This window comes from Nonomuraea sp. NPDC003201 (assembly GCF_053590415.1).
On record NZ_JBSFTC010000006.1, the window covers coordinates 54836 to 109470 of the forward strand.

Below are 54635 nucleotides of genomic sequence, written 5' to 3' on the forward strand. Positions count from 1 at the left end.
CCGCACGAGTACCTTCCGTGGGTCGCCGCCGGATACGCGTGCTTCGTGATGGACTCGCGTGGCCAGGGCTCCGCGTGGGGAGTCGGCGGTGCCACTCCCGACCCGCACGGGTCCGGGCCGGCGGCGAACGGTGTCATGACCCGCGGCATCGAGGATCCCGGGACGTACTACTACCGGCGGCTGTTCACCGACGCCGTCCGTGCCGTCGACGCGGTGCGCCGGCACCCGTCCGTGGACGCCACCCGCGTGGCGGTGTCCGGCGGGAGCCAAGGAGGCGGCATCGCGCTCGCCGCCGCAGGCTTGTCGGAGGACCTCGTGGCCGTCTTCGTCGACGTGCCGTTCCTGTGCCATTTCGAGCGCGCCGTCGGCTTGACCGACCGCGAGCCGTACGCGGAGATCACGCGCTATCTCGCCGTGCACCGCGAGAGCGCCGAGCGGGTCTTCGACACGCTCTCGTATTTCGACGGCGTGAATCTGGCGGCCCAGGCCACCGCTCCCGCCCTGTTCTCGGTCGCGCTCATGGACCAGACCTGCCCTCCGTCGACGGTGTTCGCCGCGTTCAACGCCTACGCGGGCCCCAAGGAGATCACTGTGTACTCGTTCAACGGCCACGAAGGCGGAGCCGCGGCTCAATGGCCGCGGCAGGTTGCCCTCCTGGCAGGGACGGCACGGGCATGAGCGCGCGCTTCGGGGTCAACTACCTGCCGCGGGAGAACTGGTGGTATGCCTGGGCAGAGGACGATGACGACGCGTTCGCGGAGGATCTCCACCAGATCGCCTCGCTCGGGTTCGACCATGTGCGCGTGCAGTGCCTGTGGCCGCTCTTCCAGCCCAACCCGTCCTGGGTGTCGCCGCGCGCGCTGCGCCGCCTCGTCCGCCTGCTCGACCGTGCGGCGGAGAGCGGGCTCGACGTCTGCGTGACCGTGCTGAACGGCTGGCTGAGCGGCTTCGACTTCCGGCCGTCCTGGCTGAAGGACGTCGATCCCTTCACCGACGCCGCGGCCGTCAGCGCCGCGGAACTGCTCGTCGGCGCCGTCTCGCGAGCGGTCGAAGGCCACCCGGCACTCTGGTGCGTCGATGTCGCGAACGAGCCCAACGTCCTCATGCGCCATCTCAAGCCAGGCGAAGGCGAGGCCTGGGCCGCGAGAATGCTCCGCGCCGCTCGTGCGGCCTCCGTGCCGGTCACCGTGGGAGTCGACCATGTGCCGTGGATGAGCGATGACGCCCCGATCGGGCGGGCGTTCGTGGCCGGCGCGTGCGATCTCGTCCCGGTGCACGCGTGGCCGTTCTTCACCGGTGCCCTCGCCCGGGTCGGGGAGGAGCGCGCCTGGGCCATCCCCGACTATCTCGCGCAGGTCGCCCGCGCGACCCCTGGCGCCGCGGGCAAGCCGGTGTGGATCCAGGAGCTCGGGGTTTCCCCGCTCTGGCTCACGGACGTGGCCGTGGAGGACTTCGCCGAGCGGATGCTCCGGCGTGCCGCCGCGGTCCCCGGACTGGGCGCCGTCACCTGGTGGGCGTCCCACGACATCAGCCGCCGCTTCACCGGCTTCGACGAGCTCGAGTACGGCCTGGGCCTCATCGACGCCGAAGGACGGGTGAAACCGATCGGATCGCGGGTGGCCGAGGTGGTCGCGGAACTGCGTGACCGGCCACGCGGACCGGCGGCGGCGGAGCCGACGATCGTCCTGCCCGCCGGACGGGCGCCTGACATCGACTTCGCCGAAGGCTGGTTCGCGTGCATGGAGGCGACCGCCGGACCCGCAATCGTTCATGAAAGGGGCATGTGATGAGCGAACGTACGCTTCACCCGGACCTTCTGGTCGTCGGAGGAGGGCTCGGGGGAGTCGCCGCCGCGTTGACGGCGGCGCGCCTCGGCATCCGGGTGGTGCTCGCCGAGCGGTCGGACTGGCTCGGCGGTCAGCTGACCACGCAGGCGGTTCCGCCGGACGAGCACCGGTGGATCGAGACCGAGCTCGGATCCGGGTCGTACCGGGAGCTCCGCGACACTGTCCGCGCCCACTATCGCCGCCTCTATCCGCTTGCGCCGGACGCGGCCGCGGACCCGCAGTTGAATCCGGGGCGAGGCAACGTCTCGCGGCTGTGTCACGAACCGAGGGTGGGCGCGCTGGCGATCGAGGAGCTGCTGTCTCCGCACCTCGCCTCGGGCGCGATCACCTTGCTGCGGGAACACGACGTGGTGAACGTGGACCGCCGCGACCGGCAGATCGCCAGCGTGCGGCTGCGCAGCCGGGAAGGCGACCTCGTCGAGGTGACCGCCCGCCTCGTGGCCGACGCCACCGAAGAAGGCGACCTCCTGGAGCAGGCCGGCATGTTCTTCACGATCGGGGCGGAGTCGCGCGACGACACCGGCGAACTCCACGCACCGCCGGAGCCGGATCCACGGGATCAGCAGGCGGTCACCTGGTGCGTGGCACTCGAATATCGCGACGGCGAAGACCACACCATCGACAGGCCCGGCGACTATGAGCACTGGCGCGACACCGTGGACCCCCGCTGGCCCGGCCCGCAGCTGTCCTGGAAGGACATCGTGCCCGATACGGGTGAGGTGCGGTGGCGGCCGCTGTTCGCCCACTCGCCCGAGCAGGCCGTCCACACCGGCGCCGACGACCTGTGGCACTACCGCCGGATCCTGTCGCGGCAGAACCTCGACCCGAGCTTTCCCGGTGGCGAGATCACGCTGGTGAACTGGCCGCAGATCGACTACTGGGAGCGTCCGCTGCTCGGCGTGAGCGCGGAGGAGCGCGAGCAGGCGCTGGCGGAGGCGCGCTCCCTCACCCGCAGCTTCGTCCACTGGATGCAGACCGAGGCCCCGCGCCACGACGGCGGCACCGGCTATCCCGAACTGCGGCCCAGGGGCGATGTCACGGGCACCTCGGATGGCCTGGCGAAGGAGGTGTACATTCGCGAGTCACGCCGGATCCGTCCCCTGTTCCGGGTGACCGAGGCGCACATCGGGGTGGAGATGCGGGGACCCGGCGAGGGGAGCGCCCTTTTCGAGGACAGCGTCGGCATCGGCCACTACCGCATCGACCTGCATCCCAGCACCTCCGGCCGAGGCTATGTCGACATCGACTGCTTCCCGTTCCAGATTCCGCTCGGAGCCCTCATCCCGGTCGACGTCGACAACCTCGTCGCCGCGAACAAGAACATCGGCACCACGCATGTCGCCAACGGCGCGTACCGGTTGCACCCGGTCGAATGGTCCATCGGCGAGGCGGTCGGCGCTCTGGCGGCCCAGGTCGCCGAGACGGCCCAGACACCGGCGCAGCTCCGGGCCGATCCGGGGAGCCTCCGCCGCCTGCAGCGGCGTCTTCGTGATGACCTCGGTGTCACTCTCGAGTGGCCCGACGACATCCGCACCGGTCGGTCCGCGAGCTGAGTTCCCCAGCATGAGGGCCGGCATGAGGGCCGGCCGTTTCTCACCCGGATTCCTGGGGGCTCCAGGCGATGATCTGGCCTCTCTCGGTGATGCGTTTCCGAAGCTGCTCGGGGTCGATGTCCTGAACGGCGACCTGGTTCCGGATCGACAACGTCGCCGCGACGGCAGCCGATTCCGCGAGTACGCAGAAGACCGGTTCCATGCGGGTGGCCGCGTACGCGATGTGCGTCGCCGACAGGCACACGGGCACGAGCAGATTCGCGCAGTCGCTCTTGTGCGGCGTGATGACCCGGTAGGGAACGGGGTACGGCCGGCCCGTTCCCATGTGTCCGCCGATGAACATGTCGCCCTCGGTCGCCACCCCGAGTCGCCCTGTTGCGGAATCGCGGTGAGCGACGCGCCGGGCGGGGTACACGTCCACGCCGAAGAGGGCGAGCCCGATGGCATCGGCGGGATCGGTCTGGTTCAGCACATCCGCGTGGGTAAGGGTGTACCGGCCCTTGAGGCGCCGGGACACCCGTACATAGAGCTGGTGCGGCCACCCGTCGGTCTCCGGGAAGACGCCGGCGTCCAAGCCGTACGCGGCCGTCTCTCGCCGGAACTCCTCGGGCACCTCAGGGTGGGTCGAGAGGAAGTGGTGCAGGCCGCGGAGATAGTCGATGTGGTGGCGCCAGATCCGCGACCGGACGTTCCAGTCGCCGTCCTGGTAGTCGTGGCTCACGCCGACGGGCGCATTCGTGACCAGGGAGGCGCGCTGGTAGTTGTACTCACCTGAATTGAGCCATCCGGGAAACACGGCTCGGAGTCTGTCGAGCTGGTCGTCGGTGCTCGTGCTCACGGACTTGATGTGCTCGACGTAACGGCGGACCAACTCGAATGTGTCGGGTGAGTAGTCGTCCGGCGCGGTGATCTCAGCCCTGTGACGCTTGTCCGCCGTCAGATAGAAACGGAAGTTGTATGCCTGGGTGTAGCCGTCCGCCGAGCCGATCGGCAATCCGTGGTCCTCGTCGATGAGCGGGATGAGCCCACTGGTGGGGTCGCCCGGTACGACGTAGGGGTCGATCGGCGTCCAGTTCGTGATGTGACCGACGCCGGCCGGTGCCTCGCCGAACGCCTGGCGTGATTCGCGTCCGGTTCGATAGGGAACCTCTGCGAGGGCCATCAGGTCGCCTTCGTAAGAAGCGTCGACGAAAATCGACGCCGATATGCTGAAAGGCTCTTCCGATTCGGATGCCGGCGGCGGGACTCCCCATTTGCTCGGTGGTGAAGGCTCAAGCTGGATGGTGTCGATATGGTCGCCGTTTCGCGTCACCGAGCGGACGCGGTGCTCGAAGATCACTTTGATGCCGGCCTCGGCAAGCCACTCGTGGAAACCGCGCACGATGTCCGGGGGATGGTTCCCGAAGCGGAAGATCACGTCGTTCGTCAGTCCTCCGACAGCCTCGGGAAGGGGGCAGTCCTGGAGTGGTTTGATTCCCGATCCCAGCATTCCTCCGAGCCGACGACCTGGCTCGACGAGTATGACGGAATTGCCCTCCTGGTGTGCCGTGATGGCGGCGACACAGCCTGCGGGTGTTCCTCCGTACACGCAGATATCGGCCCTCAGCGTCATCGATTCCGTCCTGTTCGAGATTGGGTCCCCATATTTTTTCGGACTGCGCAGGACCACGGAATGGCGATTTTGGTGGAGATCATGCACATTTTGATGAGAGGCCACGGGATGGGGCTTGATGGTTACCTTCTGGCGCCCCGGCGGCCGCAGTTCAGCCTCGGTTCCGACACGTACGAGGGGTGGTGCATGCTGCTGGCGAGGAACGGGACGTTCTCCTATGAAGTCGAGGATGAAGTGGCGCACAGAACCAGAGCGGTGGGTGTGGCCGGGCTTCGGGGCGAGGCGCATTTCGGCGACGTCGTCATCAGCCCGCCGGGCAGCACGCTACGGCGGCAGATGAAAACGCCGACGTCGTTCTTCTTCGCGCGATTCCTGACCGCTCTGGAGCCGCCGATCGGCTGCAGTCGATTGCGCGACGTCGATCGCCTGCGCGCCGACCTCGCACTTCTCGAATCCACGCAGTCCGCTTCCGATGAAGGCCATCAGAGGTTGGATGCGGAGATGGTCGCGGCGCATGTGGTCGACGACGTCCTCATCACCCTGCTTTGGGAGCGGACGCGGGAAGACGTGCGGGAGGACGTCCTGGTGCGTAAGGCGATCGCCTTCATCCTGGAGTGCTTCACCTCGCCGGACCTTTCACTCGGCGACCTCGCGAGGACGCTGGGCGTCAGTCCTTCGCTGCTCTCGCGACGCTTCCGGGACGTTCGAGGTGTCACACCGGGCCAGTACCTTCGTGGCGTCAGGTTGCAGAAGGCGCGGGAGCTGTTGACCGGGACCGACTTCACCCTGCAGACCATCGCCGAACAGTGCGGATATCGCAGCGCGTTCTACCTCAGCCGAGTCTTCAAAGCCACCACCGGTCAGTCGCCTTCTGAATATCGCGCGGGGAGCCCGTCCATCCGGTGATCGAGCGCAGGAACTCGCCGTGGCCGTGCGCCGGCACGATGGCGATCCAGCCGTTGACCTCGGCCACCCAGCGGGATCCGTCGTCGACGGCATGGTCGAGCCCCTCGGTGAAGAGGGTCGGGAGTCGCGGAGCCGGGTGGCGGTGCCTACGGCATCACCAGCGGGATGGTCGTCGCATGGAGCGCTTTCATGGACTGACCGGATGGCAGCTCGAAAACGAGTTTTCCCTGGATGTGGCGGTTCAATAGGGTCACGTCATGACGCCTTTCGGTTCGGTCATCGACGTACGCCCCCTGTTCCCGCGCGAGCGGCAGGCCATGCTGGACCTGCTGCGTGCCCTGGACCCGGCGGACTGGGCCAAACCGACGATCTGCCCAGGCTGGGACGTGCACGACGTAGTCGGTCACGTCCTCAACGACTACATGCGGCGCCTGTCGGGCAGCCGCGACGGGTACGGGGGCGCCGTCTTCGCCGACGACGAGACGCTTCCCGCCTACCTCGCGCGGACCAATGACGAGTTCGTCCGGGCCGGCCGCCAGCTCAGCCCGCAACTGCTGATCGACCTGCTGGAGCACCTGGGGCCGCAGCTGGACGCCCTCTGGGCGGCACGCGACCTGCAGGCGCCCGCCGACCTGAACGTGTCCTGGGCCGCCACGGACCTCGACAGCCCCGCCTGGCTCGACATCGGCCGCGAATTCACCGAGTTCTGGGTGCACCAGCAGCAGGTCCGCGACGCGGTTTCCCGGCCCGGGGCCACGCAGCCCGACCTCATGGCGCCGGTGCTGGACCTCTTCGCGCGCGCCCTGCCGCACACCCTGAGGACGTACGAACGCCCTGACGGCACCGTGGCTCACCTGGAGGTGCTCGGGCCGGCCGGCGGGCAGTGGAGCGTGGCCTGGCAGGGCGGCCGATGGCAGCCGGTGACGCCCGGCGACCAGCCGGCCGCGCGGGTCTCGATGGACCAGGACACCTTCTGGCGGCTGGCGACCAGGGGCATCAGCGTCGAGGAGGCCCGCGCACGCTCGAAGCCGAGCGGCGACCCGGAGCTCACCGCGGCCATGACGACCTTGCTCGCCGTCGTCGCCTAAAACGACCGGACCGTGAGCGCGGCGCTTTTGTGGACTCTTCCTGATCTCGGAGGTTGCGCTTTCCTGGCCGCTCCTCGTGCCACCCGCACCGCCCTTTCGGGTGCGCAAGAGCCGACAAGGCTCCTCAATCCCGGCGCAGGCGCGCGAGCTGCCGGTCGTGCAGGCGGGAGAGGAGCAGGAGCGACGTGACGGCGCCGATGAGGGCGCAGGCCATGTCCCACTGGGTGTCCCACTGGTCGCCCTGGACGGCGAGGAAGGCGTCGGCCGCCGACCCGGCCGCGAGCGCCGACCACCACTCCAGCATCTCGAAAAAGGCGCTGAAGGCCAGGCAGACGCAGACGGTCAGCGGGGCCAGCCACGCGCTGCCGCGCAGAGGGGAGGTCCGCGCCAGCACCTCACGGACCAGGATCGCGGGCACGAACCCCTGCACCAGATGGCCGACGCGGTCATAGGGGTTGCGCGACAGCGCCAGCACGTCCTGCAGCCAGTGCCCGAACGGAACCCGCGCATAGGTGTAGTGCCCCCCGACGATCAGAACCAGCGCGTGGACGGCCAGCAGGCAGCACAGCAGCGTGGTGAGCGGGAAGCGCCGCCAGAGCACCACCAGGAGCGGCAGGCCGCCGATCACCCAGAAGGTCTCCAGGAGCCAGGTGAGCCGGTCGTAGGGACGCAAACCCGAGACGACCAGAGCGAGGAGCACCACGGCGGCCAGGACCAAGGGCAGCCGCCGGGCGGCGGAAGCAGGAGTCATGCGATCAGCCTCGAAAGCGGTGGGGGGTGAGAGAAGCGAGGGGAGCAGGTCATCTTCATCGACCGCCTGATGTCCGGATCCGTGGGACAGGCGTCCTTGCGGACATCCGTCGTGCGCCCACAGACTATCCAGATGACGACGAATCGGGCCGACGAAGTGATCTTCGCCGTGTCCGACGGAGTGTTGCTGCTCGATGTGGCCGGCCCCGTTCAGGTCTTCAACGACGCCGGTGGGTATCGGGTGCGGTTGGCTTCGCCGGACGGGCAGCCCGTTCGCAGCGATGTCGGCATCTCGCTGAGCGTGGATCTCGCGCTGTCGGATCCGGACCTCGACGTGGACACGCTGGTCGTGCCGGGCTATCCGAGGAGGTCGTCAGGGGTTCTCGGGTCCGCGCTGGTCGACAGGCTGCGGGAGCTGGCGCCGCGGGCCCGGCGGGTGGTGTCCGTGTGTACGGGCGCGTTCCTGCTCGCCGAGGCCGGGCTGCTCGACGGCCGGCGGGCCACGACCCATTGGGACGCCTGCGCCGAGTTCGCGGCGCGGTTCCCGGGCGTCACGGTGGAGCCGAACGCCATCTACGTACGCGACGGCTCGATCGTCACGTCAGCGGGTGTCACCGCCGGGATCGACCTCGCGCTGGCGCTCGTCGGGGAGGACCAGGGCGAGGACCGGGCCCGTGCGGTGGCCAAGCACCTCGTCGTGTTCCTGCAGCGTCCCGGCGGGCAGCGCCAGTTCAGCGTCCCGGGCGCCGCTCCCGCGCCCCGCAACCCGACCGTATGCCGCGCGCTCGACCTGGTCGCCGCGGACCTGTCCGCGGACCATCGCCTCGCCACGATGGCCGCCGGTCTCGCCGTCAGCGAGCGTCACCTGACCCGCCTGTTCCGCCGCGAGCTGGGGTCGACGCCGGCCCAGTTCGTGGAGCGGCTGCGGGTCGAAGCGGCGCAGGCCCGGCTGGAGTCCGGGGACGCCATCGTGCGGGAGATCGCCAAGGCGTGCGGCTTCGGCTCGCAGGAGACGATGCGCCAGGCGTTCCTGCGGGTGCTCGGTGTGGCGCCGTCGGCGTACCGGAATCGGTTCCGGCTGGCCGGCCACCGGCCCGCGGCGGATCCTCAGACCCAGGGCTGACGGCGTTCAGTACATCTTCGTGGTGGTGCGCTGGACGGCGGAGGGAGCCAGGCGGACGCCGTTGGCGGTGACGCGATGGCCGCGGGTGTCGGTGACCCGTACGGAGAAGGGGCCCCGGCCCGCGCCGGACTCGGCGATCCAGTAGTTGTAGTCGGCCCTGGCCAGCTTGCGCCACGCGCCGCCGGCGGTCTTCACCTCGACCGAGGTGAGCGGGTTGCCGTGGTTGTTGACCAGCAGGGCCAGCCACCACCGCGACGACCCCTCCTTGACACGGAAGGAGAGCGGTTTGCCGATCTTCGGGTTGGCGGCCGGCCTGTAGGTGACCCCGACCATGCCCCTGCCGGGGTCCGCGACGCGGGCGAAGGCCTTGCGGCTGAGGTCGATGTGCCCGGCGGGGCACTCCGGGCACTGGTCGACGACCTTGACCTGCACGGAGCCCTTCGGCCCGGTGACGGTCAGGTAGCCGCCGCAGGCGGCCGCGGCGCGGTACTCGCCGCGGGAGAGCGCGACGTAGAGATCGCCGGCGGGAGGCGACGGATAGGAGCAGTTGCCGCCCCCGGACCGGAGTTCGTAGAACGTCGCCTTACCGCTGGTCGCTTTCGCCGACGCGCGGGTGGCCGCGGTGCTCTCCTTGCTCCGGCCGGATTGGGCCAGGGCGGAGGCAGGGAGGAGCGAGGTCGCGGCGAGCGCGGCGGCGAGAACCGTGGGTAAGCGGCGCATTCCGGCTTTCCTCTCGTATGTGATGGATGTGACAGTAGCGAAATCGGTATATCTCGGTACGGTAAAGTTGCAGATCTTCCGTGATATGTCCGGAAAATAGCCGGTTATTGCCCTGGATGTTCGGGCAGCGGCAATCGACACTCGCGTCATGAAATCGATGACAAAAGCACTGCTCACCGGGTCGGCGCTGGCCTGCCTGACGGTGGCGGGCACGACGGGCACGGCGCACGCGGCCACCGGACGGCTGACGTTGATCAGCGGGACCGCCGGCGTCAGTTTCAGCTACACGACCTGCCAGCCGCCCCGGGATCAGCCGGTGGAGCCGTACGAGGTCGACACGTTCGACAACCAGCCGGCTCCCGGCTGCCAGGTCGTGCTCACCGGCCGTACGGGCGCGAGCCAGGTGCTCTGCGTGGGGCGCGGAAGCCTGCCGCCCGAGCTCCGCCAGGTGCTTCGCGTCCGGATGCAGCCGGGTACGGCCCCGCCCTGCGCCTACGGGCCGACGGCGGGCAGCTGATGCGAATCGGCTGACGCCAGGTGGGCGCGGATGCTCTCGGCGTCCACCCCTGTCTCTTCGGTCCGGTCGATGCCGAGGGTGGCCATGATGGTCAGGGCCTCGCTCCAGTGGCGCCGGGCGTGGTCGGGCCGGCCGAGCGCGGCGTGGGCGTGGGCGAGGCCGTCGTGGGCGCGGGCCTGGTCGCTCGGCTGGTGAAGGTCCGAGGCGAGGTCCAGCGCCTGGCGGTGGCAGTCGAGCGCCTGGCCGGCCTGGCCGCGGGCATGCTGCAGCCGGCCCATGCCGTGGAGGGCCTCGAACTGCCAGTTGCTGTTGCCGATCTCGCAGGCCAGGCGCAGGGCCTGCTCGTAGCAGTCGTACGCCTCCTCGTACCGCCCCTGGAAGCGGTGCAGGTGGCCGAGGCCGTTGAGGCTGTCGAGCTCGCCGAGCCGGTGCCCGGTGCCGCGGGCCAGGCCCAGGGCCAGCGTGAAGTAGCCGGTGGCCGGGCCGTGCGCGCCCTGTCCGAGGTGGATGAAGCCGGTGCCGAGCAGCGCCCGTAACTCGCCGGTGCGGTGGCCGATCGAGCGGGCGATGACGAGCGCCTGCGCCAGCTCGTCGGCGCTCGTGTCGTACCACCCCATGATCCGGTGGACGTTGCCGGCGGCGATCAACGCGTCCAGCTCACCCGTACGGTGACCGATCGCCCGGGCGATGTCCAGCGCCTGCTCGAAGTGCTCGGCGGCCCGCGCGTACTCCCCCTGGAACCCGCGGACCATGCCGATGCCGTTGAGCGCCCGCAACTCGCCCGCTCGATGACCGATGGCGCAGGCGATGGCCAGGGCGCGGGAGGAGTCCTCCAGAGCCGCCTCGTACCGGCACTGCATCTGACGGATCTCGCCGAGCCCGAGGAGGGCCTCCAGCTCGCCCGTACGGTATTCGGCCGTCCGGGCCGCCGACAGCGCCCGCTCCAGGAGCGTCTCGGCCTCGGCATACCGGCCGCGGGTGCGCAGGCACCGGTGCAGGGTGGCCGACAGGTGCCGGACGTGTTCGGAGAAGCCGTGCTCGGCGGCCAGCTGCGCGAGGCTGAGCAGATTGGACAGCTCGGCATCGAGCCACGCGGCGGCGTCGGCCACCGCGGGCGGCGCCACCTCGTCCGGCGCGATACGCGGCCGCATGTCCGCCTCGTAGGGATAGAGGAGGTCCATCGCCGCCGAGGCCGCGCGGCTGTAGTGGTTCAGCAGGCGCGCCGAGGCGGCGCGCCGGTCGGACTCGGACTCTTCGCCGGCGGCCCGTTCGGCGGCGTGTGTCCTGATCAGGTCGTGGAATCGGTAGCGGCAGGGGATCGGCTCCTGCAGCAGGTGGACCTCCAGCAGCCGGTCCAGCAGCGTCGCGGCCCGCTTGACGGTGGTGGCCAGCAGCGCGGCGGCCGCGTCGGGCGCGAGGTCCATGCCGGGGTGCAGCCCCAGCAGCCGGTACGCCCGCCGCTCGGCGTCGGTGAGCTCCTGGTAGGACAGGTCGAGCGCGGCGGTGACGCTGTGCTGCCCGGCGCGCAGCTCGCTCAGCGGGTGCTGGTGCTGCTCCAGCCGCTGCAACAGGTGCCGTACGCTCCAGGCCGGATGGGCCTTCAGCCGGGCCGCGGCCAGGCGGATGGCCAGCGGCAACAGCCCGCACCGCCGTACCACCGCGGCCAGCACCTCCCGTGGCACCCCCGCGACCCGCTCCTCGCCGGCGGTGCCGGTGAACAGCGCGATCGCGTCCGCGAGCGGCAGCACGTCGACCGACACCATACGGGCGTCGTCCAGCCCGACCAGCCGCCGCCGGCTCGTCACCAGCACCAGGCAGCCGCCCGCACCCGGCAGCAGCGGCCGCACCTGGGCCTCGTCCGCGGCGTTGTCCAGGACGATCAGCATCTTCCGGTCGGCCAGCACGCTGCGATAGAGCGCGGCCCGGTCGTCGAGGTGCTGCGGAATCGTCTCCCCGGGCACGCCCAGCACCTCCAGCACGCGGGCCAGCGCGTCGGCCGGGTCCGCCGCGGGCAGGCCCCGCGTGTAGCCGTGCAGGTCGACGAACAGATCACCGTCGGGAAAGCGCGGAGCCAGCTGGTACGCGGCGTGCACGGCCAGCGCGGTCTTGCCCACCCCCGCCATGCCGTCGATGGCGGTGACCACCACCGTGGCGGCGTCACCGACGTCGTCGAGAACGGCCAGCTCCCGCGCCCGGCCGATGAACGCCGCCGCGTCGGCGGGCAGCTGCCGCGGTGTCGGCCGCGCGCTTTCCGACAGGCCGCTCGCGGCGCGCGTCAGAACGGACACCTCCGCGGCGTCCAGGCCCAGCGCCTCGGCCAGCGAGCGCACCGACGCGCTGCGCGGCCGCCGCAGCTCGTCCGCCTCCAACCGGCGAACCGTGCGGACGTTGAGCCCCGCCCGCGAGGCCACCTGCTCCTGGGTCAGCAGCGCCCGCTCACGCCAGCTCCGTAACAACGCGCCCAGGCCCGGCCCCCCGACCGGACGGCCCGCCTCGGCGCCGTCGCGTGCTCCTGACGGCATGAACCCATCTCCCCGTGGTCAGCTGTCCGGATCGAGAACGAGCCTATGTCATTCTCCACCGGCCCGCTGGCCCTGGCGCAGGCGCTACAGGAGGCTGTCGCGCGCGTAGGCGGCGGCCTCCGTGCGGTTGCGTACGCCGATCTTGGCGAAGGCGTTGTTGATGTGCGTCTTGACGGTCGTCTCCGCGATGAAGAGCGCCGAGCCGATCTCCGCGTTGCTCATCCCCCGGGCGACGAGCCTCAGCACCTCGACCTCCCGTACGGTCAGCCCGTCGGGACACGCCGAGACCGGCGGCGGCGCGGCACGGGACAGCGCGTCCACCAGCCGGCGGGACACCACGGCCGAGAACGTCGACTGCCCGGCGGCGGCCGAGCGCAGGGCGGCGGCGATCTCCGCGCGCCCGGCGTCCTTGGTGAGGTAGCCGCAGGCCCCGGCCAGCAGGGCGGAGTCCACGGACCGGTCGTCGTCGTACGTCGTCAGCACCACCACGGCCACCTCCGGATGCGCGCGGGCGATCCGCCGCGTGGCCTCGACGCCGTCCATCACGGGCATGCGCAGGTCCATCAGCACGACGTCGGGGCGCAGCTCGGCCACCAGGCGCAGGGCCTGTTCGCCGTCCCCCGCGTCGCCCACCACGTCCACGTCGTCGACCAGGTCCAGCAGCGCCACCAGGCCCTCGCGCATGAGCTGCTGGTCGTCCACGACCAGGACCTTCATTCCGGCACCTCCGCCCGTACCTCCCACAGGCCCCCCGACGGTCCCGCGCTCAGCGTCCCGCCCGCGAGCGCCAGCCGCTCGCGCATACCCTGCAGCCCGTGCCCGGACGACGGCGCCGCGGCCGCGTACGGATTGCGCACCACCAGCCGGACGGCGCCCTCACCGTAGCCGATCTCCACCGTGACCGGCTCGCCCGGCGCGTGCTTGGCGGCGTTGGTGAGCGCCTCGCGGGCCGTACGCAGGAGGCAGACCTCCGCCGCCGGGGTGATCGGCCGCCGCGTGCCCGTCGTACGCAGGTCGGCCGGCACCTCGTGGTCCCTGCGGTGCTCGGTGACCAGCAGGCTCAGCGCGTCGGGCAGTGGCGGCACGTCCTCGCGCAGCGCCGCCACCGCCGAACGGGCCTCGACCAGCCCTTCCCTGGCCAGCGCCCGCGCTCTGCGGACGCGCGCCACCGCCCCCTCCACGTCGCCCCGCTCGGTGAGCATGGCCTCGGCGACCTCCAGCTGCACCCCCAGGGCGCCGAGGGAGTGCGCGAGCACGTCGTGCAGCTCCCTGGCGATGCGGGTCCGCTCGTCGAGCGCCATGGCCCTGGCCCGGTCGTGCTGGGCCTGCCGGTACTGGCGCCGCTGCAACGCGAAGAGCACGGTGAGCATCACGACCGTCCCGCGGACCACGATCGCCGATCGCGGCTGCTCCCACCACAGCAGGCTGCCGACCATGAGCACCAGGTCGGTCGCGGTGACCGCGGCGATCGCCGCCATGCTCGGCGTCATGTGCGCCGCGAACAGCAGCAACATCGCGAACACGAACACCGTGGGCGCCGGCTCGACCGACCCCGACACCGACGCCGCGACCGCCGAACCCGCCGCCAGCGCGGCTACGGCCACGCGCGGGAACCGGCCGTCGAGCAGGACGAAGGCGAGCCAGCACGCCATCGACACGCCGAGCGCGGACCACAGCAGCGCGGGGACGCGATCGGGCTCGGCCGCCGCCAGCGACCAGGCGAGGACCAGGCTCAACAGCAGCCTGACCAGGCGCCCCGTCTCGGGGTCGTCGGCCGCCAGGAGCCGTACGACCCGCCCCCACACCTCTCGCATCGCCTAGCGCGAGTCCTTCAAGGTCAGAATCATGTCCACCAAGATAAGCCGGAAGGCCACGAAACCTACGACCACCAGCAGCGCCACGACGACGATCGCGAGCAGGAACTTGCCGTTCATCTTTCCCCCGTTGGCGTCCAGGAGCCGGTGCAGCAGTTCGAGCCAGAGGCTGCCCGGCCGTCCAGAGTGCTTGTCCATACCTGGGACGGTAGGGACGGGGCGGGGTGGAGCGGCACCTCCGAAGGGTGGAGAGCAGGGTGGAGGCGCTGTCATGATGGGCTGATGCCCCCGGAGACCGCTTACCACGGCGCGCTCGGAGACCAGTTCGCCGAGCATGCCACCACGAGCCCGTACAACGCCTACGTCGACCGGCCCGCGATGCTGGAGCTCGCCGGTGACCTCGCCGGGACGAGGGTTCTCGACGTCGGGTGCGGAGCCGGGCACTACGCGGCCGAGCTGCTGGCCCGCGGGGCCGAAGTGGTCGGTGTCGACGGCAGCGTCACGCTGCTGGGCCACGCGCAGGCGCGGGTGGGGGAGCGGGCCGAGCTCCTGCGCGATCTGGAGGAGCCGCTGGACTTCGCCGCCGACGCGTCGTTCGACGGGGCCGTGTGCGCGCTGGTGTATCCCCACGTCACCCGTCGCGCGCAGTTGCTGGGCGAGCTGCGCCGGGTGCTGCGGCCGGGAGGGTGGCTCGTGGTCTCGACCGGCCATCCGACCGCCGACTGGCAGCACTTCGGGGGCTCGTACCACGCCGGCGACTGGGTCGAGGTTCCCGTGGGCGACGGCCCGTTCTCGATCCACTTCCAGCGGATGTCGCTGGAGGTCTTCCTGGGGGAGCTGCTGGCCGCCGGGTTCGTCCTGGAACGGGTCGTCGAGCCGCGCCCGGTGGCCGCCCTGCGGGAGATCGACGAGGCCGCCTACGACAAGCTGAACGAGCGGCCGTCCTTCCTCGCCGTCAGGCTCGTACGCCCCTGACCGCGGCCGCGGGGTTCTTCAGACGGCCACCGGGGTGAGCCGGTTGCGGACCCATGAGACGGCTGCCGCGGTCGGCCAGAACCGGCTCGCCAGGTTGCGTGCGGCGATCCCGGCGCGGGTGGCGGGGACCATCATGGCCGCGGCCGTCGCGACGTTCCCCTGGCGCGGGTCCACCAGGGTGCGGTGCTCGGCCTCGTACCGCGCGAAGGCCGATTGAGGGTCCGCGGGGGTGGCGGCCAGTTCCTCGGCGAGGGTGTAGGCGCCGGCCATGGCCAGGGTGGAACCGTCGCCGAACAGCGACACCGACGAGGCCGCGTCGCCCAGCAGCGCCACGCGACCCTTGGCCCAGGAGTCGAGGCGCACCTGGCTGACGGAGTCGAACCAGAGGTCGTCGGTGGCGCGGGCCTGGTCCAGCAGCTCGGGCACGCGCCACCCGTCACCGGCGTAGGCGTCGGTCAGGATCCGCTTGTGCTGCGCGAGGTCGCGGTGGTTGAAGCCCCGCACCTCCGGGTGACGGAAGATGAAGGCCGCCAGGGCGCGGCCGTGGACGGGGTGGACGGAGGCCAGCCGGCCGGGGGCGTTGTGCAGGACGACATCCTGCACGTTGCCGGCCGGGCCGTCGAGCTGCATCGTCGCGACGTAGAGGCCCATGTGGCGGACGAACGCGGACTCGGGCCCGAAAGCCAGCCGCCGGGTCGTCGAGTGGAGCCCGTCGGCTCCGATGACGAGGTCGAACCGGCGCGGCGCCGCCTTCTCGAAGGTGACGTCCACGCCGTCGCCGTCCTGGCTCAGCGCGGTCATCGTGTCGCCGAACAGGACCTCGGCCGAGTCGCGGCTCGCCTCGTACAGGATGGCCGCCAGGTCGGTACGCGTCACCTCCACCTCCCGGCTGCCGGACGCCTGCCGCAGCGCCCGCATGTTGACCCGACCGACCTGACGGCCGGAGGCGTTGACGAAGCTCAGCGCCGTCACCTGCGTGGCCGCCTCGCGCAGCCGCGGCATCACGCCCATGCGGTCGGCCACGGTCACAGCGGGGCCGCGGACGTCCACGGGGTTGCCGCTGGAGCGCAGGCCGGTGGCACGCTCGACGACGGTGGGCCGGAAGCCGTGCCGCGCCAGCCAGTACGCCAGCGTGGTGCCGCCGATGCCGGCTCCGGAGATCAGGACTGTCTTCATGGCTCACTCCTCGGGTTGCCGTGGTTTCGATGTGACCATATGACGAAATTTGAAAGTTAGTCAATCGCTGGCTAGTGGGTTGACCAGATTTCGCATTTGGTCATATGGTCTGCGGGTGAGCGCCGAACGACTCCGAGACCCGCGGCAGCGAGCCGAACGGGCCGCACGGATCCTCGACGTGGCGGCGGACCTGCTGCTGCGCCACGGCTACCGGCGGGTGACCATCGACGACGTGGCCGCCGGGGCCGGCATCGGCAAGGGGACCGTCTACCTGCACTGGAAGACCCGGGAGCAGCTGTTCGGCGCGGTCTTCGCGCGTGAGGTGCTCCGGGCGATGGACGAGCTGCGCCAGGCGCTCGGGGAGGATCCGCGGGCATGCCTGCTGCACCGGTTCGCGCGTGCCTACTTCCTGGCCATCGCGAACCGGCCGCTGCTGCTCAGCTTCCTCCTTGCCGAACCCGACCTGGTCGGCAAGCTGACCAGCTCCCCCGACCCGGCCCGCGACGAGCGGCACGGCGCCATGGCCCGCGACTACCTGGGGCTGCTCGCCGAGCACGGCCTGCTCCGCGACGACATGAGCGTCGATGAGCTCGGGTTCGCCTACCAGGCGACGTTCGAGGGGTTCCTGCGGGCGGAGGGCGCCTCGGACGGCCGGGAGCAGCGGGCGGACCTGCTCGCGCGTACCGTCCGGCGGGCGTTCGAGACCGAGTCGGCTGTCCCCGACACCACGTTGCGGGACATCGCCGCGGCCGTGGTCACCTTGCTCGGCGACGTGATCGACGCCGACCGCGCCGAGTCCGGCATCCCCGAGGGGTAGCGTGCTCGGCGCGCTGGTCAGGGCTGGGAGATGAGCTGGACGCGGATGCCGTTGTCGTACGGGACCACGATCGTCTGGTCGCGGCCGAGTTTCCACTCCGGATTGACCAGGAACAGCCGGCCGCCGGAGGCGAGCAGGAGCCGGAAGCCGCGGTAGCGGTGCGCGAAGCTCGGGTCCTTGCCGGTGGTCTTCAGCCGGATATGGGTGATGCCGGGAGGTACGTCCTGCAGCGGCTCCTTCACGTCGAGGATGACCTCGGCGCGTTTGGGCAGGTCGTGCGCGTCCTGCTCGCCCCGGCCGGTGCCGTAGGCCCACGCGACCGTGGTCGAGGCCCAGAACAGGCCGGCGACGGCCAGGCCCAGCACGCTCAGCACGCCGTTCCTGGCGAGGCGGGGTGACATGAGCGGGCGGCCGCGGTTCTTGCCGTGGATGTGGATCCCGTACGCCACCGTGGCCGGGCCGGACGCCAGCGCGAGCGGCGTCGCGCCGATGACGACGCTGGTGTCGGCGGCCCCGAGGAAGATGCCGATCATCGCGCGGCCGATCAGGAGCAGGCCGACGAGCGTGAAGCCCGCGGCCAGGAAGGTGTTGACGGTGTCGCCGGGGCGGCGGGCGAGCTGCCAGGAGACGGTGGCGTGGACGGCGATGACCAGCAGCGCGCCTAGGCAGATCAGGGCGGCGGGGACGTGCACGACTTCGAGGCCGTCGAGGAGCAGGCTCTGGTTGGACAGGCCGGTCATGTCGAGGGATATGCCGAAGTAGTCGAAGCGGGCGCGGGTTGCCACGTAGCCGAAGTAGATCAGCAGCGCGGTCGCCAGCGTGGTGGGGCCTATGGCCTCGGCGAGTTGCCGCACCCGCGCCGAAACCGCCTCCTGCCCGCTCGGCCCCTCTTGCCCGGGTGCCGCTTCTTGCGCGCCCGCTGCGTCCGGCGCGCTCGCCGTCGCCTGCCGGGGTGCCGTCTCTTGCGCGCTCGCCGTCTCCTGGCCGGGTGCCGTCTCCTGCTCGGGCGCCGTCCTCCGCTCGGGCGGCGGCTCCTGGCCGGTCGCGGATTTGCTCGCGGGCTCGTGCGTGGTGGTCACTCTCCCTCCGGAGCCGTGGTCGTGCCGTCATCCGCCGTATCCGGCCCGTCGTCCTGCGATCCGGAGTCCTCCTGAGAGGTGCCCGAGTCGTCGGTGGAGGCGCCGGTGCCGTCGTCCGGCGACGGCGTCGCGGACTCCTCGGAGGAGGTGCCCGAATCGCCGATGTAGTACGAGAAGTGCGGAACGTTGTTGGATGTCTGGCCGGTCACCTCCACCGGCGCCTCCGCCGTCGGCGGCGGGCCGCCCCAGTCGCGGACCTGGTCGCAGGGCGCGTCCTCGACGTTGACGCACAGGTAGCGGAAGCGGACCACCGCCTGGATGACGTACGGGCGGTCGGAGGCGTCGCCCGTGATGATCGCGCCCGCGAGGCACTGCGAACCGGCCCTCAGCTGGACCCCCTGGCACAAGGGGTCGCCGGTGGGGTCGCAGTGGCCGGGGGCCGATCGGGCCGTGGCGCGGCCGGGGCCCGACTGCACGGTGAAGGAGACGGACTCGATCGTCCCGACGGTGGAGGTCTTGTTGATGATGGTGACGCAACCGTCGTCGCCGGGGGAGCCGTCGAGGTGCACGCCGTTCCAGTGGACGCTGCGGCGGTTGTTGCGCGTTCCCGGGGGCGTGGACCTGTCGCCGGTCGGTTGCCCGTCGGCGTCCTTGCCCTGACCGGTCGAGCCGTCGGGCTCGCCGGTCGCCGAGCTGTCGTCGTCGGGCGCGCCGCTTGCCGTACCGTCGTCGGGTGTATCGCTCGCCGAGCCGTCGGCGTCGGGTGCGTCCGCCGAGCCGTCCGGGGCGTCCGCGGTGGCGTTCGTCCCGGTGCCGGCCACCGGCTCCGCGCCGTTGCCGGTGGCGACGCCGGCCAGCCAGGCGATCCCGAGGACCGCCACGAGGCCGAGGATTCCGGCCATGATGAGCATGCGTGCCCGCGATGGCGTCATGGATCCTCCTGGAGTGCGCCGCCGATCCCTCATCAAGCCCCAGAATCGGCTCCTCCGGCTGGGATCGCATGAGTACCCCCTTACTCAAAGCGACGTTCCCCGGAGGGTGGAGTGACGGTTACCGCCTCCAGCCCTCAGATCGGGTCCCGCTCGGCCCCTGAGGTGATGCCGATCCCTCAGGTCTGGTCCGGCCCGGCGTCTGAGGTGACGCCGAGCTGGTCGAAGGCCGCGCCGACGCTCGGCCACAGCGCGGCCGGGTCGCCCGCCGCGACCTCGTGGCCGGCCTTGTAGCAGGCCAGCGCCACCTGCGGGGCCAGCGCGGCGGTCTCCGCCGAGGCGCCCTGCTGTCGCAGGAGCTCGCCGGCCAGCTCGACGAGGCGCCGCTGTTTGCGGGCCGCGCGGTCGTCCAGTTCGGGGTTCGCCGCGATCAGCCGTTCGCGCAGGACGTAGCGGTCGGTGTCCCGCGTCGCCCATGCGCAGACCGCCGCCACGGTGTCGCGCAGCAGCGCGAGCGCCTCCGGCAGCGACGGCGGACGGTCGAGCCGCAGCTCGCGGTGTCGCCGGGCGATGTTGTCCAGCAGTTCCTCCTCGCCGGCGAAGACGACCTCCTGCTTGTCGCCGAAGTAGCGGAAGAACGTGGTGCGGCCGACCCCGGCCCGGTCGGCGATGTCCGCGACCGTCACGCCGGCGTAGTCGCGTTCGGCGAACAGCTCGTACGCGGCCGCGACGATCTCGTCACGGGCTCGCTGCTGGTTGCGGGCGCGGAGGGTGGATCGGGGCACCGCCTCAGTCTAGTCGTCCTGTACTTCGATCCATTATGGTACGCAGTACCACTTAGGTACTCCATTCCAAGGAGCTGGACATGCGAGCGGTGCAGATCACCGAGTTCGGCGGGCCCGAGGTCGTGGCCGTGCGAGAGGTGCCCGAGCCCCGGCCGGGAGCCGGTCAGGTCCTCATCGACGTGGCGCGATGCGGGGTGAACTTCGCCGACGCGCTCCTGCGCGAGAACCGCTACATCGCCGCCGTCACGCTGCCGCTGATCCCCGGGATCGAGGTCGTCGGCCGGACCGCGGACGGGCGACGGCTGGCCGCGATGATCTCCGACGGCGGGTACGCCGAGAAGGCCGTGGTGGCGGAGGACAGCGCCTTCCCGGTGCCCGACGGGGTGGACGACGTGACCGCCATCGCGCTGCTGGTCCAAGGGCTGACCGCCTGGTGGCTGATCAACCACACCGCGCGGGTGCGGCCGGGGGAGAGCGTGGTCGTCCACGCGGCGGCGGGCGGCGTCGGCTCGCTGGCCGTACAGCTGGCCAAGCTGCGCGGCGCCCGGGTCATCGCCACGGCCGGCACGCCGGACAAGCGCGAATTCGCGCTGTCCCTCGGCGCGGACGCCGCCGTGGACCCCGCGGCGGACGACCTCACCGGGGCATTGCGGGCGGCGAACCACGGCGAACCCGTCGACGTGGTCCTGGAGATGACGGGCGGCCACGTCACCGACCAGAGCCTTGCCGCGCTGGCCCCGTTCGGCAGGCTCGCCTACTACGGGATGGCGGGCGGGGTCGAGCCCGCCCCGGTGTCGCCACGCGACCTGCAGCGCCGTTCGGCCACGGTCAGCGGCTTCTGGCTCATGAACGCCCTCGCGTACCCGGAGATCCTCGGCAAGGCGTACGTGGAGATGTCCGGGCAGGTCGCGGCGGGTGAGCTGCGCGTGGTCCGCGGCGGCGACCACCCGATGTCGGAGGTACGGCGCGTGCACGCGGACCTGCGCGGCCGCCGGACCGTCGGCAAGCTCGTCCTCGACCCGACAAGATAGAACCGGTCGGTTCGATCTCTGTTAGGATCCTGACTTGTGGCGATATTTGTCTTGATCCCCGGTATGTGTCATGGCGGCTGGTGCTTCGACGAGCTCGCCGAGCAGTTGCGGAGCCGGGGGCATCGCGCGTACCCGCTGACCCTGACCGGCATCGCCGAGCGCAGCCACCTGCTGACCGGCGGGGTGAACCTCGACACGCACATCCAGGACGTGACCGGCGTCCTGGCCGCCGAGAACCTCACCGAAGCGATCCTGGTCGGCCACAGCTACGGCGGGATGGTGATCACGGGGGTCGCCGACCGCGCGCCCGAGCGGGTGCGCGACCTGGTCTACCTCGACGCCGTCGTGCCCGGCCACGGGGACTCCTGCTGGAGCCTCGTCACCGATCAGGAGCGGCGATGGTACGTGGACGTGGTGGACAGCGGTTACGCGACCCGGACGCTGCCGTTCTTCGACCCGCGCGCCACGGCCCATCCGATCGCCTCGCTGCTCCAGCCGCTACGACTCACCGGAGACCTCGCGCACGTGCGCCGCAGGGAGTACGTGTACGCGGCGGGGTGGGAGGGGGAGTCGCCGTTCACGTCCGTCTACGAGCGGCTGCGCCACGACCCCGCGTGGACTACGCACGCGGTGGCCAGCGGACACAACCTCATGCGCGACGCACCGCAGGACCTGCTGGAGATCCTGCTCGACGTCGCCTAGCACGTCCACCGGACCGTTCGGCTCGGCCTCGGCGAACGTGCGATGACCAAGCATCGTGCTCGGCCGCTGCTCGAACTCCTCCAAGGAAAGCCGCCGACCGCTGGCCGCCGATCGCCGATCCACCGACGGCCTAACCACCGACGGCCTAACCACCGACGGCCTAACCACCGACCGCCTAACCACCGACCGCCTAACCACCGACGGTCGAACCGCCGAACCGCTGACGGCCGAAGCCCCGGCAGCCGAATCGCCGACCGCAGCTGGGCGCTCCGTGCGCGATCGGCGCCCGGCATCCGCGACTCGGTAATCCGAGGTCGGAGAGTCGAGGTCGGAGAGTCGAGGTCGGAGAGTCCAGGTCAGGGGGTCGAGGTCAGGGAGTCCACGAAGCGCGACATTCCGGCCAGCCATCGGTCAGGGTTCTCGGCCTTGCGGTGGACGAACTCGGCCACCTCCGGGTGCGGGAAGATGTGGAAGCGCTCCGCTTCGAGGCCCTCGACGACCGCGGTGGCCACGTCCGACGGATCGAGGATGGTGCCCGAGGCGGCCACGGCCCTCGCGGTCAGATGGTCCTCCTCCAGCCCCTGCTCCAGCATGCCGGTACGCACGCCCTGCGGGCACAGCACGCTGACCTTGATGCCCCGCGAGCCGTAGTGGATGGCCACCCACTCGGCGAACGCGATCGCCGCCGCCTTCGTCACCGCGTACGGGGCGTCGCCGGGGCAGCTGATCAGGCCCGCGGCGGAGCAGGTGTTCAGCAGGTAGCCGCCGCCTCGGGCGATCATGGAGGGTACGACGGCGCGGGCGGCGTACACGTGGGCCAGCACGTTCACCGCGTACAGGCGGCTCCACTCCTGGTCGGGGGCGTCCAGGCCGTGGCCGCCGATGATGCCGGCGTTGGAGCAGAACAGGTCCACCGGCCCGAACGGGGTCTCGGCCAGGGCGGCCACCTCCGGCTCCGAGGACACGTCCACGCGTACTGCGGTGGCGCGGTCACCGATCTCCTTGGCCACCGCGATCGCCCCGGCCTCGTCGAGGTCCGCGACGGCGACCCCGGCCGCTCCTTCGGCGGCGAACCTGAGCGCCATCGCCCTCCCGATCCCGCCGGCCGCACCCGTGACGACGACAACCTTGTCCCGTACCCGCATCTGCACTCCTTCCGGTCCCGAGCGCGTCCGCCGTGCCGGGCAGGCACCTCCACCGGCCCCGCCCTTGCCGGGAACGACTCCGCCCTTGCGTATCTCGACCGCCTCTGGCCGCTTCGGCCGAAGCCCGACCTCCCAGGCAGAATCCACCCTGACTGCCTCCCGCCGGAACCCCGCCAGAGAAGGCGACCCCACCCTGACCGCCTCCGGTCGGGAACCCCGCCAGAGAGGGTGGCCCCACCCTGAACGCTTCCGGTCGGGAACCCCCGCCCGAGAAGGCGAACCCACCCTGAACGCCTCCCGTCGGAATCCCCGCCCGAGAAGAGGCGGTATGGACGGCGAACCCCAGCAATTAGAGCGTGATTCTACTGCGGCTCAGCGTGATCAGATGAGAGGTTTCTCATCTGGGCTTCAGCGTGGTCTCCTCGAAGGGCGTCAAGGTCAAGGTCATGAAGCATCGGGGAACGTTGGTCCTCTTCGCCTTGGCCGCGGCGATGGCGGGGTTCATGTCGGTGGGGCTGGTGCGCGCGGCCGACAGCGAGCCCGATCTGGGCGAGGCCGTCGTGGTGTCACACACGCCCGCGCCGGGCGAGGCCGGCATGTCGGCCCCCGCGGGGAGCGGCGCCCCCGGGCCGGGCTCCGGCCAGCCGACCCCGGGCGCGAAACCAGGCCTCACCCCGGGCGCGAGACCGGAGCTCACCCCAGGCACGAAACAGGAGCCCACCGCGGGCACGACGCCACCGCCCGCCACGGACACGGCGCCACGGCCGGCCGCCGAGGCCAGGTCCGGGCCGGCCGCCAATGCCGGATCCCAGCCGGCCGCGGACGCAGGATCCCGGCCTGCTGCCGATGCCGGGTCCCAGCCCGCGGCCGGGGTGAGGCCACAGCCCACCACCGGCGTGAAACCGAAGCCCACCGCGAGCGCCAGGCCGAAGGTCGGCACGAGCACCGGCCCGAGACCCGCCAGGGCCACCGGGTCGCGCGACGGCGACGAGGCCGCGGCGCGCGGGACCGCCGTGCGGCCCGCACCGCGCCAGACCAGGGCCGAGCCGGTCAGACCGCCGGCGCCGAGACCAGGTGGTGGTGACGATGACGACGACGGTGGCGGTGGAGATGACGATGACGGCGACGACTGACCAGGCGATCGAATGCGGGTGAGCGCCCGTGCCCGGATCGTGGGCTGGATGCTCGCCGTCGTCGGCCTCGCCCTCGCGGTCTCGATCTTCGCGACCTGGACCATCCTGCTGGCTCGCCTCGACGACCGTACGAACCTCGAGCTCAGCAACGAGGCGGAGAAGCTGCGCCGGTACGCCGCGACCGCGCGCGACCCGGAGACCGGCCGCACGATCACCGACGTAGGAGAGCTGCTCACGGGATACCTGGCGCTCAACGCGCCCGACAGGTGGGAGACGTTCTTCAGCATCGTCGACGGCAAGGCGCACAAGATCACCGCGATCCCGCCACCCGTACGCCTCGACATCGACGACGCGCTGGTCGCGCGGCTGGCCACGGCCGTCAAGCCCGGCGGCGGTGAGATCGAGAGCCCGAAAGGAACGGTCCATTATGCGGTGATCCCGGTGACGGTGAAGCCCGACCCCCGCCCGGGCCACTTCGTCGTGGCGATCCTCTACGATCGCCACCGCGACGAGATCGTGGACGCGGTTCGGGTCCTCGGGCTGTCCGCGCTGGCGGCGCTGGCGTTAGCGGGGGCGGCCGGGTGGTTCGTGGCCGGGCGGGTGCTGGCGCCGGTCCGGCTGATCAGCCAGACGGCCGAGCAGATCAGCGACTCCACCGATCTCACGCGCCGGCTCGACGTGCCGGGCGACGACGACGTGGCCGCGCTGGCCGCGACGTTCAACCACATGCTCGACCGGCTCGAGAACGCCTTCGTCGTGCAGCGGCACTTCATGGACGACGCCGGCCACGAGCTGCGTACGCCGATCACCGTCATCCGCGGCCACCTGGAGCTCATGGGCGACGATCCGCGCGACCGCGCCGAGACGCTCGCCCTGGTCACCGACGAGCTCGACCGGATGAACCGCATCGTCGAAGACCTCCTCACCCTCGCCAGGGCCGAGCAGCCGGGCTTTCTCGACATCCACGACGTCGAGGTGGCCGACCTCACGGTCAGCGTCGTCGCCAAGGCCCGCGCGCTCGGCACCCGGCGCTGGCGGGTCGACGAGGTGGCCGAGGCCCGCGTGCCCGCCGACCGCCAGCGGCTCACGCAGGCGCTCATGCAGCTCGTGGCCAACGCCGTCCGCCACACCACCGACGACGACCTGATCGCCGTCGGCTCCGCCGTCCGCGACGGGTGGGTCGAGCTGTGGGTACGCGACAGCGGCCCCGGGGTTGCGCCCGCCGAGCGCGAGCGGATCTTCGGACGGTTCGTGCGCGGCGCGGGCCGCACCGTGACGTACGAAGGCGCCGGTCTGGGCCTGGCCATCGTCAGATCGATCGCCGAGGCCCACGGCGGCAACGTCAAGGTGACGGAGGCCCAGGGCGGCGGAGCCCGTTTCGTCATGTCCATCCCGCTGTGGGAGCTCTGGAGGCTGGGATGAACCGGATACTGATCGCCGAGGACGAGGCCAGGATCGCGTCGTTCGTGGAGAAGGGGCTGCGGGCCAACGGCTTCGTGACCGCCGTGGTGACGGACGGGGTGGCGGCGTACGACCTGGCCTGCGCGGGCGGGTTCGACCTGCTCATCCTGGACATCGGGCTGCCGCTGAGCGACGGGTTCACGGTGTTGCGGAGGCTGCGGCAGTCCAGGGTGGCCATGCCGGTGATCATCCTGACCGCCCGCGACAGCGTGAGCGACACCGTGGCAGGGCTTGAGGGCGGCGCGGACGACTACATCGCCAAGCCCTTCGCCTTCGAAGAGCTCCTGGCGAGGGTGCGGCTGCGGCTGCGCGTGCGCGCCGACCGCACGCCGGAGGTGACCGTGCTGCGGGTGTCGGATCTGTCGCTGGATCTGCGTACGCGGCGGGCATATGTCGGGGACCGGGCGGTGGATCTGTCGACCAGGGAGTTCGCGCTGGCGGAGATCTTCTGCCGGCATCCCGACCAGGTCCTGACGCGCGAACAGCTCCTCAGCCACGTGTGGGGCTTCGACTTCGACCCCGGCTCCAACGTGGTGGACGTCTACGTACGCTACCTACGCCGCAAGATCGGCGCTGACCGCATCGAGACCGTCCGCGGCACCGGCTACCGCATGAGAGCCGCCTAATCATCACCTCACCCCCGCCTCACCCCGTTCCGAAAAGCTGTTCTCAGCAGCACCGACGGAGGGAGCGCCGTGACAGCCGGCCTGGTAATGGATCTCGCGTCGATCGTCGCCCTGGCCTATGGCCTCTACTATCGGCGACATCATCGACGTGACCTGCTCTTCGCCTACGTGGCACTCAACGTGGGCATCTTCGCGGTGGTCTCGCTCCTGCTCGTCCAGCGCGTCGACGTCGCCGTCGGCTTCGGCCTGTTCGGCGTCCTGTCGATCATCCGCCTCCGCTCCAGCGAGATCACCCAGCAGGAGATCGCCTACTACTTCATCGCCATCGTGCTGGGCCTGGTCAACGGCATCGCGGGCGCGTGGCCGCTGACCGCCCTCCTGCTGGACGGCGTCCTGCTGGTGGTGATGTACGTCGCCGACCACCCGGCCCTGCTCGGCCGTACCCGCCACCAGGTCATCACCCTGGACGTCGTCCACTCGGACCCGGACCTGCTCCGGGTCGACCTGGAGAGCCGCCTGCGGGCACATGTCCTCCACTACGTGGTCACCCAGATCGACTACGTCCGCGACATAACGGTGGTCGACGTCCGCTACGTGGCCCCTCCCCAACGGGCCGGCGTCCGCTGAACCCCGTGAGCCGGAGTCATGCAGAAGGTGGTGGAGGTGTGGTGATGGGTGAGTTGGACGCGGACGTGCTGCTGGCCGGGCTCGCGGCCGAGGTGGCGCCGATCGGGCTCGAGGACGTGCCGGAGCTGATGAGCCGGGTCGATCGCAAATACATCGTGACGGCCGCCACCATGGCGGCACTCGCGGCCGAGCTGGGAGACCGGTTCGCCGTGCTGCGCATCGGGGCAAGACGCCAGTTCCGCTACACATCGACCTACTTCGACACGCCTGACCTGCTCACCTTCCACCAGCACCGGCAGGATCGGCGGCGCAGGTTCAAGCTGCGCACCCGCACCTACCTGGACGGGGGCGGCCGGTGGCTGGAGCTCAAGCTCAACGGCACCCGTGGCAGCACCGACAAACACCGCATCCCGTACGACGACGCGCCGAGCCGGACGCTCACCCGGGAGGCGTTCGACTTCGTGCGCGACACCCTTCTCGCCGAGCTACACCTCATCGCCCCGGAGACGCTGGGGCCGGTGCTGTCCACCGACTACAAGCGGGTGACCTTCATCGACCCCTCGGGCGCGGCCAGGCTCACCTGCGACACGGGCCTGCTCTGCCACGACGGGCGCTCCAGCGCACCGGCACGCCGCGACCTGGTGCTGCTGGAGTCGAAGTCCGCCGACGGGAAGGCGCTGGTGGACAAGGTCCTGCGCGGGCTGGGGGTGCGGCCGGTCACCGTGAGCAAGTACTGCCTGGCCGTCGCGGCCCTCCGGAACCTGCCCGCCAACCGCTGGCACCCGGTGCTGCAGCGCTATCTCGTCCATCGGCCCGAATCGGGTGCCCAACGCCTGGTGTCCAGGGGCTCGGCAGGGTGCTGGGGCCAGGCGGCCGCACGGGGAGGGAGGTGGGCGACGCCTCGGGGAGCACACGCCGGGGGGAGGAGCAGCGGCCTCGGCATCGGCATTCAGGGGTGATTCGGTGTCCACGTTTGGTGCGGTGGGAGGGGGCTGCCGTGCTCGGGTTTGGTTCGGCGGGAGGGGGGCGCTGTGCGACGGTTTGCGTCGGTGGGAGGGGGGATCGCCCCGTGCCGGTTCGTTCGGCGAGAGGGGGGTCGCCGCGTTCGGATCGGTTCGGCGGGCGGGGGGATCGGTGTGTCTCCCTTCGTTGTGACGGCGGCTCGTCGAGGGCGGTGCGGTTTACGGGGTCCAGGCGGGGTCGCGGCCGATGATGCCGAGGAGGCGGTCGAATTGCGGGGCGCTGTCCGGCACGTCTACCGGTGGGCCGAAGGCGCCGCGTTGCCGGCCCATCTCCGCCATCTGGTCGGTGAAGTGGAGTGCCCGCGAGACGGTCTCAGCCTCCGGCTCGTAGTCCTGGCCGGTGGCCCTGGCCAGGTCCCAGCCGTGTACGACCATGTCGACGAGGTACATGTGGGCCAGCGTGGTCATCGGCAGGCCCATGGCGGGGCTGGTGCCCTCCCATGCCTCGGGGCGGGACCAGGCGGCCAGCGTGCGCTCCGCGCGCTCGGGGAAGTCGCCCGCGTACGGTTCCTGCTCGATCCTCTCCCCCTGGCGGCCCAGCGACTCGAACAGGTCCGCCACCCACTCGAGGTGGTTGATCAGGTCCTTGACGTCGAACTTCGCGCAGGGCGTACGGGAATCGAACTGCTCGGGCCGCACCGCGCGGACCAATCCGGCGGTCCGTTCGGTGGCGCGCGTCATCAGCGGCATCATGTCGTCCATGGCAGCCATGATGCCCCGCCCGCCCCAGGCGCGGCTTGTAGAAACGCGACAGCGCGGCTGGGTCGACCCGTACGCGGGGCTCGACGCCTTCGATTTCTTCAGACAGGCGCCATCAGCGGAGATTGCGGCGTTTGTGGAGCACTTCTGGGTCGTCACGTGGACCGACCTCGCCGAGCCGTACGAACAGCGCATCGTCTCGCACCCCACCGTGAACATGACGATCACCACGGACTTCCACCAGTTCGCGGGAGTGATCAAGGGCGGGTTCTCGTACACGATGCGGGGCAGCGGCCGCGTGCTCGGCACGCGCTTCCGCCCGGGCGGGTTCCGGCCGTTCCTCGGCGGTCCGGTGTCGCAGTGGACCGACCGTTTCGTGGAGATCGGCGAGATGTACGGCGCGGCGGGCGTCTCGCTGGTCGAGCAGGTTCTGGCCGAGCCCGATGCCCGGGCCGCCATCGGGCTGGTCGAGAGGTTCCTGCTGAGTCTGGGGCCGGAGCGGGATCCGCTGGCCGAAGAGGTGGCGGCGCTGGTGGAGATGGCCGAGAACGAGGTCTCCCTGACCAGGGTCGATGAGCTGGCCGCCAGATCGGGACGGTCGGTGCGCTCGTTGCAGCGGCTGTTCCGGGACTATGTCGGCATCGGCCCCAAATGGGTGATCCGCCGCTTCCGGCTGCACGAGGCGGCGGAGCGGGTGTACGAAGGGCTGGACCTCGCGACGTTGGCCGTCGAACTCGGCTATACGGACCAGGCTCACTTGACCCGCGACTTCACCGCCGCGGTCGGGATGCCACCCGCGGCCTACGCCCGCCGCAGAGGATAGGCGCGGGCGTATAAGCGATTAGCTGATGAGGTGATTTGCTGGGGATCGGGTGGATTTCTGGTAATTGTGGGTTTCTGCGCATTCGAGTGTTTCGGAGAGCAGCCGTCGTACCGTTTCATCGAGCGAGCTGTTCTGATCGATGACGGTTTCGTAGCCGCCGGGCAGCAGGTCCCGCTCGATGTACCATTCGCGCATCATGTCCGGGCCGAACTCCGCGCTCTGCGGGCGGGTGGCATGGCGGCGGAGCGTTTCCTCGAAGGGGATGTCGAGGTAGAAGAAGCTGCTGCGGCCGGGGAAGTCCTCGCGCAGGGACTGGAGCATCGGGGCGTACCTGCCGGCCGTGAGGATGCCCTCGAGGATGACGTGGTGGCCGTGGTCGAGCGCGTAGCGGGTGACGGTGTCGATGAGGCCGATGTTGACGCCGTCCGGGACGTCGAGCTCGCGGAGGATGTCGCGGCGCAGCACGTCCTGGCTCACCACCGCGAGGCCGCGCCTGCCGTACGCCTTGCGGAGGGCTCGGGCGACGCTCGTCTTGCCCGAGCCGGAGTTGCCGCGCAGGACGATCAATTGTGTGAGCATCGCGGCCAGCGTAGCCGCTGCTCACGGGTTCGTGCCGCGAATCTGATGGGTACGGTCGTCATATGCTTGAGCGCATTCACGAGATATCGGGAGTCTTGCTAAGTGCGGACGGATATCTTGACGATTTCTGGCCGAATTTCCGGAACATTGATGACGTGCTCTGGAAACTCCAGCGTATTCAGCGCTTCGAGGCCGGGGAGCCGAGCTGGCTCGCGATGATGGACTGCGACTGGGAACGCTCGCTCAAGCTGGTCGACGACACGGGTGACGGGGGCCGGGGCAGGGTCTACCCCTGCCGGCGGATCCGGATCGTCGAGCAACCCGTCACCCCGTACCTGCAGTGGGAGATGCACGTGCTGGCGCTGCGGGTGGATGTGGCCGAGCAGGTGCGGGTGCTCGACGCGGCGGAGGTGTCCGACCTCGAGATCGACCGGCGCCTGCCGGAGCTCGTCGTGCTGGGGTCGTCCGTCATGTACGAGGTGACGTACGACGCCTGCGGGACCCACAGCGGCGCGAGGCGGATCGACGACCCTGATGTGATCGCGGCGTGCCGGGGCGAGCTCGACAAGCTGTTCGCGGCCGGGGAGGACTTCCGGGCCTATTACGAGCGGGAGATCGTGACGATGCCGGCTCCCCGGGCGACGACCGTCTGAAGCCACCGCCCCTGGAAAACGACCGTCTGAAGCCGGCTGCGGATATCGACCGTCTGAAGGCGCCGCCCCGGGATAACGACCGTCTGAAGCCGTGGCCTCCGAATAACGACCGTCTGAAGCCGCCCCAGGTGACGACCGCCTGAAGCCGTGGCAGCGGGAGCCCGGCAGGCCGGCGGTGTCGGCGTCACAGGGGGAGGCCGCCGGTGGCGGAGTTGGTGGAGCCGGTGGCCCGGTAGGCGGCGATGGTGCGCTCGGCGATGCGCATCTGGTGGATCTCGTCGGCGCCGTCGGCGAAGCGGGCCCAGCGGGCGTGCTGGAACATGCCGGCCAGCGGCGTGTCCGTCGAGTAGCCCAGCGCGCCATGCACCTGGATCGCCCGGTCCACGATCCGGTTGAGGCTGTTGGCCACGAAGTGCTTGGCCATCGACACCTCCGTACGGAAGTCCTCACCCTTGTCGATCTTGGATGCGGCGTGCAGGACCATCAGCTTGCACTGGTACAGCTCCATGGCCGAGTCGGCGATCATCCACTGGATGCCCTGCTTCTCGGCCAGCAGCGAGCCGTGGCTGTAGCGGTTGAGCGCGCGCTCGACCATCATGTCCAGGGCCGTCTCCGCCTGGGAGATCCAGCGCATGCAGTGGGCGAGCCGGGCCGGGCCCAGGCGGTACTGGCCGAGGCGGTGGCCGTTGCCGCGACCGCCCAGGATCTGGCCGTCGGGCACGCGGAGATCGGTGATGACGATCTCGCTGTGGCCCGTGGAGCCGTGCATCGTCTCGACCTCGCGCACGTCGTTCCAGCCCGGGTCGGGGAGGTCGACGAGGAAGGCGGTGTTCGCGCCGCGCGAGCCCTCGGGCACGTTCGGCTCCGTCCGCGCGATGAGGATCGCGAAGTTGGCCCGGCGCGCGTTGGAGATGAACCATTTGTGGCCGTTGATCAGCCACTCGTCCCCGTCCCGGACGGCCGTGGTGCGGATCAGGGTGGGGTCGGAGCCCGCCACCTCCGGCTCCGTCATGGCGAAGCAGGACATCTGCGTGCCTTCCAGCAGCGGCCGCAGGTACTTCTCCTTCTGCTCGTCCGTCGCCCAGTGCAGGAGGGTGTGCATGTTGCCCTCGTCCGGGGCCATGCAGTTGAGCACCCACGGCCCGACGCGGGTCTTGGCCGCCTCCGACTGCACCATGGCCAGCTCGACGTGGCCCAGCCCCATGCCGCCCCACTCCTTCGGCATGTGCGGCAGCCACAGCCCCTCGGCCTTGGCCTGGGAGCGGAGCCGGAAGATCGTACGGAGGTAGGCGTCCCGGTCGGACTCCTTCACCTCCTCCATGGCGGGAATGACGGTCCCCTGGATGAAGGCGCGGACCCGCTTGCGGATCTCCTCGTGCTCGGGAGCGAGGGTGAAGTCGATGGCCATACCCGCCACCGTGTCACGGCCGGCGGAGCGGCGTGAAGGCCCAGGACATGCGCGGTTCCACGGCCCAGTGGAAGAGCTTGCGCACCGGCGGCGTGCAGAGCAGGGTGGCGGCGGCCACGCCGAGCAGGATCGACAAAGGCACGCCCAGCTCGAACCGCTCGGCGACCTTGACCACGAACCCGTGGAGCAGGTACGCGTACATGGTGGCCGAGCCCAGATCGCTGAACCACGTGTGCCGCGCCGGGGTCACCGCCAGAAACGCCGCCACCAGCACCGCCCCGGCCACCAGCAGCCCCAGCCGCACGGCCGTGCCGGTGAGGTCGTCCACGTGCAGCGCCGAGTTGGACAGCCGCCATCTGATCCACTCCGTCGGCACCTGGTCGTGCACGAGCAGCGCCGCCGCCAGCCCCAGCCCGAGCGTCAGGAAGCCGGTCAGCCGCATGTACGGCCTGCGCAGCCACGCGAAGTGCTCCGGCTTGAGCATCAGCCCGAGCACGTAGAACGGCAGCAGCGCGAACGTCCGGTTCATGGCCAGCTCGTCGGGCAGCGCGCTCATCCCGGTCAGCAGCGACAGCACGACCGCGACCGCCAGCGGCCACCTGAGCTGCTGCCACACAGGCGTCGACAGCCGCCACAGGAACAACGACAGCAGGAACCAGGTCAGGTAGTACGGATCCAGCAGGGTCAGCTCGAACTTCCCGTACAGGATCAGCCGCGGCAGCGAGTACGCCACCTCGAAGATCAGGTACGGCACCGCCAGCGTGGAGATGAGCTTGCGCGCCTTCCCCGCCGAGAACGTGAACCGGCGCGACAGATAGCCGCTCAGCACGATGAACAGCGGCATGTGGAAGACGTAGACGTAGAAGTAGAGCGCGTGGGCGATGGGGTGGTCCCGCTGGTCCTCGATGAGGTGACCGCACACCACGAGCAGGATGGCCAGGTATTTGGCGTTGTCGAAGAACGGGTCCCTGGCGGTCACGGACCGGGTGTCCACAGTGGCGGGAGAGGTCACAGATCACGCACCCTAGCCACCGAACGCGTAACCGCCAGGAAACGCCGAGTGAGGGCTTACCGAAGGGCCGGTGTCGTTTCGCGTACCGTGTCCGCCAGCGCGGCCGCGGTGGCGGCGTCGAGCCTGCCGTCCACCACCGCCGTCACGACCCGCCTGGTCAGCGTGTCCTCGACGACGAGCGGCCGGTCCCAGGCCAGCGCCTGCCCGACCCCCGGATAGTGCTCGACCCGCACGAACCACGGGTCGCCGTCCGACTGCACGAAGACGAGCGTCCAGTCCCGCCCCTCCGGCGTGGTGCCGGACAGGGCGACCCAGGGGTCGCGGCTGCCGTGCACGGCCTCCTCGTCCCCGGGGAGCGCGATCCGGGCGGTGGAGGTGCCGGGGGCGCGCCAGAAGAAGCCGCCGTACCCGGCGCCCACGCGCCCCTTGGTGGCCGAGCTCCGGACCTCCAGCGGCGCGCCCGTGAGGTTGGTGAGCGTGAACGCGAAGTCCAGCGCCCAGAAGTCCCCGAACGGCCGGGCCGTCACGGTCCGCTCCTCGCGCGCCACCGGCCGCCCGCCGGGCCCCGCCCACTCCAGGTGCTCGACGAAGCCTGAGTCGTCGAGCCGGGAGAACGACAGGTGCCGCTGCGTGCCGTGATCGTCCAGCCAGGCGGGCCCCTGGTCCTTGACGTACGTGCGGCCGCCCCAGAAGTTCGCCCCGCCCAGGTCGGAGATCGCCACCCCGGCCCCGAGGTGGTGCACGTGGTCCTCGGGACGCACCTCGGTGACCTCGACCCCGCCCAGCGTCCGCACCCCGTGGAGGTAGGGCCGCGGGGAGTCGGTGGCCGGCAGGTCGGGCCGCAGCTCGTACGAGGCCACCGCCCGCCCGGAGGCCAGCAGCTCCACCCGGGTCCACGGGACGTCCAGCTCCGAGTAGAGCGACAGCGTCTCGGCGCTGCGGGCTGTCAGGTCGGCGACGCCCGGCAGGAACCGGTGCGTGACCTCGCCCGAGGCGGCGTCCCGCTCGACGTCCTGGTAGCGCTCCGGGATCGGCAGCGGCTCGGGAGCCAGCCGCACCGCGTCCAGCACCTGCGTGAACGTCTCCGTGGCGGACAGCGGCACCATCAGCTCGGCGCCCGTGCGGACATGGTCGATGAGGTTCTCCAGCAGGTCGGTGCGCTCGTACGCGGTCGTCGTGACCGTGCCGTCCGGCAGCTCGACCTTGAGCCGGTCCTGCGTGTAGACGAGCGTGGCGCGGCCCGCGTCGCCGTGCACGACCAGGTACGGCTCGCTCCGGCCGGTCGCGCAGAGCGTCACCGCGATCGTGATCACGAAGCCGTCGTCGAGTCGGATCCGCAGGCAGGACGTGTCGTCCGACTCGATCGGATGGGCGTGGTAGAGCTCGGCCTCGATCTCCGCGACAGGGCCGTCCACCAGGGCGAGGGCGGTCGCGACGGCGTGCGCGAACGGGTTCGTCAGCGCGCCGTCCACCACGTCCACGCCGTCGAGCCGGCGCTTGCCCGACCAGGCCGACCGGGTGAAGTAGGTCGAGGGCCGCTCCCAGGCGCCCGCGCCGCCGATGCCGCGTACGCGCCCGATGGTGCCGTCGGCGATCAGCGAGCGCAGCGCGGGGACCGCCGCCGAGCCCAGCGACTGGAAGCCGACCTGGCAGGCCAGCCCCGTCTCCGCCACCGCCGCGGCGATCCGGGCGTGCGCGGAGGGACTCGCCGCGGGCGGCTTCTCCAGCAGCACGTGGGATCCCGCGTGCAGGGCGGTCACCGCGAGGTCGGCGTGCGTGTGGATCGGCGTGCAGATGACCGTGATCTCCGCGCCGGTCTTCGCGAGGAGCTCGCCCAGGTCGGGCGACTGCAGCGGCGAGCCGAAGTCCACTTCGACGGGCACCACGTCGCAGATCCCGGCCAGCTCGATCAGCCCCTGGTCGGTCAGCCTGCGCAGATTGCCCAGATGGTGCCGCCCATGGCCGTGCGCACCAGCGAGTACCACCTTCATCGCGACCACCTCAGTCCGAGCCCCGCGTGCGCGCCAGCCCGCAGGACCCCGTCGGAAATCTGCACCGGGTACGGCTCCGCCAGCAGCCCGAGGGCCGCGAACGACGCGTCCTCCACGTCCTCCGCCATGACCGGCAGCGGCAGGGACAGCGCGAGCTGCCCGGACACCTCGCTCAGCAGATGCGGATAGACCGGCACGTCGTACGTCCTGGCCAGCTCCACGATGCGCAGGAACGGCGTGATCCCGCCGACCCGCACCACGTTCGGCTGGACGATGTCACACGCCCCGGCCGCGAGCAGGTCGCGGAAGCCGTAGGTGGTGTAGACGTTCTCCCCGACCGCCACCGGCACGTCGGTGGAGCGCCGCAGCTCCACGTGCGCGGCCACGTCGTCGGCGGGCAGCGGCTCCTCGATCCAGTGCAGCCCGAACTCCCGCAACGCGGAAAGAGCCCGCCTGGCCCGGTGCAGGTCCCACCGCTGGTTGGCGTCGATCATCAGCAGCCGGTCGGGCCCGATCACCTCGCGGACGGCGGCCACCCTGGCCACGTCCTCCGCCAGGTCGGGCCGGCCCACCTTGATCTTGACGCCCCGGTACCCGGCCGCCACCCAGCGCCGCGCCTGCTCCACCAGCTCCTCCAGCGGGTAGTGCAGGTTGACGCCGCTGCCGTAGACCGGGACCTCGTCGCGCCGCCGGCCCAGCACGTCGGTCAGGCCGCTGTCACCGCAGCGCAGGTCCCACAACGCCAGGTCGATCCCGGCCAGCGCGATCGTGGTGATCCCGCCGGGACCCGCCTCGCGCAGGTGCCGCCACAGCCGGTCCCACACCACCTCGGGGTGCGCGGGCAGCCCGATCAGCGCCTCGCGCAGGTCGTGGTCGAGCAGCGCCTGTACGGCGTGCGCCCCGATCTGCGGCGTCCACGAGAACCCGGTGCCGGTCCGCCCGTCCTTTAGCGTGACCTCGCACACGACCACGTGGTTGGCCGGCACGTCCGCACCCCAGGGGCGCGGCAGCGGGGCCGTCCGCAGCGAGGTACGCAGGTCGGCGATCGTCATGACGCGGCCAGCTCCAGCCCCGTCTTGATCAGCGCCTCCAGCTCCTCCAGGTGCTCGTCGGTCGGCTCGACCAGCGGCGGGCGGACGGCGCCCACGTCCAGGCCGCGCAGCCGTACCCCGGCCTTGACCAGGGCGACCGGGTAGCCGGGGACCTTGCCGCGCAGCCGTACGAGCGGGGCGTAGAAGCCGGTGAGCAGCCGCTCGTCACCGTTCAGATAGGCCAGCGCGATCTCCGGCGCGAACGCGAACACCGCGCTGGAGTACAGCTCCACGCCGATGCCCCGGTAGGCGGGCATGGTCAGCTCGGCCGTCGGCAGCCCGTTGAAGAACAGGAAGTCCGGGTACGCCTCCCGCACCGCCAGCACGATCCGCTGCATCCGGTCGATGTCGCCGACGCCGTCCTTGAGCCCGATCACCCCGGGGATCCCGGCCAGCTCCACCACTGCCTCCGGCTCCAGCACCACGGAGCCCCGCTGGTAGACGATCACCGGCAGCTCCGCGGCCACCGCCGCCACGTAGGCGGCGAAGCCGTGCCCCGGCCCCTGGGCCAGGTACGGCGGCATGAGCAGCAGCCCGTCGGCGCCCGCCTCGCGCGCGGCCCGCGCCTGGTTCAGCGCCGTGCCGAGCGGGCCGCCCGCGCCCGCGAACACCGGCACCCGCCCGCCCACGACCTCGGCCGCCACCCGCACCGCCCGCGCGTGCTCGGCCTCCGACAGCGCCGAGAACTCGCCGGTGCCGCACGCCACGAACACGCCGCCGGGACCGTGCTCCATGCCCTGCCGGATGTGCTCGGCCAGCACCTCCTCGGCGAGCCGGCCGTCGGCGTCGAAGGGTGTCACGGGGAAGAACAGCACACCGCTCAGGTCCATGTGAGTTGTGGCGCGAAGAGCCGGTCCATCAGGACCGGTGAAGCGCCACCCTCCTTTCGAAAACAGTATGGAAACACTTGATAACAATCGGTAATATTCGCGATGGACGGGACCCCAGTGACGGGAGGTGCGCGATGGCGATCCGCCGCTCGGCCGTCAAGCGGCAAGGTCTGCCGTCGGTGGTTCAACTGCGGCTCTCGCCCACCCCCGATCAGGCCGACGCCCTCAAGGCAGCGGTGGAGACGTGCAACCAGGCGGCCACCTTCGTCTCTCGGCTGGCCTGGCAACATCGGATCTTCGCCGTGCTGGAACTGCACCGGCTGGCTTACCATGCGGCACGCGTCCACCTTCCCGGGCTGGGTGCGCAGGCAGCGGTGCGGGCGATTGCCCGGGTCGCCGGCACCTATGCCAACCGACGCGCCAGCAAGAAGCGAGCTCACATTTTCCGGCCGCACGGCGCCGTTCCCTATGACGCACGTCTGATGACCTGGAACCGGGATGCCCGCATCGTGTCGCTGTGGACTCCCACCGGCCGCTTGCACGTCCCCTACGCGGGCCGGCCGGAAGACCTGAAGGCTGTCGACACGCTGCCGCGCGGGGAGGCCGACCTGATCTTTCGGCGCGGCGTTTGGCTGCTGCAGGTGAGTGTCACCCTGCCCCGACCCATCGTCCAGGAACCGGTCAACGGCTTCCTGGGGGTGGATCAAGGGGTGGCGAACCTGGCGGTCACCTCTGATGGTGCGGTGCTGCCCGGCCCTGCTTTGGCTGGTCCGATCACCGACAATGGCCATGTCCGCACGCTGCGGGAGCGGCGGCATCGGCAACGCCGACGGTTGCAGAGGAAGGGCACGAGTTCGGCGCGGCGGGTGCTGCGTCGCGTGGCCGGGCGTGAGCACCGGATGATGACCGACCTCAACCACCAGCTCTCGACACACGTGGTGCGCGAAGCCGAACGCACCGGCCGCGGGATCGCCCTGGAGGATCTCCGGGGTATCCGCGGGCGGGTAAGGGCTCATCGGTTCCAGCGGCGCACCCTGCACGGCTGGGCGTTCGCCCAGCTGATCGCGTTCACCCGTTACAAGGCCGCGCGGGCCGGGATCGCCTTCCTCCTGGTCGACCCCGCCTACACCTCGCAGGCCTGTCCGCGGTGCGGGTGCGTCGCCAAAGCGAATCGGCCCGCGCGGGGCCGGTTCGTCTGCACCGGGTGTGGCCTCGCTGGGCACGCCGATCACATCGCGGCCCGCAACGTCGCCGCACGCGGCGCGGCGGGCTGGGCTGCTGTCAACCAGCCACACGCTATCGGCCTCCCTTCAGCCAGACGGGACCGTGAGAGCAAACCACCGGCGTCAGCCGGCGGTAGTTGACTCAGCTTCCTTCAGTTCGGTGCGCCAGCTCCGCTTGGGCTGCCAGCCGAGCAGGCGCTCTGCCTTGGTGATCGAGAAGGCGGGGGTGGTGCCGGTGAGACCGGCGGCGAACGGTTCGGTGCCGGGCACGACCTGGGGCAGCAGGTCGGCGAGCGGCTTGCGGGCCAGCGCGTCCGCGGCCCCGGCGAAGAACACCTCGCCGTTGGGAAGCTCGGGCAGCGCCCCCGCCAGCACCGTGATCATGTCGGCGCAGTCGCGGGCGTCGATGTAGTTGAACAGCGAGACCCCGCCCAGCTCCGGCCGGTCGAGGCGCTCGCGCACCGTGTGGCCCGACTGGGTGGGCGCGCCCGCCCACTCCTCGGGCGGGATGACGAAGCACGGCCTGATCGCGGCCATCCTGGTCGTCCCGGCCAGCGCGAACGCCTTCATGGTCTGCTCTGCCGTGACCTTGGACAGGTTGTACGCGTTCCACGGGCGCACCGGGTGCTCCTCGTCGATCGGCAGGTACGCGGGCGCCCAGCCGCCGGGGGCGCCGTACCCGATGACGGTGGGGCTGCTGGCCACCACCACGCCGCGCACGCCCAGCGCGACGGAAGCCTCGCAGACGTTGAACGCGAGCTGGGTGTTGACCTTGAAGATCACCGATTCCGGGAGGCTGAACGGGGTCGCGATCGCGGCCAGATGGATCACGGTCTCGGGCCGGAACCGGGCGATGACCTCGAAGGTCTCGCCCGTGTCCGTGAGATCGGCCGGTAAGGCCATCGCGGCCTCGGATGGCGTGCCGGGCGTTCGGTCGACGCCGATGACCTCGTGCCCGGCCGCCGCGAGCGTGGTGACCACGCTACGGCCGAGGCGTCCTGCGCTTCCGGTGACGAGGACTCTGCTCACCGTGAGGGCTCCTTCAAGACTGCAAACAGTTGCACTAAACCTTTGTGTCCTCAGGGCGAGGTCGTCAAGGGGTGATTTCGCCCCCCTCGCTGGAGCAGGGGTTTCCTGATGCAACGGGGCGGCAAGCGCTTTCATGGTACTCAGGGATTCTGCAAGCGGTTGCGTTAGGGTGGGCGACTGTGACAGTGACGATTCGTGATGTGGCCCGGGCTTCCGGTGTCCATGTATCGACCGTGTCGCGGACGTTCTCCGCACCGCACATGGTGAACGCGGCCACCCGTACCAGGGTGCTCACGGTGGCCGAGGAGCTGGGATACCGCCCCAACCGGGCGGCCAGGGCGCTCACGACGGGCCGCACCCACAACCTCGGCCTGATCGTGGCCGACATCGCCAATCCGTTCTTCCCCCCGCTGATCAAGGCGGCCCACTCGGCGGCCAGGCAGCGCGACTACCACCTGTTCGTGGCCGACACCGACGAGGAGGCGGCCACCGAGGAGGAGCTGGTGCAGGCGTTCTCCAAACAGGTGGACGGCCTGGTGCTGTGCAGCCCGCGCTCGTCCAACAAGGCGCTGGAACGGCTGGCCGCGCGGGTGCCGTTCGTGGTGATCAACCGGCGGCTGCGCGGCGCCGCCACGGTGCTGATGGACGTCGGCCACGGGGCCAGGCTGGCGGTCGAGCACCTGACCGGGCTCGGCCACCGCCGCGTGGCGCTCGTGTCGGGCCCGGCCGGCTCGTGGACCAGCGCGGAGATCCGTACGGCCGCCGAACAGGTGGAGGGTGTCGAGCTGGTCGTCATCGGCCCCAACGCGCCCACCGAGCGGGGCGGGCTCGCCGCCGCGCGGCGGGTGCGGGACTCCGGGGCGACCGGCGTGCTCGCCTACAACGACCTGGTGGCGATCGGGCTCATCGAAGGGCTCGGTGACCTGGGGCTGAGCGTGCCGCGGGACGTCAGCGTGATCGGGATCGACGACATCGTCTCCGGACGGCTGAACCGCCCCAAGCTCACCACTGTCGCCATGCCCACCGCCGCGGCCGGCCGGCTCGCCGTGGATCTGCTCATCCAGGAGGTCACGGCCACCACCTCGCTGGAGACGCGCCTGGTGATCAGGGACTCCACTGCTCCGCCACGGTAGCGGGTCGGCTGCAAACGGTTGTACTAACTGAGCAGCGAATTCATCTGACTTCTCGGACGGGCAGGCTCTCTACCTGGGACAACGTCGTAACGATATATCGGTAACGGCTATGTAACGTCTGCAAAGGGTTGACGTAACTTTCCCGCCAGCTATAGGAAAGCGCTATCCATTCACATCTCGCCGGAAGGTCCGTGAATGACGAATGAGTTCCGTCATGGCTGACACGGTGGCGGTGAAGACCCGAGCCCCGCGCGAACCGGCCACGCAGGCCGGCGGAGGCGGACCCCGCTCCCTACGCGCCCGCCGCGAGGCAAGGGCCGCCTACCTGTTCCTGGCGCCCTGGTTCGTCGGCCTGCTTGTCATCACGGTCGGCCCGATCATCGCCTCGCTCTACCTGTCCTTCACCGACTACAGCCTCCTCAAGGAGGCCAAGTGGGTCGGGCTGGACAACTACATCAAGATGTTCACCGAGGACGAGAGGTTCATGTCCTCGCTGAAGGTGACCACGATCTACGTGGTCGTGTCGGTCCCGCTGCAGCTGGCCTTCGCGCTGGCGCTGGCCCTGGTGCTCGACCGGGGGCTGCGCGGGCTGTCGTTCTACCGCTCGATCTTCTACCTGCCCTCGCTGCTGGGCGGCAGCGTCGCGATCGCGATCCTCTGGCGCAAGGTCTTCGGCGCCGACGGCCTGGTCAACGCGGCGCTGTCGATCTTCGGCATCCAGGGGCCCGGTTGGGTCGGCGACCCCGACACGGCGCTGGGCACGCTGATCCTCCTGCACGTGTGGACGTTCGGCGCCCCGATGATCATCTTCCTCGCCGGGTTGCGCCAGATCCCCAGCAGCTATTACGAGGCGGCGGCGGTGGACGGCGCCGGGACCCTGCGCCAGTTCCGCTCGATCACGCTGCCGCTGCTGACGCCGATCATCTTCTTCAACCTCGTGCTCGAGGTGATCAAGTCGTTCCAGTCGTTCACGCAGGCGTTCATCGTCAGCAACGGCAAGGGCGGCCCGGCCGACTCCACCCTCTTCTACACGCTCTACCTCTATCTGAAGGGGTTCAAGAGCTACGACATGGGCTACGCCGCGGCGATGGCGTGGATCCTGCTGCTCATCATCGCCGCCCTGACCGGAGTGAACTTCCTCGCGTCTAAGTATTGGGTCTTCTATGGCGACACCAAGTAGGCCGCTCCCGGTGCTGTTCCGCCCCCTCAAGGGCGGGCCGGTGGTCAAGCACATCCTGCTGATCGGCTTCGGCCTGGTCATGCTCTATCCGCTGCTCTGGATGATCTCCAGCTCGCTGAAGCCGGAGGAGCTGATCTTCCGGGAGCCGGGGCTGTGGCCCAGCCAGGTCACCTTCGACAACTACACCGAGGGCTGGACGGCGCTGAAGCACCCCTTCGGCTACTACCTGTGGAACTCCGCGGTCGTCACCGCGCTGTCCGTGGTGGCCAACCTGGTGGCCTGCTCGCTGGCGGCCTACGCCTTCGCCCGGCTGAACTTCCCGCTGAAGAAGCTCTGGTTCGCCATCATGCTGGGCACGATCATGCTGCCGCACCACGTCGTGATCGTGCCGCAGTACATCATGTTCTCGAAGCTCGAGCTGATCAACACGATCTGGCCGCTGGTGATGCCCAAGGTGCTGGCGACGGACGCGTTCTTCGTCTTCCTCATGGTGCAGTTCATCCGTACGCTGCCGAGGGAGCTGGACGAGGCGGCCGAGATCGACGGAGCGGGCTATTGGCGCATCTTCATCAGAGTGGTCATGCCGCTCTGCCTGCCCGCGCTGGCCACGACCGCGATCTTCACGTTCATCTGGACGTGGAACGACTTCCTCAGCCAGCTCCTTTACCTCAACAACCCGGACAACTTCACCGTCCCGGTCGCGCTGCGCACGTTCCTGGACGCCAGCAGCGACTCGCAATGGGGACCCATGTTCGCCATGTCGATCATCGCGCTCGGTCCCATCTTCGGCTTCTTCCTGGCCGGCCAGAAGTACCTGATCCGTGGCGTGGCCACGACGGGGCTGAAGTAGCTCCATCCACCCCCCAACAAGAGGAAACCCCTAGGAGGTAGAGCCGTGAGCTCTGGCAAGAAGGTGTGGTCGGCGGCATTGCTCGCCACCGCGATGCTGGCGGTCACCGCGGCCTGCGGCAGCGGCAGCGGCGGCGAAAGCGCCGATGGCAAGATCAAGCTGCGCTTCTCCTACTGGGGTAGCGCCGCGCGGCAGCAGATGACCGAAGAGGCGATCAAGAAGTTCGAGGCCAAGAACCCGACCATCGACGTCGAGGGCGAGTTCTCCGACTTCGCGGCATACTACGAGTCGCTGTCCACGAAGGTCGCCGCCAGCGACGCGCCGGACGTCATCACCCTCGAGATCCGCGGCCTGCGCGAGTACGCCGACCGCGGCACGCTGGCCGACCTGGCCAGCTCGGTCAACACCGGCGACATCGACCCCAAGGTGCTGGCCACCGGCGCCATCGACGGCAAGCAGTTCGCCATCCCCACCGGCGTCAACGCCTTCTCCCTGGTCGTCAGCCCGACCGAGCTGGAGGCCGCGGGGCAGAAGCTCCCCGACGACACCAAGTGGACGTGGGACGACTACGTCAACCTGGCGTCGAAGGTCAGCGAGAAGAGCGCCGGCAAGATCTACGGCACGCAGCAGAGCTTCAACCCGGCCTACCTCCAGATTTTCGCCGCGCAGAAGGGCGAGCCCTTCTACAACGGCAACAAGATCGGCGTCTCACCCGAGACGATCAAGGCCTGGTGGGCCACTCACCAGAACCTGATCAAGACCAAGGGCTCGCCCGACGCCGCCAAGACCGCCGAGATCGGCGCCCAGAGCGTGGACCAGTCGCTGCTGGCCACCGGCACCGGCGCGATGGGCATGTGGTGGAGCAACCAGCTCGGCGGCATCGCCAAGAAGTCCGGCAAGGACGTGGACCTGCTCCGGATGCCGAAGCTGCCGGGCGCCACCACCGGCGGCATGTTCCTGCAGCCCGCGATGTTCTACACCGCCTCGTCGAAGTCCGAGCACGCGGCCGAGGCCGCCAAGTTCATCGACTTCATGATCAACGACCCTGAGGCGGGCGGGATCATCCTCAGCGACCGCGGCCTGCCGGCCAGCTCCAAGGTGCTGACGGCGGTCAAGGACAAGCTGCCGCCCACGGACAAGAAGACGCTGGAGTTCCTCGACAAGGTCAAGGGCGAGCTGGCCGACCCGCCGGCCGCTCCGCCGAAGGGCGCCAGCGCCATGGAAGACATTCTCACGCGCTACTCCGAGGAGGTCCTGTTCGGCAGGATGACCCCCGACGACGCCGCGCAGAAGTTCATCACCGAGGCCAACGCCTCGATCGCAGGCTGAAGGAGAGACATGAAGTACGCGTTCGTCGGGCTCGGGCATCGTGCGCAGATGTATGTCGACGCGCTGCTCGGGGAGTGGCGCGACGCCGGCACCATCGTCGCCCTGTGCGACACGAACCGGACCCGCATGGACTACTACGTCGAGCGGATCGGTCACGAGGTGCCGCGCTTCGCGCCCGATGAGTTCGACAAGGTGCTCGAGCTCGCCGACGCGGTCATTGTCACCACCGTCGACGCCACCCACGCCCGGTACGTGTGCGCGGCGCTCGACGCCGGGCGCGACGTCATCGTGGAGAAGCCGCTGACCGTCGACGCCGAGGGCTGCGCGGCCATCGCCGAGGCGGCCGAGCGCAGCAGCGGCAAGCTGATCGTCACGTTCAACTACCGCTACTCGCCGCGTAACTCGGCCGTGCGCCGCCTGCTGCAGGAGGGCGCGATCGGCCGGGTGACGTCCGTGCACTTCGAGTGGACGCTCGACACCATCCACGGCGCCGACTACTTCCGCCGCTGGCACCGCGAGCGGATCAACTCGGGCGGGCTGCTCGTCCACAAGTCCACCCACCACTTCGACCTGGTCAACTGGTGGCTGGCCGCCGCCCCGCAGACCGTCTTCGCCCAGGCCGACCTGCGTTTCTACGGCTCGGAGAACGCCCGCGAGCGCGGCGTCACCGACCGTCCGGTCCGGGGCCAGGGCGCTCCGGGTCTCGGTACGGACCCGTTCATCCTGGACATCTCCAAGGACCCCCGGCTCAAGCGGCTCTACCTGGACGCCGAGCACGAGGACGGCTACCTCCGCGACCAGGACGTCTTCGGCGACGGGATCACCATCGACGACACCATGTCGGTGATGGTCCGCTACACCAACGGCGCCGTGCTCACCTACGCGCTGAACGCCTACGCGCCCGCCGAGGGCTACCGGGTGGCGTTCAACGGCACGGGCGGGCGGCTGGAGCTGGAGGTCGTCGAGCGGGCGTGGACCCCGCCGCACGCGGCCATCGACCCGAGCTCCGCCTCCAAGAAGCACAAGACCGACTCCTGGGAGAAGCTCACCCTGCACCGCCACTGGAGCGAGGCGGAGGAGGTGCCGATCGAGAGCGGCGCCGGCGGCCACGGCGGCGGCGACCGGCTGCTGCTGAACGACGTCTTCCGCGGCCCCGGCGACGACCCGCTGGCCCGGCAGGCCGGCTACCGCGACGGGATCCGCAGCGTGCTGACCGGCCACTCGGCCAACGTGTCGGCCGCGACCGGCGAGCCGGTGCACCTGGTGGACGACGGCACGCGTGTTCGCTGAGCTGGCCGAGGTCGCCGCCGCGCAGCTCGGGCCGTACCCGTCTCTTCCGGGGCCCGAGCTGCGGCGGGCTGCTCGCGCCGCGATGGGGGTGCTCGACCTGGCCGCCGGTGACGTGCGGGTCGAGCGCTCGTGGACGGACGGGGACCTCGCCGGGGAGGAGCTCTCCTGGTCGGTGGGGTTCGGGCCGCGCACCCACGCCTACCTCCTGCGTCCCGCTGACGCGGCCGGGCCGCTGCCCGGGGTGGTGGCGCTGCACTGCCACGGCGGGATGAAGTGGGTGGGCAAGGAGAAGATCGCCGACGGCCCGTCCGAACCTTCCCCCGAGGTGCGGCGGGTCCGGGAGTTGCTGTACGGCGGTCGCGCGTACGCGAACGAGCTCGCCCGGCGCGGGTTCGTGGTGCTGGCCCCCGACGTGCTCACCTGGGGGAGCCGCCGCTTCCCGCTCGGCGTCGGCGAGCCCGGCGCTTACGACGCGGCGGCCAGGGACCACGAGCACGTGGTCGCCAAGTACTGCGCCGCGCTCGGCACGTCCTTCGCGGGCGTGGCGGCGGGCGAGGACCTGGCCGCGGCGGCGTACCTCCGATCGAGGCCCGACGTGGGCACCGTCGGATGCGTCGGGCTCTCCGGAGGCGGCCTGCGGGCCGCGCTGCTCGGCGCGTTCGACCCTGACATGCGGGCCGTCGTGGTCGCCGCGATGGTCTCGTCCTACCGCGACATGATCGACGGGTACGTCGAGAAGCACACCTGGATGCTCTGGCCGCCGGGGCTGCCGCGTCTGGGCGACTGGCCCGACCTGGTGGCCGCCCGCGCGCCCGAGCCGCTCATGGTCCAGTACGCCCTGCGCGACGAGCTCTTCCCCGAGCCGGGCATGCGCCGGGCGCACACCATGATCGAGGAACGTTATCGCGAGGCTCCTGACGCCTACGAGGCGGTGTGGGCAGACGTGCCCCACAGCTTCGACGTGACCAGGCAGGAGCAGGCCTTCGACTGGCTGGCTCAGCGGTTGAAGGCCTAGGAGAATGCCGCCGCCCGGGCCCTGCCCCCGGGCGGCGGCGCTCTGCGTTCATTGGCCGAGCCAGCTCGGCGGGCTGAGATGGATGTCCTCGCTTCGCTGCGGATCCATCTCAGCGGCTAGTTACCCGACTTCCACGTGGCGATGAGCTTGTCGTAGTCGAGCGTCTCCGGCTTGCCCCGCTCGTCGGCCAGCTTCGGCGCGGGCGCGCCCGGCTGGTCGAGCCAGTACTGGGCGGGCCGCTCCGGGTTCAGCTTCGGCGCGCAGTTGCCGCCGTAGCCGCGCCGCTCCAGCCGGGCCAGGATCTCGTCCTGCTGCTTGGCCAGGTTGTCCATCGACTGCTGGGCGGTCGTCTCACCGGTCACCGCGGTGGCCACGTTCTGCCACCAGAGCTGGGCGAGCTTGGGATAGTCGGGGACGTTCGTCCCGGTCGGGGTCCACTGCTTGCGGGCCGGCGAGGCGTAGAACTCGATGAGCCCGCCGTACTTCTTGGAGTTCTCGGAGAAGAAGTCGCTGCGGATGTCGGAGTCGCGGATGAACGTCAGGCCCTTGATCGACTTCTTCAGCGACACCGACTTCGACGTGACGAACTGCGCGTACAGCCAGGCCGCGGCCCGGCGGTCCTGCGGCGTGTTCTTGAGCAGCGTCCACGAGCCGGCGTCCTGGTAGCCGAGCTTGTTGCCCTGCTTCCAGTAGGCGCCGTGCGGGCTCGGCGCGATGCGCCACTTGGGCGTGCCGTCGCTGTTGACGACCGGCAGGCCCGGCTTGGTCATGTCGGCCGTGAACGAGGTGTACCAGAAGACCTGCTGGGCGATGTTGCCCTGCGCCGGGACCGGGCCCGCCTCGCTGAAGTTCATGCCCGCGGCCTCCCGGGGCGCGTACTTCTTCAGCCAGTCCACGTACTTGGTGAGCGCGTAGACCGCCGCGGGGCCGTTGACGTCGCCGCCGCGGGTGACCGACGAGCCGACCGGGCGGCAGTTCTCGACTCTGATGCCCCATTCGTCCACCGGCAGGCCGTTGGGGATGCCGGGGTCGCCGTTGCCCGCCATGGACAGCCAGGCGTCGGTGAAGCGCCAGCCCAGCGACGGGTCCTTCCTGCCGTAGTCCATGTGGCCGTAGACCTTCTTGCCGTCGATGGTCCCGTTGCCGTTGATCTTGTTGGTGAAGAAGTCGGCGATGTCCTCGTAGGCCGCCCAGTTGACCGGGACGCCCAGGTCGTAGCCGTACGCGGCCTTGAACTGCTTCTTGATCTCCGGGTCGGTGAACCAGTCGTAGCGGAACCAGTACAGGTTCGCGAACTGCTGGTCGGGGAGCTGGTAGATCTTCTTGTCGGGGCCGGTGGTGAAGCTGATGCCGATGAAGTCGTCCAGGTCGAGCGTGGGCGAGGTGACGTTCTTGCCCTCGCCGGCCATGTAGTCGGACAGCGGGAAGACGTAGTCGCCGCGCGAGTGGGTGCCGATGAGGTCGGAGTCGTTGACGTACGCGTCGTAGATGTTCTGGTTGCCCTGGATCTGGGTCTGCAGCTTCTCGATGACGTCACCCTCCTGGATCAGATCGTGCTTGATCTTGATCCCGGTGATCTCGGTGAACGCCTTGGCCAGTGTCTGAGACTCGTACTCGTGGGTGGTGATCGTCTCGGAGACCACGTTGATCTGCATGCCCCGGTACGGCGCCGCGGCCTTGATGAACCAGTCCATCTCCGCCAGCTGCTGGTCCTTGGACAGGGTGCTCGGCGTGAACTCCTCCGTCACCCACCGCTGCGCCGCGGCCTTGCCGTCGGACTCCTTGAAATCACTCGTGGGCTTCTTCGCGCCCTGCGTGCAGCCGGCCACTACCAGGACGAGCGCGGCCAGACCTACCGCCGCGGACCTGCCTGCCCGATGCCTCATCGCTCGGCTCCTCCTCTGTTAGCCCCATATCCCGATCACGACCGCCACCAGCAGCGCGCAACCGAGTGCGAGCCACATGGACAGGTCGGTGACAGCTATCCAGCCGGCCAGCACGACGGCCGCGCTGATCAGGCCGATGTAGAGCCGGTCGCCACGGTCGGTCTCGATGCGCAGGAAGCCGCGCCTGGCCACGGGAGGGGAGACACGGGCCCAGACCGCCATGACGACCAGCAGCAGGGCGAGCCCGGCGAACACCAGGGCCGTCGGGACGGTCCAGACCATCCACTCCAGCATCCCTAGACCCTCCCCATGGTGAATCCCTTGGCTATGTAGTTGCGGACGAACCAGATGACGATCGCGCCGGGGACGATGGTGAGCACGCCCGCCGTCGCCAGCAGCGCCCAGTCCACGCCCGCCGCGCTCACCGTCCGCGTCATCGTGGCGGCGATCGGTTTGGCGTTCACCGAGGTGATGGTCCTGGCGATCAGCAGCTCGACCCAGCTGAACATGAAGCAGAAGAACAGCGTCACGCCGATCGCGGACCGGATCATCGGCAGGAATATACGAATGAAGAAACGCGGCAGCGAATAGCCGTCGATCGCCGCGGTCTCGTCTATTTCCCGGGGAATTCCCGACATGAAGCCCTCGAGAATCCACACGGCGAGCGGCACGTTGAAGAGCATGTGCGCGATGGCGACGCCGAGGTGCGTGTCGAAGAGCCCGACGCTCTGGTAAATCTGGAAGAACGGCAGCAGGAACACCGCCGGCGGCGCCATGCGGTTCGTCAGGAGCCAGAAGAACAGATGCTTGTCCCCGGCGAAACGGAACCGCGAGAACGCGTACGCCGCCGGCAGCGCCACGACGAGCGACATCACCGCGTTCATCGAGGTGTAGATGATGGAGTTCAGATAGCTCGAATACCAGGAGGAGTCGGAGAAGAAAGTGGCGTAGTTGTCGAACGTCACGCGCTGCGGGATGAGCGAGAAACTGCCGAGGATGTCCTCGTTCGGCCGGATCGACATGCCGAACATCCACAGCAGCGGCAGCATCAGCGTGGCCACGTACAGCCAGAAGACCGTCCGTGCCCAGGGCAGTCGCCGTTCGGTGCGTCTGGCCATCGGGTCACCTCCCCGACCTGGTCAGCACGGTGAAGAAGACGTAGCAGAGGATCTGCACGATCAGGAAGTAGAGCAGCGAGAACGCGCCGGCCGGGCCCAGGTCGAACTGCCCGACCGCGATCTTCGACAGCAGGATGCTGAGGAAAGAGGTGGCGTTCCCCGGGCCGCCGCCCGTCACCACGAACGGCTCGGTGTAGATCATGAAGCTGTCCATGAACCTGAGCAGGATCGCGATCGTCAGCACCCCGCGCAGCCTGGGCAGCTGGATGTGCCGGAACGTGGCCCACGCCGACGCGCCGTCGATCTGCGCGGCCTGGAAGTACGGCTCCGGGATCGAGCGCAGGCCCGCGTAGGCCAGCAGCGCCACCAGCGGCGTCCAGTGCCAGATGTCCATGACCAGGACCGTGATCCAGGCGTCCGTGGAGTCCAGCGTGTAGTTGAAGTTGATCCCGAGGACGTTGTTGATCGTCCAGCCGCCCAGCCCGATGTCGCCGCGGGCGAAGATCTGCCAGATCGTGCCCACCACGTTCCAGGGGATGAGCAGCGGCAGCGCGACCAGCACCAGCGCCACCGACACCCAGAAGCCGCGGCGCGGCATCACCACCGCGAGCGCCACCCCGAGCGGGATCTCCAGCAGCAGCACCTGCGCCGAGAACAGCAGCGTCCGCACGAACGCCGAGCGCACCTCAGGGTCGCGCGAGATCGAGCGGAACCAGTCCAGGCCCACGAAGATCCGGTCATTGGGGTTGAAGACGTCCTGCACGGAGAAGTTGACCACGGTCATCAGCGGGATCACGGCGGTGAACGCCACCGACACGACCACCGGCAGCACCAGCAACCAGGCCCGGTTGTCCTTCCGCTTCAGGTCCGCGGCCCGCGGCTCCTCCTGGACCTCCGTCACGCCGTACCCCTTCCGTTCAAGGGCGCGAGGGAGCCGCACCTGACCTCGTCCCGGAACAGGAACGTCCGGTCCGCGGGGAAGTGGAGGAACTCGACCGAGTCGGGCCGGTAGGGCGAGCCCGCCTCGGTCCTGGCGATCATCGGGTGCTCGCCGACCCTGGCGTGGACCAGGTCGTACGCGCCCATCCGGTCGATCCCGGTCACCGTGGCCGGCACGCCCGGCGACCGGCCCGCGCCGCTGATCTCGACGAACTCGGGGCGCACCCCGATCCTGACCGGCCCGGGAGGCAGCTCGCCGGCGGCCAGGCCGACGTCCGCCTGGCCGACGCGTACGACGTCGCCGACGATCTCGGCCGGGAGCATGTTCATGCCGGGCGAGCCGATGAAGTGCCCCACGAACTCGTGCGCCGGTGACAGGAACAGCTCGGCCGGCTCGCCCGCCTGCACGATCGCCCCGTCGTTGAGCACCACGACCTCGTCGGCGAACGTCAGCGCCTCCGTCTGGTCGTGCGTGACGTAGACGAGCGTGTGGCCGGTGTCGCGGTGGATCTCCTTGAGCTTGCTGCGCAGCGTCCACTTCAGCGCCGGGTCGACCACGGTGAGCGGTTCGTCCAGCAGCACCGCCGCCACCTGGGAGCGCACCAGGCCGCGGCCCAGGCTGACGATCTGCTGGCGGCCCGCGTCCAGGCGGCGCGACCTGCGGCCGAGCAGGTGGTCGAGGCCGAGGAGCCGGGAGACCTCGCGGACCCGCTCGTCGATCTCCTTCTTCGGATATTTCCGGTTCCGGAGGGGGAAGGCGAGGTTGTCGTAGACCGACATCTCCTCGTACAGGACCGGGAACTGGAAGACCTGCGCGATGTTGCGGCCCGAGGTGGGTACGTCGGTGACGTCGCGGTCGTCGAAGAAGATCCGGCCCACCGTGGGGGTGAGCAGGCCGGAGATGATGTTCAGGAGTGTGGTCTTGCCGCAGCCGCTCGGGCCGAGCAGCGCGTACGCCCGGGAGCTCTGCCAGGTCCAGGTCATCGGCTTGAGCGCCCAGGTCTCGCCGCCGTCGTAGCTGTGGCCCACGCCTTCCAGGCGGATGTCAGCCATGCAGGTCGACCTCCGCGGCGCTGGTGGCGAGCAGGCGCCCGCCGTCCTCGTCGAAGACGAAGACGTGGGCCGGGTCCACGTACGCGACCGCGGACTCGCCGGGCGTGAACAGCCGGGTGCCCGTCAGGTGCGCGACCAGGTGCACGCTCCCCTGCAGGAGCAGGTGCACGAACGTCGCGCTGCCGGTCACCTCGGCCAGCCTGATCTCGGCGGGCAGCTCCAGCGCCCCCGGGCCGGCGCGCTCGATGCTCACCTGGTGGGGGCGGATGCCGAGCACGACCTCGCGGCCCGAGGCGTGCGCGCGGGGCGCGGGGAACGACGTGCCCAGGACCTCGATCCGGCCGTCCCGTACGACGCCGGGCAGCAGGTTGAGCGGGGGGTCGCTGAGCGTGGCGGCAACGGCCAGCGTCGGCGGGTGCGCGTACATCTCGGCCACGTCGCCGACGTGCTGGATCCTGCCCTCGCCCAGGACCACGGTCGGGGCGGCGAACGTCAGCGCCTCGTTCGGGTCGGCCGTGGAGTAGAGGACCACGCCGGGGGAGTCGGCGAACATGGTCTTCAGGTCGGCGCGTAACTGCTCGCGGAGCTTGAAGTCCAGGTTGGCCAGCGGCTCGTCGAGCAGCAGCAGGTCCACGGGGCGGGCCAGCGCGCGGGCGATGGCGGTGCGCTGCTGCTGGCCGCCCGACAGCTCGGCGGGGCGGCGGTCGAGGAGCCCCGCGATGCCCATGAGCTCGGCGACCTCGCGCACCCGGCGGTCGATCCCCGCGCCCCGGAACTTCGGGTCGAGGCGGAGGGGAGAGGCGATGTTCTCGTGGACGGTCAGGGAGGGGTAATTGATGAATTGCTGATAGACGAAGGCGACCGAGCGTTTCCGCACCGAAATCGCGGTGACGTCTTTTCCGTCGACCACGACGCGGCCCGAATCCGGCGGTAACAGTCCGGCGGCGACGCGCATCAATGTCGTTTTTCCCGCGGTCATCGGGCCGACGAGTGTGGTCATTCCGTTGGATAATTCCAGGCGAACGTCGTCAAGCCAGGTCTCCCCGCGCTGCCGTACGAAGACGCCATCGAGAATCAGCGTCACTGTGCCGGTCCTCTCTGCTCGCCTCCATCTAACATGATCTGTAACTGTGTGCAAAGAGGGCATGTGGTGTTGCTGTGCAGAATGTTACGGATGGGTAATCACGATTCGATGTCGGGCCAGCCGTGAACGGCCGGGCCTATCACTCCGGCGGCTTTTTCCCTGCTCATCGCCGTTATCTGAAGATTTTCGTGATCAGCTCGTGGAGTCGCTCCCGCTCGTCCGCCGTCAGCGGTGCCAGCGTCTCCCGTTCCACGCGCTCCACCAGGGCCCGACCCTGCTCCAGCGCGTCGCGGCCCGCGGGCGTCAGCGAGATCCGGTAACGCCGCCGGTCGGCCGGGTCGCGGTCGCGTTCGGCCAGCCCCGCGCCGATCAGCTCGTCCATCAGGCGCACCATGTCGCTCGGATCGAGCCCCAGCCGGTCGCCGATCTCGCGCTGGGCGGCGGGTCCGGAGTCGGCCAGCGTGGCCAGCACGGCGAACTGCCACAGGCTCAGCCCGGCCTCGTCCGCCAGCCGGGCCGCCACGGCGCGGCGGCTCCCCACCCCGACCTTGTGCAGGACGAAGGTCGTGATCGCGAGCAGGGTGGGCGGCAGGTCCATGCCCTTAGTGTAGGTTGTCACCAATAATTGGTAGTTACCCACTATTTCTCGCTGGAGGCCCTCCGATGGACGCGCTCTACCCCCGCCTGCTGGTGCGTGACTTCCCGGCCAGTGCCGCCTTCTACCAGGCCGTGCTGCGCGAGCTGCTCGGCGTCGAGCCGGTGAAGGTCCTGCCCGGATACGCCAACTGGGACATCGAGGGGCAGGCCGGGCTGGTCCTGTTCGGCCGGGACCGGCTCGCGGCCGCCGTCGGCACCGCGGACCTGCCCCAGGCTGCTCAGGACACGTCGATGCTGGTCATAAAGGTGGACGACGTCGACGCGGCCGCCGACTGCCTGGGCCGCCACGGCGCCACGGTCGTCGCCCCGCCCCAGGACCGCCCCGACTGGGCGCCCACCCTGCGGACCGCGCACCTGCGCGACCCGGAGGGCAACCTCATCGAGCTCCAGTCGTACTGATCATGGAAGATCTTCAGGGGAGACCTTCGGAGGAGGTCTTCACGGGAGGATCGAGTCCACGTAGCCGCCGTCCACCCGCACCGCGCCGCCCGTGGTCGCGGAGGCGAAGGGCGAGCTGAGGTAGACGACCATGTTCGCGATCTCCTCGGGCTCGATCAGGCGCTGCAGCAGCGACTGCGGCCGGTGCTCCCGCATGAACGCCCGCTGCGCCTCCTCCCACGGCAGCTCCTTGTCCACGAGCTGGTAGACGAACTCCTCCACGCCTCCCGTGTGCGTCGGCCCGGCGAGCACCGAGTTGATCGTCACCCCCGTGCCAGCCGCCGCCTTGGCGAAGCCCCGGGAAACCCCCAGCAGCGCGGTCTTCGTCATGCCGTAGTGGATCATCTCGACGGGGATGGCCACGGCGGAGTCGCTGGCGATGTACTGGATCCGGCCCCAGTCGCGCTCGATCATGCCCGGCAGGTACGTACGGGTGAGCCGGACCGCGGCCAGCACGTTGACCTCGAAGTAGCGCCGCCACTCGGCGTCGTCGATCTCGAGCGCGGGCCTGGCCCCGAAGATTCCCAGGTTGTTGACCAGGATGTCCACCTGCGGCAGCGCGTCCAGCACCGCCGCGCAGCCCTCGTCCGAGGTCACGTCGCCGGGCGCCTCGATCAGGTCGCCGACACCGATCTGTTCCATCGCCATCGCGACGGAGCTCTCGGTGCGGCCGTTGATCCCGACGCGGGCCCCCGCCAGCGCCAGCCCTTCGGCGATGGCCGCCCCGATGCCCTGGGTCGAGCCGGTGACCAGCGCGGTCTTGCCGCTGAGATCGATGCGCACCATGTCATTGTCCGTGATCAGGTGCCGCAGGTCACGCCGGGACACGTGCACGGCGCGCCGGATGCGTAGGCTTGGGGTGGCGTGGAAGGGGCGTGGGTGCACCGGATCATCCTGTGGCTGGTCGTGGCGGGCGCCTTCGTGGCGAGTCTGGTCGTTCCCGGCGACTCCTCCGGGGTGGAGGAGTGCCAGTCGCGCGACACCCGGGTCGTCGCCCCGTACGCCGTCACCGGCTACTGGGTCATCCCCCGCGCCGATCCGTGCGTGACGCGGCGCATGGTCGAGGCCGTCCACGCGATCGGCGGCGACACGCTCATCACGTTCGGGCCGAGGTTCAGCGCCCGCGAGGATCCCGTCTTCGCCGACTGTCTCGTGGACGGGCGGCCGTGCGCCGAGGTGCCCGGGGTCCGTCACGTCTACACGTACGTGACCAGCGAGGAGTTCGGGAAGGGGCTGCTGCGCTGCCCGGGGCTGGACCGGCGGATCGAGAGCCGGGGCCGGATCTTCTACCGGGTCTCGCTGGCCGGGTCCTGCGCGGACCCCGTCCAGGATCTCGTGCTCGTCTCCACGGACGGCGACGGGCTC

55 protein-coding genes (2 of these 55 running past the window's edge) are annotated in these 54635 nt (G+C 70.1%); 26 read left to right on the forward strand and 29 right to left on the reverse strand.

Features of this window, described 5'->3' with window-relative positions; translation table 11 throughout:
• The 3 genes in view from ACWDX9_RS04945 to ACWDX9_RS04955 are tightly spaced (each overlapping or abutting the next) and all read left to right on the forward strand, a layout consistent with a single transcriptional unit that may run on beyond the window.
• Positions 1–678, forward strand: the 3' portion of a protein-coding gene (locus ACWDX9_RS04945) for an acetylxylan esterase (RefSeq protein ID WP_449949176.1). 291 nt of this gene lie to the left of the window's left edge; 678 of the gene's 969 nt are visible here — the last part of the coding sequence; its start codon lies beyond the left edge, outside the window; it ends in the stop codon at positions 676–678.
• Positions 675–1787 carry a hypothetical protein gene (locus ACWDX9_RS04950; protein WP_449949179.1) on the forward strand — a complete coding sequence of 371 codons (1113 nt, stop codon included), beginning with the start codon at positions 675–677 and terminating at the stop codon, positions 1785–1787. The genes ACWDX9_RS04945 and ACWDX9_RS04950 overlap by 4 nt, the downstream gene beginning before the upstream one ends.
• Positions 1787–3400 carry an FAD-dependent oxidoreductase gene (locus tag ACWDX9_RS04955; protein WP_449949182.1) on the forward strand — a complete coding sequence of 538 codons (1614 nt, stop codon included), beginning with the start codon at positions 1787–1789 and terminating at the stop codon, positions 3398–3400. Before ACWDX9_RS04950 ends, ACWDX9_RS04955 begins: the two co-directional genes overlap by 1 nt.
• A gap of 40 nt (positions 3401–3440) precedes the next feature.
• Here the strand turns inward: ACWDX9_RS04955 and ACWDX9_RS04960 are convergent, their stop codons facing one another.
• On the reverse strand, positions 3441–5012 hold the full coding sequence (locus tag ACWDX9_RS04960) for an FAD-dependent oxidoreductase (protein WP_449949185.1): 1572 nt from the start codon (positions 5010–5012) through the stop codon (positions 3441–3443).
• 60 nt (positions 5013–5072) lie between these two features.
• Here ACWDX9_RS04960 and ACWDX9_RS04965 point away from each other — a divergent pair, with 60 nt between their 5' ends.
• Together ACWDX9_RS04965 and ACWDX9_RS04970 are read left to right on the forward strand one after the other, a co-directional pair.
• Positions 5073–5918: a helix-turn-helix transcriptional regulator gene (locus tag ACWDX9_RS04965; RefSeq protein ID WP_449949188.1), complete on the forward strand. Its 846-nt coding sequence runs from the start codon at positions 5073–5075 to the stop codon at positions 5916–5918.
• 257 nt (positions 5919–6175) lie between these two features.
• On the forward strand, positions 6176–7006 hold the full coding sequence (locus ACWDX9_RS04970; RefSeq protein WP_449949190.1) for a maleylpyruvate isomerase family mycothiol-dependent enzyme: 831 nt from the start codon (positions 6176–6178) through the stop codon (positions 7004–7006).
• Positions 7007–7130: 124 nt separating this feature from the next.
• On the opposite strand, the gene ACWDX9_RS04975 is transcribed toward ACWDX9_RS04970, so the two are convergent.
• On the reverse strand, positions 7131–7757 hold the full coding sequence (locus ACWDX9_RS04975; protein WP_449949193.1) for a DUF2238 domain-containing protein: 627 nt from the start codon (positions 7755–7757) through the stop codon (positions 7131–7133).
• A gap of 132 nt (positions 7758–7889) precedes the next feature.
• Between ACWDX9_RS04975 and ACWDX9_RS04980 the strand changes: the two genes are divergently transcribed.
• The gene (locus ACWDX9_RS04980; RefSeq protein ID WP_449949196.1) at positions 7890–8879 is read left to right on the forward strand and encodes a GlxA family transcriptional regulator; all 990 of its coding nucleotides are present in this window, start codon (positions 7890–7892) and stop codon (positions 8877–8879) included.
• Positions 8880–8885: 6 nt separating this feature from the next.
• Here the strand turns inward: ACWDX9_RS04980 and ACWDX9_RS04985 are convergent, their stop codons facing one another.
• Positions 8886–9599: an expansin EXLX1 family cellulose-binding protein gene (locus tag ACWDX9_RS04985; protein ID WP_449949199.1), complete on the reverse strand. Its 714-nt coding sequence runs from the start codon at positions 9597–9599 to the stop codon at positions 8886–8888.
• A gap of 157 nt (positions 9600–9756) precedes the next feature.
• Here ACWDX9_RS04985 and ACWDX9_RS04990 point away from each other — a divergent pair, with 157 nt between their 5' ends.
• The gene (locus ACWDX9_RS04990) at positions 9757–10116 is read left to right on the forward strand and encodes a hypothetical protein (protein ID WP_449949202.1); all 360 of its coding nucleotides are present in this window, start codon (positions 9757–9759) and stop codon (positions 10114–10116) included.
• Here ACWDX9_RS04990 and ACWDX9_RS04995 read toward each other — a convergent pair.
• The 4 genes from ACWDX9_RS04995 to ACWDX9_RS05010 form a co-directional block, all read right to left on the reverse strand.
• Entirely contained in the window at positions 10092–12638 is a 2547-nt protein-coding gene (locus ACWDX9_RS04995) for an ATP-binding protein (RefSeq protein ID WP_449949205.1), read from the reverse strand. The two genes, ACWDX9_RS04990 and ACWDX9_RS04995, sit on opposite strands and share 25 nt — an antisense overlap.
• An 84-nt stretch (positions 12639–12722) precedes the next feature.
• Entirely contained in the window at positions 12723–13355 is a 633-nt protein-coding gene (locus ACWDX9_RS05000) for a response regulator (protein ID WP_449949208.1), read from the reverse strand.
• A complete protein-coding gene (locus ACWDX9_RS05005; RefSeq protein WP_449949210.1) occupies positions 13352–14452 on the reverse strand; it encodes a sensor histidine kinase in 1101 nt (366 codons plus the stop codon). The genes ACWDX9_RS05000 and ACWDX9_RS05005 overlap by 4 nt, the downstream gene beginning before the upstream one ends.
• Positions 14453–14455: 3 nt before the next feature.
• Positions 14456–14650, reverse strand: coding sequence for a hypothetical protein (locus tag ACWDX9_RS05010; RefSeq protein WP_185079465.1), 195 nt, complete (start codon positions 14648–14650; stop codon positions 14456–14458).
• Positions 14651–14734: 84 nt separating this feature from the next.
• Between ACWDX9_RS05010 and ACWDX9_RS05015 the strand changes: the two genes are divergently transcribed.
• Complete coding sequence (locus ACWDX9_RS05015) at positions 14735–15427, forward strand: class I SAM-dependent methyltransferase (RefSeq protein ID WP_449949213.1); 693 nt, start codon at positions 14735–14737, stop codon at positions 15425–15427.
• Positions 15428–15445: 18 nt separating this feature from the next.
• On the opposite strand, the gene ACWDX9_RS05020 is transcribed toward ACWDX9_RS05015, so the two are convergent.
• Positions 15446–16603, reverse strand: coding sequence for an FAD-dependent monooxygenase (locus ACWDX9_RS05020; RefSeq protein WP_449949216.1), 1158 nt, complete (start codon positions 16601–16603; stop codon positions 15446–15448).
• Positions 16604–16718: 115 nt separating this feature from the next.
• Between ACWDX9_RS05020 and ACWDX9_RS05025 the strand changes: the two genes are divergently transcribed.
• On the forward strand, positions 16719–17420 hold the full coding sequence (locus ACWDX9_RS05025; RefSeq protein WP_449949219.1) for a TetR/AcrR family transcriptional regulator: 702 nt from the start codon (positions 16719–16721) through the stop codon (positions 17418–17420).
• Between the two features lie 17 nt (positions 17421–17437).
• Here ACWDX9_RS05025 and ACWDX9_RS05030 read toward each other — a convergent pair whose 3' ends face one another.
• From ACWDX9_RS05030 to ACWDX9_RS05040, 3 genes are all read right to left on the reverse strand, one after another.
• On the reverse strand, positions 17438–18499 hold the full coding sequence (locus ACWDX9_RS05030; RefSeq protein WP_449949222.1) for a hypothetical protein: 1062 nt from the start codon (positions 18497–18499) through the stop codon (positions 17438–17440).
• Positions 18496–19431, reverse strand: a complete 936-nt coding sequence (locus ACWDX9_RS05035; RefSeq protein ID WP_449949224.1) for a hypothetical protein — start codon at positions 19429–19431, stop codon at positions 18496–18498. The genes ACWDX9_RS05030 and ACWDX9_RS05035 overlap by 4 nt, the downstream gene beginning before the upstream one ends.
• Positions 19432–19607: 176 nt before the next feature.
• Complete coding sequence (locus ACWDX9_RS05040; RefSeq protein WP_449949227.1) at positions 19608–20213, reverse strand: TetR/AcrR family transcriptional regulator; 606 nt, start codon at positions 20211–20213, stop codon at positions 19608–19610.
• Positions 20214–20293: 80 nt separating this feature from the next.
• Between ACWDX9_RS05040 and ACWDX9_RS05045 the strand changes: the two genes are divergently transcribed.
• Both ACWDX9_RS05045 and ACWDX9_RS05050 read left to right on the forward strand, forming a co-directional pair.
• On the forward strand, positions 20294–21244 hold the full coding sequence (locus tag ACWDX9_RS05045) for a quinone oxidoreductase family protein (RefSeq protein ID WP_449949230.1): 951 nt from the start codon (positions 20294–20296) through the stop codon (positions 21242–21244).
• Between the two features lie 36 nt (positions 21245–21280).
• Complete coding sequence (locus ACWDX9_RS05050; protein WP_449949233.1) at positions 21281–21946, forward strand: alpha/beta fold hydrolase; 666 nt, start codon at positions 21281–21283, stop codon at positions 21944–21946.
• Between the two features lie 356 nt (positions 21947–22302).
• Here the strand turns inward: ACWDX9_RS05050 and ACWDX9_RS05055 are convergent, their stop codons facing one another.
• Together ACWDX9_RS05055 and ACWDX9_RS05060 are read right to left on the reverse strand one after the other, a co-directional pair.
• Entirely contained in the window at positions 22303–23091 is a 789-nt protein-coding gene (locus ACWDX9_RS05055; RefSeq protein WP_449949236.1) for an SDR family oxidoreductase, read from the reverse strand.
• A gap of 397 nt (positions 23092–23488) precedes the next feature.
• Entirely contained in the window at positions 23489–24061 is a 573-nt protein-coding gene (locus tag ACWDX9_RS05060) for a hypothetical protein (protein ID WP_449949238.1), read from the reverse strand.
• A 181-nt stretch (positions 24062–24242) separates the two neighbouring features.
• Here ACWDX9_RS05060 and ACWDX9_RS05065 point away from each other — a divergent pair, with 181 nt between their 5' ends.
• The 4 genes from ACWDX9_RS05065 (at position 24243) to ACWDX9_RS05080 (ending at position 27897) form a co-directional block, all read left to right on the forward strand.
• Positions 24243–25646, forward strand: a complete 1404-nt coding sequence (locus ACWDX9_RS05065) for a sensor histidine kinase (protein ID WP_449949241.1) — start codon at positions 24243–24245, stop codon at positions 25644–25646.
• A complete protein-coding gene (locus ACWDX9_RS05070; protein ID WP_350728600.1) occupies positions 25643–26311 on the forward strand; it encodes a response regulator transcription factor in 669 nt (222 codons plus the stop codon). Before ACWDX9_RS05065 ends, ACWDX9_RS05070 begins: the two co-directional genes overlap by 4 nt.
• 69 nt (positions 26312–26380) lie before the next feature.
• A complete protein-coding gene (locus tag ACWDX9_RS05075) occupies positions 26381–26938 on the forward strand; it encodes a DUF4956 domain-containing protein (RefSeq protein WP_397373454.1) in 558 nt (185 codons plus the stop codon).
• Positions 26939–26982: 44 nt separating this feature from the next.
• Positions 26983–27897 (forward strand): polyphosphate polymerase domain-containing protein, encoded by a 915-nt coding sequence (locus ACWDX9_RS05080; protein WP_449949245.1) that lies wholly within the window; start codon positions 26983–26985, stop codon positions 27895–27897.
• A gap of 222 nt (positions 27898–28119) precedes the next feature.
• Here ACWDX9_RS05080 and ACWDX9_RS05085 read toward each other — a convergent pair whose 3' ends face one another.
• Positions 28120–28662, reverse strand: a complete 543-nt coding sequence (locus tag ACWDX9_RS05085; RefSeq protein ID WP_449949248.1) for a TIGR03086 family metal-binding protein — start codon at positions 28660–28662, stop codon at positions 28120–28122.
• Here ACWDX9_RS05085 and ACWDX9_RS05090 point away from each other — a divergent pair.
• Complete coding sequence (locus tag ACWDX9_RS05090; protein ID WP_449949250.1) at positions 28661–29482, forward strand: AraC family transcriptional regulator; 822 nt, start codon at positions 28661–28663, stop codon at positions 29480–29482. The two genes, ACWDX9_RS05085 and ACWDX9_RS05090, sit on opposite strands and share 2 nt — an antisense overlap.
• Positions 29483–29500: 18 nt before the next feature.
• Here the strand turns inward: ACWDX9_RS05090 and ACWDX9_RS05095 are convergent, their stop codons facing one another.
• Positions 29501–30061, reverse strand: a complete 561-nt coding sequence (locus ACWDX9_RS05095) for a kinase (protein WP_449949252.1) — start codon at positions 30059–30061, stop codon at positions 29501–29503.
• A 62-nt stretch (positions 30062–30123) separates the two neighbouring features.
• Here ACWDX9_RS05095 and ACWDX9_RS05100 point away from each other — a divergent pair, with 62 nt between their 5' ends.
• Positions 30124–30714, forward strand: coding sequence for a DUF6879 family protein (locus tag ACWDX9_RS05100; protein WP_449949255.1), 591 nt, complete (start codon positions 30124–30126; stop codon positions 30712–30714).
• Positions 30715–30898: 184 nt separating this feature from the next.
• Here ACWDX9_RS05100 and ACWDX9_RS05105 read toward each other — a convergent pair whose 3' ends face one another.
• Genes ACWDX9_RS05105 through ACWDX9_RS05125 form a run of 5 tightly spaced genes read right to left on the reverse strand, consistent with a single transcriptional unit; the run spans position 30899 to position 37046 of the window.
• On the reverse strand, positions 30899–32122 hold the full coding sequence (locus tag ACWDX9_RS05105; protein WP_449949258.1) for an acyl-CoA dehydrogenase family protein: 1224 nt from the start codon (positions 32120–32122) through the stop codon (positions 30899–30901).
• Positions 32123–32135: 13 nt separating this feature from the next.
• Entirely contained in the window at positions 32136–33134 is a 999-nt protein-coding gene (locus ACWDX9_RS05110; RefSeq protein ID WP_449949261.1) for an acyltransferase family protein, read from the reverse strand.
• A gap of 56 nt (positions 33135–33190) precedes the next feature.
• Positions 33191–35125, reverse strand: a complete 1935-nt coding sequence (locus tag ACWDX9_RS05115) for a DUF6807 family protein (RefSeq protein ID WP_449949264.1) — start codon at positions 35123–35125, stop codon at positions 33191–33193.
• Positions 35122–36177 (reverse strand): mandelate racemase/muconate lactonizing enzyme family protein, encoded by a 1056-nt coding sequence (locus ACWDX9_RS05120; RefSeq protein WP_449949267.1) that lies wholly within the window; start codon positions 36175–36177, stop codon positions 35122–35124. Before ACWDX9_RS05120 ends, ACWDX9_RS05115 begins: the two co-directional genes overlap by 4 nt.
• Positions 36174–37046: a 5-dehydro-4-deoxyglucarate dehydratase gene (locus ACWDX9_RS05125; protein ID WP_449949269.1), complete on the reverse strand. Its 873-nt coding sequence runs from the start codon at positions 37044–37046 to the stop codon at positions 36174–36176. The genes ACWDX9_RS05120 and ACWDX9_RS05125 overlap by 4 nt, the downstream gene beginning before the upstream one ends.
• 134 nt (positions 37047–37180) lie before the next feature.
• On the opposite strand from ACWDX9_RS05125, the gene ACWDX9_RS05130 reads away from it, so the two are divergent.
• Positions 37181–38410: an RNA-guided endonuclease InsQ/TnpB family protein gene (locus tag ACWDX9_RS05130; protein ID WP_449949271.1), complete on the forward strand. Its 1230-nt coding sequence runs from the start codon at positions 37181–37183 to the stop codon at positions 38408–38410.
• Here ACWDX9_RS05130 and ACWDX9_RS05135 read toward each other — a convergent pair.
• Entirely contained in the window at positions 38393–39298 is a 906-nt protein-coding gene (locus ACWDX9_RS05135; protein ID WP_449949273.1) for an NAD-dependent epimerase/dehydratase family protein, read from the reverse strand. The genes ACWDX9_RS05130 and ACWDX9_RS05135 overlap by 18 nt on opposite strands.
• Positions 39299–39477: 179 nt before the next feature.
• Between ACWDX9_RS05135 and ACWDX9_RS05140 the strand changes: the two genes are divergently transcribed.
• From ACWDX9_RS05140 to ACWDX9_RS05165, 6 genes are all read left to right on the forward strand, one after another.
• A complete protein-coding gene (locus ACWDX9_RS05140) occupies positions 39478–40431 on the forward strand; it encodes a LacI family DNA-binding transcriptional regulator (RefSeq protein ID WP_364244367.1) in 954 nt (317 codons plus the stop codon).
• 214 nt (positions 40432–40645) lie between these two features.
• Positions 40646–41611, forward strand: a complete 966-nt coding sequence (locus tag ACWDX9_RS05145; RefSeq protein ID WP_350728614.1) for a carbohydrate ABC transporter permease — start codon at positions 40646–40648, stop codon at positions 41609–41611.
• The gene (locus ACWDX9_RS05150) at positions 41595–42461 is read left to right on the forward strand and encodes a carbohydrate ABC transporter permease (RefSeq protein ID WP_449949276.1); all 867 of its coding nucleotides are present in this window, start codon (positions 41595–41597) and stop codon (positions 42459–42461) included. Before ACWDX9_RS05145 ends, ACWDX9_RS05150 begins: the two co-directional genes overlap by 17 nt.
• 45 nt (positions 42462–42506) lie before the next feature.
• Positions 42507–43790, forward strand: a complete 1284-nt coding sequence (locus ACWDX9_RS05155; protein WP_449949278.1) for an extracellular solute-binding protein — start codon at positions 42507–42509, stop codon at positions 43788–43790.
• Positions 43791–43799: 9 nt separating this feature from the next.
• On the forward strand, positions 43800–45080 hold the full coding sequence (locus tag ACWDX9_RS05160) for a Gfo/Idh/MocA family protein (RefSeq protein WP_350728617.1): 1281 nt from the start codon (positions 43800–43802) through the stop codon (positions 45078–45080).
• Positions 45070–46095, forward strand: coding sequence for a dienelactone hydrolase family protein (locus ACWDX9_RS05165; protein ID WP_449949281.1), 1026 nt, complete (start codon positions 45070–45072; stop codon positions 46093–46095). The genes ACWDX9_RS05160 and ACWDX9_RS05165 overlap by 11 nt, the downstream gene beginning before the upstream one ends.
• A 116-nt stretch (positions 46096–46211) precedes the next feature.
• On the opposite strand, the gene ACWDX9_RS05170 is transcribed toward ACWDX9_RS05165, so the two are convergent.
• The 7 genes from ACWDX9_RS05170 to ACWDX9_RS05200 all read right to left on the reverse strand — a co-directional run bounded on the left by ACWDX9_RS05170 (position 46212) and on the right by ACWDX9_RS05200 (position 52794).
• Positions 46212–47981 (reverse strand): ABC transporter substrate-binding protein, encoded by a 1770-nt coding sequence (locus ACWDX9_RS05170; RefSeq protein WP_350728619.1) that lies wholly within the window; start codon positions 47979–47981, stop codon positions 46212–46214.
• An 18-nt stretch (positions 47982–47999) separates the two neighbouring features.
• Positions 48000–48275, reverse strand: coding sequence for a DUF2160 domain-containing protein (locus ACWDX9_RS05175; RefSeq protein ID WP_350728620.1), 276 nt, complete (start codon positions 48273–48275; stop codon positions 48000–48002).
• Between the two features lie 2 nt (positions 48276–48277).
• Positions 48278–49030 (reverse strand): carbohydrate ABC transporter permease, encoded by a 753-nt coding sequence (locus tag ACWDX9_RS05180; protein ID WP_378525702.1) that lies wholly within the window; start codon positions 49028–49030, stop codon positions 48278–48280.
• Between the two features lie 73 nt (positions 49031–49103).
• A complete protein-coding gene (locus tag ACWDX9_RS05185; protein ID WP_364244379.1) occupies positions 49104–50000 on the reverse strand; it encodes a carbohydrate ABC transporter permease in 897 nt (298 codons plus the stop codon).
• Positions 49997–51091, reverse strand: coding sequence for an ABC transporter ATP-binding protein (locus ACWDX9_RS05190; RefSeq protein ID WP_449949285.1), 1095 nt, complete (start codon positions 51089–51091; stop codon positions 49997–49999). Before ACWDX9_RS05190 ends, ACWDX9_RS05185 begins: the two co-directional genes overlap by 4 nt.
• The gene (locus ACWDX9_RS05195; protein ID WP_449949287.1) at positions 51084–52238 is read right to left on the reverse strand and encodes an ABC transporter ATP-binding protein; all 1155 of its coding nucleotides are present in this window, start codon (positions 52236–52238) and stop codon (positions 51084–51086) included. Before ACWDX9_RS05195 ends, ACWDX9_RS05190 begins: the two co-directional genes overlap by 8 nt.
• Before the next feature lie 109 nt (positions 52239–52347).
• Complete coding sequence (locus ACWDX9_RS05200) at positions 52348–52794, reverse strand: MarR family winged helix-turn-helix transcriptional regulator (RefSeq protein WP_449949289.1); 447 nt, start codon at positions 52792–52794, stop codon at positions 52348–52350.
• 44 nt (positions 52795–52838) lie between these two features.
• On the opposite strand from ACWDX9_RS05200, the gene ACWDX9_RS05205 reads away from it, so the two are divergent.
• The gene (locus ACWDX9_RS05205) at positions 52839–53231 is read left to right on the forward strand and encodes a VOC family protein (protein WP_449949291.1); all 393 of its coding nucleotides are present in this window, start codon (positions 52839–52841) and stop codon (positions 53229–53231) included.
• 39 nt (positions 53232–53270) lie between these two features.
• Here the strand turns inward: ACWDX9_RS05205 and ACWDX9_RS05210 are convergent, their stop codons facing one another.
• On the reverse strand, positions 53271–54053 hold the full coding sequence (locus ACWDX9_RS05210) for an SDR family NAD(P)-dependent oxidoreductase (RefSeq protein WP_449949310.1): 783 nt from the start codon (positions 54051–54053) through the stop codon (positions 53271–53273).
• Positions 54054–54149: 96 nt separating this feature from the next.
• Between ACWDX9_RS05210 and ACWDX9_RS05215 the strand changes: the two genes are divergently transcribed.
• Positions 54150–54635, forward strand: the 5' portion of a protein-coding gene (locus ACWDX9_RS05215) for a hypothetical protein (RefSeq protein ID WP_449949294.1). It continues 1071 nt past the right edge of the window; 486 of the gene's 1557 nt are visible here — the first part of the coding sequence; the start codon lies at positions 54150–54152; its stop codon lies beyond the right edge, outside the window.

Excerpts from the sequence above, each read along its gene's own strand:
- ACWDX9_RS05000 (WP_449949208.1), bottom strand. The coding sequence starts at position 13,355 with ATGAAGGTCCTGGTCGTGGACGACCAGCAGCTCATGCGCGAGGGCCTG.
- ACWDX9_RS05130 (WP_449949271.1), top strand. The coding sequence starts at position 37,181 with ATGGCGATCCGCCGCTCGGCCGTCAAGCGGCAAGGTCTGCCGTCGGTG.
- ACWDX9_RS04975 (WP_449949193.1), bottom strand. The coding sequence starts at position 7,757 with ATGACTCCTGCTTCCGCCGCCCGGCGGCTGCCCTTGGTCCTGGCCGCC.
- ACWDX9_RS05095 (WP_449949252.1), bottom strand. The coding sequence starts at position 30,061 with ATGCTCACACAATTGATCGTCCTGCGCGGCAACTCCGGCTCGGGCAAG.
- ACWDX9_RS05020 (WP_449949216.1), bottom strand. The coding sequence starts at position 16,603 with ATGAAGACAGTCCTGATCTCCGGAGCCGGCATCGGCGGCACCACGCTG.
- ACWDX9_RS05015 (WP_449949213.1), top strand. The coding sequence starts at position 14,735 with ATGCCCCCGGAGACCGCTTACCACGGCGCGCTCGGAGACCAGTTCGCC.
- ACWDX9_RS05045 (WP_449949230.1), top strand. The coding sequence starts at position 20,294 with ATGCGAGCGGTGCAGATCACCGAGTTCGGCGGGCCCGAGGTCGTGGCC.
- ACWDX9_RS05035 (WP_449949224.1), bottom strand. The coding sequence starts at position 19,431 with ATGACGCCATCGCGGGCACGCATGCTCATCATGGCCGGAATCCTCGGC.
- ACWDX9_RS05085 (WP_449949248.1), bottom strand. The coding sequence starts at position 28,662 with ATGGACGACATGATGCCGCTGATGACGCGCGCCACCGAACGGACCGCC.
- ACWDX9_RS05145 (WP_350728614.1), top strand. The coding sequence starts at position 40,646 with ATGGCTGACACGGTGGCGGTGAAGACCCGAGCCCCGCGCGAACCGGCC.
- ACWDX9_RS05180 (WP_378525702.1), bottom strand. The coding sequence starts at position 49,030 with ATGCTGCCGCTGCTGTGGATGTTCGGCATGTCGATCCGGCCGAACGAG.
- ACWDX9_RS05070 (WP_350728600.1), top strand. The coding sequence starts at position 25,643 with ATGAACCGGATACTGATCGCCGAGGACGAGGCCAGGATCGCGTCGTTC.
- ACWDX9_RS05010 (WP_185079465.1), bottom strand. The coding sequence starts at position 14,650 with ATGGACAAGCACTCTGGACGGCCGGGCAGCCTCTGGCTCGAACTGCTG.
- ACWDX9_RS04990 (WP_449949202.1), top strand. The coding sequence starts at position 9,757 with ATGACAAAAGCACTGCTCACCGGGTCGGCGCTGGCCTGCCTGACGGTG.
- ACWDX9_RS05120 (WP_449949267.1), bottom strand. The coding sequence starts at position 36,177 with ATGACGATCGCCGACCTGCGTACCTCGCTGCGGACGGCCCCGCTGCCG.
- ACWDX9_RS04955 (WP_449949182.1), top strand. The coding sequence starts at position 1,787 with ATGAGCGAACGTACGCTTCACCCGGACCTTCTGGTCGTCGGAGGAGGG.
- ACWDX9_RS05090 (WP_449949250.1), top strand. The coding sequence starts at position 28,661 with ATGGCAGCCATGATGCCCCGCCCGCCCCAGGCGCGGCTTGTAGAAACG.
- ACWDX9_RS05175 (WP_350728620.1), bottom strand. The coding sequence starts at position 48,275 with ATGCTGGAGTGGATGGTCTGGACCGTCCCGACGGCCCTGGTGTTCGCC.
- ACWDX9_RS05150 (WP_449949276.1), top strand. The coding sequence starts at position 41,595 with ATGGCGACACCAAGTAGGCCGCTCCCGGTGCTGTTCCGCCCCCTCAAG.
- ACWDX9_RS05160 (WP_350728617.1), top strand. The coding sequence starts at position 43,800 with ATGAAGTACGCGTTCGTCGGGCTCGGGCATCGTGCGCAGATGTATGTC.
- ACWDX9_RS05170 (WP_350728619.1), bottom strand. The coding sequence starts at position 47,981 with ATGAGGCATCGGGCAGGCAGGTCCGCGGCGGTAGGTCTGGCCGCGCTC.
- ACWDX9_RS05190 (WP_449949285.1), bottom strand. The coding sequence starts at position 51,091 with ATGGCTGACATCCGCCTGGAAGGCGTGGGCCACAGCTACGACGGCGGC.
- ACWDX9_RS04985 (WP_449949199.1), bottom strand. The coding sequence starts at position 9,599 with ATGCGCCGCTTACCCACGGTTCTCGCCGCCGCGCTCGCCGCGACCTCG.
- ACWDX9_RS05100 (WP_449949255.1), top strand. The coding sequence starts at position 30,124 with ATGCTTGAGCGCATTCACGAGATATCGGGAGTCTTGCTAAGTGCGGAC.
- ACWDX9_RS05005 (WP_449949210.1), bottom strand. The coding sequence starts at position 14,452 with ATGCGAGAGGTGTGGGGGCGGGTCGTACGGCTCCTGGCGGCCGACGAC.
- ACWDX9_RS05055 (WP_449949236.1), bottom strand. The coding sequence starts at position 23,091 with ATGCGGGTACGGGACAAGGTTGTCGTCGTCACGGGTGCGGCCGGCGGG.
- ACWDX9_RS05105 (WP_449949258.1), bottom strand. The coding sequence starts at position 32,122 with ATGGCCATCGACTTCACCCTCGCTCCCGAGCACGAGGAGATCCGCAAG.
- ACWDX9_RS05080 (WP_449949245.1), top strand. The coding sequence starts at position 26,983 with ATGGGTGAGTTGGACGCGGACGTGCTGCTGGCCGGGCTCGCGGCCGAG.
- ACWDX9_RS04980 (WP_449949196.1), top strand. The coding sequence starts at position 7,890 with ATGACGACGAATCGGGCCGACGAAGTGATCTTCGCCGTGTCCGACGGA.
- ACWDX9_RS05195 (WP_449949287.1), bottom strand. The coding sequence starts at position 52,238 with ATGCCCTCTTTGCACACAGTTACAGATCATGTTAGATGGAGGCGAGCA.
- ACWDX9_RS04970 (WP_449949190.1), top strand. The coding sequence starts at position 6,176 with ATGACGCCTTTCGGTTCGGTCATCGACGTACGCCCCCTGTTCCCGCGC.
- ACWDX9_RS04960 (WP_449949185.1), bottom strand. The coding sequence starts at position 5,012 with ATGACGCTGAGGGCCGATATCTGCGTGTACGGAGGAACACCCGCAGGC.
- ACWDX9_RS05115 (WP_449949264.1), bottom strand. The coding sequence starts at position 35,125 with ATGAAGGTGGTACTCGCTGGTGCGCACGGCCATGGGCGGCACCATCTG.
- ACWDX9_RS05125 (WP_449949269.1), bottom strand. The coding sequence starts at position 37,046 with ATGGACCTGAGCGGTGTGCTGTTCTTCCCCGTGACACCCTTCGACGCC.
- ACWDX9_RS05205 (WP_449949291.1), top strand. The coding sequence starts at position 52,839 with ATGGACGCGCTCTACCCCCGCCTGCTGGTGCGTGACTTCCCGGCCAGT.
- ACWDX9_RS04965 (WP_449949188.1), top strand. The coding sequence starts at position 5,073 with ATGGCGATTTTGGTGGAGATCATGCACATTTTGATGAGAGGCCACGGG.
- ACWDX9_RS04950 (WP_449949179.1), top strand. The coding sequence starts at position 675 with ATGAGCGCGCGCTTCGGGGTCAACTACCTGCCGCGGGAGAACTGGTGG.
- ACWDX9_RS04995 (WP_449949205.1), bottom strand. The coding sequence starts at position 12,638 with ATGCCGTCAGGAGCACGCGACGGCGCCGAGGCGGGCCGTCCGGTCGGG.